The 40,758-nt window shown below is 72.3% G+C and carries 39 protein-coding genes (1 of these 39 running past the window's edge); 25 read left to right on the forward strand and 14 right to left on the reverse strand.

Going from position 1 to position 40,758, the window contains the following annotated elements; all coding sequences use genetic code 11:
* Positions 1-269 carry the 5' portion of an SAM-dependent methyltransferase gene (locus tag ACFVVO_RS34165; protein WP_390060233.1) on the reverse strand. Its footprint begins 751 nt before the window's first position, so the window shows 269 of its 1,020 coding nt (coding positions 1-269); it begins with the start codon at positions 267-269; the stop codon falls past the left edge of the window.
* 118 nt (positions 270-387) lie between these two features.
* Here ACFVVO_RS34165 and ACFVVO_RS34170 point away from each other — a divergent pair, with 118 nt between their 5' ends.
* The 3 genes from ACFVVO_RS34170 to ACFVVO_RS34180 all read left to right on the forward strand — a co-directional run bounded on the left by ACFVVO_RS34170 (position 388) and on the right by ACFVVO_RS34180 (position 3,071).
* On the forward strand, positions 388-1,593 hold the full coding sequence (locus ACFVVO_RS34170) for a sensor histidine kinase (protein ID WP_390060234.1): 1,206 nt from the start codon (positions 388-390) through the stop codon (positions 1,591-1,593).
* A 99-nt stretch (positions 1,594-1,692) separates the two neighbouring features.
* Positions 1,693-2,364 (forward strand): response regulator, encoded by a 672-nt coding sequence (locus ACFVVO_RS34175; RefSeq protein ID WP_390060236.1) that lies wholly within the window; start codon positions 1,693-1,695, stop codon positions 2,362-2,364.
* 74 nt (positions 2,365-2,438) lie between these two features.
* Positions 2,439-3,071, forward strand: coding sequence for an AAA family ATPase (locus ACFVVO_RS34180; protein ID WP_390060238.1), 633 nt, complete (start codon positions 2,439-2,441; stop codon positions 3,069-3,071).
* A 42-nt stretch (positions 3,072-3,113) separates the two neighbouring features.
* Here the strand turns inward: ACFVVO_RS34180 and ACFVVO_RS34185 are convergent, their stop codons facing one another.
* Positions 3,114-4,286 (reverse strand): threonine aldolase family protein, encoded by a 1,173-nt coding sequence (locus ACFVVO_RS34185; protein WP_390060240.1) that lies wholly within the window; start codon positions 4,284-4,286, stop codon positions 3,114-3,116.
* A gap of 172 nt (positions 4,287-4,458) precedes the next feature.
* Between ACFVVO_RS34185 and ACFVVO_RS34190 the strand changes: the two genes are divergently transcribed.
* From ACFVVO_RS34190 to ACFVVO_RS34235, 10 genes are all read left to right on the forward strand, one after another.
* Positions 4,459-5,394 (forward strand): Rossmann-like and DUF2520 domain-containing protein, encoded by a 936-nt coding sequence (locus ACFVVO_RS34190; protein WP_390060241.1) that lies wholly within the window; start codon positions 4,459-4,461, stop codon positions 5,392-5,394.
* Positions 5,394-6,395 carry a pantoate--beta-alanine ligase gene (gene panC, locus ACFVVO_RS34195; RefSeq protein ID WP_390060243.1) on the forward strand — a complete coding sequence of 334 codons (1,002 nt, stop codon included), beginning with the start codon at positions 5,394-5,396 and terminating at the stop codon, positions 6,393-6,395. The genes ACFVVO_RS34190 and panC overlap by 1 nt, the downstream gene beginning before the upstream one ends.
* Positions 6,392-8,113 carry an L-aspartate oxidase gene (locus tag ACFVVO_RS34200; RefSeq protein ID WP_390060245.1) on the forward strand — a complete coding sequence of 574 codons (1,722 nt, stop codon included), beginning with the start codon at positions 6,392-6,394 and terminating at the stop codon, positions 8,111-8,113. The genes panC and ACFVVO_RS34200 overlap by 4 nt, the downstream gene beginning before the upstream one ends.
* 4 nt (positions 8,114-8,117) lie before the next feature.
* Positions 8,118-9,095 carry a carboxylating nicotinate-nucleotide diphosphorylase gene (nadC, locus tag ACFVVO_RS34205; RefSeq protein WP_351667264.1) on the forward strand — a complete coding sequence of 326 codons (978 nt, stop codon included), beginning with the start codon at positions 8,118-8,120 and terminating at the stop codon, positions 9,093-9,095.
* A 5-nt stretch (positions 9,096-9,100) separates the two neighbouring features.
* Positions 9,101-9,898 (forward strand): type III pantothenate kinase, encoded by a 798-nt coding sequence (locus tag ACFVVO_RS34210; RefSeq protein WP_250402283.1) that lies wholly within the window; start codon positions 9,101-9,103, stop codon positions 9,896-9,898.
* A 169-nt stretch (positions 9,899-10,067) separates the two neighbouring features.
* A complete protein-coding gene (locus ACFVVO_RS34215) occupies positions 10,068-10,727 on the forward strand; it encodes a hypothetical protein (RefSeq protein WP_390060305.1) in 660 nt (219 codons plus the stop codon).
* 56 nt (positions 10,728-10,783) lie between these two features.
* Complete coding sequence (locus tag ACFVVO_RS34220) at positions 10,784-10,963, forward strand: hypothetical protein (protein WP_390060247.1); 180 nt, start codon at positions 10,784-10,786, stop codon at positions 10,961-10,963.
* 181 nt (positions 10,964-11,144) lie between these two features.
* On the forward strand, positions 11,145-11,594 hold the full coding sequence (locus ACFVVO_RS34225; protein ID WP_390060307.1) for a BlaI/MecI/CopY family transcriptional regulator: 450 nt from the start codon (positions 11,145-11,147) through the stop codon (positions 11,592-11,594).
* Positions 11,595-11,603: 9 nt separating this feature from the next.
* Positions 11,604-12,137 (forward strand): amino-acid N-acetyltransferase, encoded by a 534-nt coding sequence (locus ACFVVO_RS34230; RefSeq protein WP_199211445.1) that lies wholly within the window; start codon positions 11,604-11,606, stop codon positions 12,135-12,137.
* Between the two features lie 204 nt (positions 12,138-12,341).
* Positions 12,342-12,677, forward strand: coding sequence for an Lsr2 family protein (locus ACFVVO_RS34235; protein WP_390060249.1), 336 nt, complete (start codon positions 12,342-12,344; stop codon positions 12,675-12,677).
* Here ACFVVO_RS34235 and ACFVVO_RS34240 read toward each other — a convergent pair.
* Positions 12,656-13,348 (reverse strand): SCO3374 family protein, encoded by a 693-nt coding sequence (locus tag ACFVVO_RS34240; protein ID WP_390060251.1) that lies wholly within the window; start codon positions 13,346-13,348, stop codon positions 12,656-12,658. The two genes, ACFVVO_RS34235 and ACFVVO_RS34240, sit on opposite strands and share 22 nt — an antisense overlap.
* A 429-nt stretch (positions 13,349-13,777) precedes the next feature.
* Here ACFVVO_RS34240 and ACFVVO_RS34245 point away from each other — a divergent pair, with 429 nt between their 5' ends.
* A complete protein-coding gene (locus tag ACFVVO_RS34245) occupies positions 13,778-16,303 on the forward strand; it encodes an ATP-dependent Clp protease ATP-binding subunit (RefSeq protein ID WP_390060253.1) in 2,526 nt (841 codons plus the stop codon).
* A gap of 82 nt (positions 16,304-16,385) precedes the next feature.
* On the opposite strand, the gene ACFVVO_RS34250 is transcribed toward ACFVVO_RS34245, so the two are convergent.
* Positions 16,386-17,021, reverse strand: a complete 636-nt coding sequence (locus tag ACFVVO_RS34250) for an HAD family acid phosphatase (protein WP_390060255.1) — start codon at positions 17,019-17,021, stop codon at positions 16,386-16,388.
* Between the two features lie 552 nt (positions 17,022-17,573).
* Here ACFVVO_RS34250 and ACFVVO_RS34255 point away from each other — a divergent pair.
* The gene (locus ACFVVO_RS34255; RefSeq protein ID WP_390060257.1) at positions 17,574-18,125 is read left to right on the forward strand and encodes a M23 family metallopeptidase; all 552 of its coding nucleotides are present in this window, start codon (positions 17,574-17,576) and stop codon (positions 18,123-18,125) included.
* Between the two features lie 22 nt (positions 18,126-18,147).
* Here ACFVVO_RS34255 and ACFVVO_RS34260 read toward each other — a convergent pair whose 3' ends face one another.
* Positions 18,148-18,747 carry a TetR/AcrR family transcriptional regulator gene (locus tag ACFVVO_RS34260; RefSeq protein WP_390060259.1) on the reverse strand — a complete coding sequence of 200 codons (600 nt, stop codon included), beginning with the start codon at positions 18,745-18,747 and terminating at the stop codon, positions 18,148-18,150.
* Positions 18,748-18,869: 122 nt separating this feature from the next.
* On the opposite strand from ACFVVO_RS34260, the gene ACFVVO_RS34265 reads away from it, so the two are divergent.
* Positions 18,870-20,444, forward strand: coding sequence for an MDR family MFS transporter (locus ACFVVO_RS34265; protein WP_390060261.1), 1,575 nt, complete (start codon positions 18,870-18,872; stop codon positions 20,442-20,444).
* Positions 20,445-20,812: 368 nt separating this feature from the next.
* Here ACFVVO_RS34265 and cseC read toward each other — a convergent pair whose 3' ends face one another.
* The 5 genes from cseC to ACFVVO_RS34290 all read right to left on the reverse strand — a co-directional run bounded on the left by cseC (position 20,813) and on the right by ACFVVO_RS34290 (position 25,247).
* Positions 20,813-22,165, reverse strand: coding sequence for a two-component system sensor histidine kinase CseC (cseC, locus tag ACFVVO_RS34270; protein ID WP_390060263.1), 1,353 nt, complete (start codon positions 22,163-22,165; stop codon positions 20,813-20,815).
* A 12-nt stretch (positions 22,166-22,177) separates the two neighbouring features.
* Positions 22,178-22,882, reverse strand: a complete 705-nt coding sequence (cseB, locus tag ACFVVO_RS34275) for a two-component system response regulator CseB (RefSeq protein WP_390060265.1) — start codon at positions 22,880-22,882, stop codon at positions 22,178-22,180.
* A 35-nt stretch (positions 22,883-22,917) separates the two neighbouring features.
* On the reverse strand, positions 22,918-23,571 hold the full coding sequence (locus ACFVVO_RS34280) for a hypothetical protein (protein ID WP_390060266.1): 654 nt from the start codon (positions 23,569-23,571) through the stop codon (positions 22,918-22,920).
* Complete coding sequence (locus ACFVVO_RS34285; RefSeq protein WP_199211452.1) at positions 23,559-24,098, reverse strand: SigE family RNA polymerase sigma factor; 540 nt, start codon at positions 24,096-24,098, stop codon at positions 23,559-23,561. The genes ACFVVO_RS34280 and ACFVVO_RS34285 overlap by 13 nt, the downstream gene beginning before the upstream one ends.
* A gap of 273 nt (positions 24,099-24,371) precedes the next feature.
* Entirely contained in the window at positions 24,372-25,247 is an 876-nt protein-coding gene (locus ACFVVO_RS34290; RefSeq protein WP_390060268.1) for an A/G-specific adenine glycosylase, read from the reverse strand.
* A 192-nt stretch (positions 25,248-25,439) separates the two neighbouring features.
* Here ACFVVO_RS34290 and ACFVVO_RS34295 point away from each other — a divergent pair, with 192 nt between their 5' ends.
* Positions 25,440-26,264, forward strand: a complete 825-nt coding sequence (locus ACFVVO_RS34295) for a hypothetical protein (protein WP_390060269.1) — start codon at positions 25,440-25,442, stop codon at positions 26,262-26,264.
* Between the two features lie 204 nt (positions 26,265-26,468).
* Here the strand turns inward: ACFVVO_RS34295 and disA are convergent, their stop codons facing one another.
* Together disA and radA are read right to left on the reverse strand one after the other, a co-directional pair.
* Positions 26,469-27,593 (reverse strand): DNA integrity scanning diadenylate cyclase DisA, encoded by a 1,125-nt coding sequence (disA, locus tag ACFVVO_RS34300; protein WP_390060270.1) that lies wholly within the window; start codon positions 27,591-27,593, stop codon positions 26,469-26,471.
* A gap of 81 nt (positions 27,594-27,674) precedes the next feature.
* Positions 27,675-29,084: a DNA repair protein RadA gene (gene radA, locus ACFVVO_RS34305; protein WP_390060272.1), complete on the reverse strand. Its 1,410-nt coding sequence runs from the start codon at positions 29,082-29,084 to the stop codon at positions 27,675-27,677.
* Between the two features lie 197 nt (positions 29,085-29,281).
* Between radA and ACFVVO_RS34310 the strand changes: the two genes are divergently transcribed.
* A complete protein-coding gene (locus tag ACFVVO_RS34310; protein WP_390060274.1) occupies positions 29,282-30,958 on the forward strand; it encodes a hypothetical protein in 1,677 nt (558 codons plus the stop codon).
* A gap of 224 nt (positions 30,959-31,182) precedes the next feature.
* On the opposite strand, the gene ACFVVO_RS34315 is transcribed toward ACFVVO_RS34310, so the two are convergent.
* Complete coding sequence (locus ACFVVO_RS34315) at positions 31,183-32,010, reverse strand: hypothetical protein (protein WP_390060276.1); 828 nt, start codon at positions 32,008-32,010, stop codon at positions 31,183-31,185.
* Between the two features lie 71 nt (positions 32,011-32,081).
* On the opposite strand from ACFVVO_RS34315, the gene ACFVVO_RS34320 reads away from it, so the two are divergent.
* From ACFVVO_RS34320 to ilvD, 4 genes are all read left to right on the forward strand, one after another.
* Entirely contained in the window at positions 32,082-33,014 is a 933-nt protein-coding gene (locus ACFVVO_RS34320; RefSeq protein WP_390060278.1) for a Ppx/GppA family phosphatase, read from the forward strand.
* A gap of 150 nt (positions 33,015-33,164) precedes the next feature.
* Positions 33,165-33,977, forward strand: coding sequence for a sugar phosphate isomerase/epimerase family protein (locus ACFVVO_RS34325; RefSeq protein WP_390060279.1), 813 nt, complete (start codon positions 33,165-33,167; stop codon positions 33,975-33,977).
* Entirely contained in the window at positions 33,974-34,579 is a 606-nt protein-coding gene (locus ACFVVO_RS34330; RefSeq protein WP_390060281.1) for a TetR family transcriptional regulator, read from the forward strand. The genes ACFVVO_RS34325 and ACFVVO_RS34330 overlap by 4 nt, the downstream gene beginning before the upstream one ends.
* A gap of 156 nt (positions 34,580-34,735) precedes the next feature.
* On the forward strand, positions 34,736-36,589 hold the full coding sequence (ilvD, locus tag ACFVVO_RS34335; protein ID WP_390060282.1) for a dihydroxy-acid dehydratase: 1,854 nt from the start codon (positions 34,736-34,738) through the stop codon (positions 36,587-36,589).
* 49 nt (positions 36,590-36,638) lie between these two features.
* On the opposite strand, the gene ACFVVO_RS34340 is transcribed toward ilvD, so the two are convergent.
* Entirely contained in the window at positions 36,639-38,756 is a 2,118-nt protein-coding gene (locus ACFVVO_RS34340; protein WP_390060284.1) for a serine/threonine-protein kinase, read from the reverse strand.
* Positions 38,757-38,939: 183 nt separating this feature from the next.
* Here ACFVVO_RS34340 and ACFVVO_RS34345 point away from each other — a divergent pair, with 183 nt between their 5' ends.
* The 3 genes from ACFVVO_RS34345 to ACFVVO_RS34355 all read left to right on the forward strand — a co-directional run bounded on the left by ACFVVO_RS34345 (position 38,940) and on the right by ACFVVO_RS34355 (position 40,688).
* The gene (locus ACFVVO_RS34345) at positions 38,940-39,257 is read left to right on the forward strand and encodes an SH3 domain-containing protein (RefSeq protein WP_390060285.1); all 318 of its coding nucleotides are present in this window, start codon (positions 38,940-38,942) and stop codon (positions 39,255-39,257) included.
* 42 nt (positions 39,258-39,299) lie between these two features.
* On the forward strand, positions 39,300-39,821 hold the full coding sequence (locus tag ACFVVO_RS34350; RefSeq protein WP_390060287.1) for an EamA/RhaT family transporter: 522 nt from the start codon (positions 39,300-39,302) through the stop codon (positions 39,819-39,821).
* Positions 39,822-39,905: 84 nt separating this feature from the next.
* The gene (locus ACFVVO_RS34355; RefSeq protein ID WP_390060288.1) at positions 39,906-40,688 is read left to right on the forward strand and encodes a class I SAM-dependent methyltransferase; all 783 of its coding nucleotides are present in this window, start codon (positions 39,906-39,908) and stop codon (positions 40,686-40,688) included.
* The last annotated feature ends 70 nt before the right edge of the window (positions 40,689-40,758 follow it).

Below are 40,758 nucleotides of genomic sequence, written 5' to 3' on the forward strand. Positions count from 1 at the left end.
GCGAGCACGGCGGTGACCAGCTCACCCCGCCCGGCGCCCATGTCGACGAAGTCCAGGGTGCCCGGCCGGCCGAGCGCCTCGTCGACCCGGCACAGCAGCCGGGCCACGGCGCGTGCGAACAGCGGGGAGGCGTGCACCGACGTACGGAAGTGCCCGGCCGGGCCCTCGGGCCGCCGGTAGAAGCCGCCCGGCCCGTACAGCGCCTCCTGGGCCGCCTGCCGCCACCCGCGTCCCTCGCGCCCGCTTCGCGCCGTCGCCTCGTCCGTCACCGAGACAGACTAGGCGCACAGGTGATCACTTCCTCCACCTTGCGGAGTACGCGTGCCCCGTGGGGATCGGCCCTCCGGTTGACCCCTGCACTCATTTCATTTCCCTACTCTGGGTTACGTGCAGCGCCTCTATGACTTTCTCCGCAGGCACCCGACATGGGTCGACACCTTCTGGGCCGTCGTCCTGTTCGGGCTCTCCGGTGTGAGCGTGGTGAGTCTCAGCAGGGCGCCCGGACACCACATGCCGGTCGTCGGGGGGCTGGCGGTGTCCGCCGTGCTGTGCGTCGTCGTGGCGCTGCGCCGCCGCTTCCCCGAGCCGATGCTGCTGCTGGCCCTCGCGACCGGGCTCGCCCAGCTGATCCTGGACGTCGAGCCGACCGCCGCCGACTTCGCCATGCTGGTGATCACCTACACGGTCGCGACGATGGGCGCGCGCTGGGCCTCCCGGCTCGCGCTCACCGTCAGCCTGTTCGCGGCCGCCCTGGCCCAGATCCGCTGGCCCGCCGACCACACCAGCGTGCTGGGCCAGCTTGCGATAGCGGTGTTCCAGACGGTGCCGTTCGCCCTGGCCTGGGTGCTCGGTGACTCCATGCGCACCCGTCGCGCCTACTTCGCCCAGCTCGAGGAGCGCGCCGCCCGGCTGGAGCGGGAGCGCGAGGCGCAGTCCAAGGTCGCGGTCGCCGCCGAGCGCGCCCGGATCGCGCGCGAGCTGCACGACGTCGTCGCGCACAACGTGTCGGTGATGGTGGTGCAGGCCGACGGCGCCGCCTACGTCCTGGACGCCGCCCCCGACCAGGCGAAGAAGGCCCTGGAGACCATCTCCTCCACCGGCCGGCAGGCCCTCGCCGAGATGCGCCGCCTGCTGGGCGTGCTGCGCACCGGCGAGCACCAGGAGACGGGGAAGTACGTCCCGCAGCCGGACGTCGAGCAGATCGACGACCTCGTCGAGCAGTGCCGCACCTCGGGCCTGCCCGTCGACTTCAGGGTCGAGGGCACCCCGCGCCCGCTGCCCAGCGGGGTGGAGCTGACCGCGTACCGCATCGTGCAGGAGGCGCTCACCAACACCCGCAAGCACGGCGGGCCCAATGCGGGCGCGAGCGTGCGTCTCGTCTACTTCGACGACGGGCTCGGCCTGCTCGTCGAGGACGACGGCAAGGGCGCCCCGCACGAGCTGTACGAGGAGGGCGGTGCCGACGGACGGGGGCACGGCCTGATCGGCATGCGGGAGCGGGTCGGGATGGTCGGCGGCACCCTGGACGCCGGCCCACGTCCTGGTGGAGGCTTCCGCATCAGCGTGCTGCTGCCGCTCAAACCAGCGCACTGACGCCGCCGCACGCCCCCTGTTGACACCTGTCATGCCCCCGGCGCGACCCCTTGACGACGACCCCGCACGACCCCCGATGACGAACGGAAGAGGACCCCGATGACGATCCGCGTGATGCTCGTGGACGACCAGGTGCTGCTGCGCACCGGGTTCCGGATGGTGCTCGCCGCCCAGCCGGACATGGAGGTCGTCGCCGAGGCGGGCGACGGCGTCGAGGCCCTCCAGACGGTCCGCTCCACCGGCGTCGACGTGGTCCTGATGGACGTCCGCATGCCGAAGCTGGACGGCGTGGAGGCCACCCGGCGGATCTGCGCCGAGCCCAACCCGCCGAAGGTGCTGATCCTGACCACGTTCGACCTGGACGAGTACGCCTTCTCCGGGCTGAAGGCGGGCGCCTCCGGCTTCATGCTCAAGGACGTGCCGCCCGGCGAGCTGCTGACGGCCATCCGCGCCGTGCACAGCGGGGACGCGGTGGTGGCGCCCTCCACCACCCGGCGTCTGCTGGACCGGTTCGCGCCGATGCTGCCGTCCGGCGTCAAGGAGCCCCGGCACAAGGAGCTGGAGCGGCTCACGGACCGCGAGCGCGAGGTCATGATGCTGGTCGCGCAGGGCCTGTCCAACGGGGAGATCGCGGCCCGGCTGGTGCTGTCCGAGGCGACCGTGAAGACCCATGTGGGCCGCATCCTGACCAAGCTCGGCCTGCGCGACCGGGTGCAGGTGGTGGTGCTGGCCTACGAGACCGGACTGGTGCGGGCCGGCGGCCACGGCTGACCGCGGCCACGGCTGACCGGCCGCCATGGCCGACCGGCCCCGGCGGGCGGGCCCGCGTCGGTAGGGTCGCCGTCATGCTCCTGTGGATCAACGGCCCCTTCGGGGGCGGCAAGACACAGACCGCGTACGAGATCCAGCGCCGCCTGCCCGGCAGCGTCGTCTGTGACCCCGAGCACGTCGGATCCGGCCTCCACCGCATGCTTCCGCCCGGACTGCGCGGCGACTTCCAGGACCTGACGTCCTGGCGGCAGGGCGTCGTCGAGGTCCTCGACCTGGCCCTCGCCGGGCACGAGGGCGTGGTCGTCGCCCCCATGACGGTGACCGACCCGGGCCACTTCGCCGAGACGGTCGGCCGACTGCGCGGACTCGGCCACGACGTACGGCACTTCACGCTGCTCGCGGAACGCGAGACGGTGCTCAGGAGGTTGCGCGAGCGCCGCTTCGGGCACCTCCTGCGGCTCGCCGGTGGGAAGGGAACCGGGGCGGGCGGGGAGACCTGGGCGGTCGGCCGGCTCGACCACTGCCTGCGGCGGCTGCGCGAGCCGGAGTTCGCCGAGCACCTGTGGACGGACCACACCACCGTGCCGAAGACGGCGGACCGCATCGCCGTCCTGGCGGGCCTCACCCTCCGCCCCCGTCACGAGGGCCCGGTACGGACCCGGCTGCGGCAGGCCGGCCTGGGCCTGCGGCACATCCGGTTCGACTGAGGCGCCGCCCGCCGCCCGCCGCCCGCCGCCCGCCGTCCGCGGCTACGGCGCCGTCGGCAGCCGGGCCGCGAAGTCCGCGACCGCCGCCCGCACGTCGTCCGCCGTCCACTCCAGGCCCGCCGAGCGGAGGGTGACCTCGGTGCACGCGACGCCGGACCCGGCCTCCTCCCAGCCGTTCGCGAAGAGCAGTACCGAGGTCTCCTCGCCCTGCCGCACCGCCGCCTCGGCCACCACCTCGGGCCGGTACGGCAGCCAGACCTGGAACTCATGGGTGTGCGGCACCTCGGGGTGCACGCGCGCCCACGGCAGGCCGGCCGCGGCGAACCCCTCGCGCAGCGCGGCCGCGACCACGCGCGCGTGGCGCACGTACTCCGGCAGCCGGGGCAGTTCCCGGTCCAGTCCGACGAGCGCCGACAGCGCGGTCGGGAACTGCTGGAAGACCATCCCGCCGTACCGGTGCCGCCAGGTCCTCGCCTGCTCGACCAGGGACTTCGGGCCGGCCAGCGCGGCGCCGCCGAAACCGTCGAGGGACTTGTAGAACGACACGTACACGCTGTCCGCCAGGCCGGCTATCTCGTCCAGGGGCCGGCCGAAGTGGACGGTCGACTCCCACAGGCGCGCGCCGTCGAAGTGCACCACCGCGTCACGTTCCCGGGCCGCCGCCACGACCTCGGTCAGCTCCTCCCAGGAGGGCAGCAGGAAACCGGCGTCCCTGAGGGGCAGCTCCAGCATCAGCGCCCCGAAGGGCTCGGGGAAGTCGCGTATCTCCCCGGCCGTGGGCAGCCGGGGCTCGCTGGTCACCCGGACCGGACGCAGGCCGGCGACCTGGCTCAGCGCGTGCCGTTCGTGCACCTCGGGGTGGGCCAGACCGTGCAGGGCCACGGTGGTGTCGCCGGTGCGGGCCGCCCAGCAGCGCAGAGCGACCTGCTGGGCCATCGTGCCGGTCGGGAAGAACGCGGCGGCCTCCGTGCCGAGCAGCGCGGCGACCCGCTCCTCCAGGGCGGCCACGACCCCGTCGCCGTAGATGTCCGCCGGTTCGTCCAGGTCGTACACCGCCGGGGCGGCCTCCTGCAGCAGCGCCAGCCGCTCGCGGATCGAGCCCCGCCAGCCCGCGCGCGACAGCACCCGCCGCGCCTGCCGCTGGGCGACCCCGCGCCGCTCGCGAAGCCGCTGTGCCGCCGACCGCTCCTCGCCCTGCTCAGCCGTATCGCTCATGCGGGGGATCATGCCCTGCGCGGCCCCGGCGCGGCAGCCGGATTTCCCCGCGCCGGAACCGTGGCGAAACCCACAGCCTGTGGACAACCGGCCGCCCCCCGCCGGATAGCGTTAACATGACGAGAAATCGTCCGGTACCCAGAGCGGACTGGAACGGGAAGGCCACCGTCGCGTGAGTACAGTCCACCAGCCAGACCTCAAGGACCGCCCCGCGCGGCTCACCGTAGGCGTCGTCGGCGCCGGACGCGTGGGCCCCGCCCTGGCCGCGTCCCTCCAGCTCGCCGGGCACCGCCCGGTGGCCGTGTCCGGAGTCTCCGACGCCTCCCGCAGGCGCGCCGAGGCGATGCTCCCGGACGTGCCCCTGGTGCCTCCCGCCGAGGTCCTCCAGCGCGCCGACCTGGTGCTGCTCACCGTCCCTGACGACGCCCTGCCCGGCCTGGTCACCGGCCTCGCCGAGACCGGCGCCGTACGGCCCGGACAACTGCTCGTGCACACCTCCGGCCGGTACGGCGCGAAGGTCCTCGACCCCGCCCTGCGCGCGGGCGCGCTGCCGCTCGCGCTGCATCCGGCGATGACCTTCACCGGCACCCCCGTCGACGTCCAGCGGCTGGCGGGCTGCTCCTTCGGGGTCACCGCGCCCGAGGAGCTGCGGCTGGCCGCCGAGGCCCTGGTCATCGAGATGGGCGGCGAGCCCGAGTGGATCAGCGAGGAGAACCGCCCGCTGTACCACGCGGCCCTCGCCCTCGGCGCCAACCACCTGGTGACCCTGGTCGCCCAGTCCATGGAGCTGCTGCGCACGGCCGGCGTCTCCGCCCCCGACCGGATGCTCGGCCCGCTGCTCGGCGCCGCCCTGGACAACGCGCTGCGCTCCGGCGACGCCGCGCTCACCGGCCCCGTCGCGCGCGGGGACGCCGGAACGGTCGCGGCGCATGTCGCCGAGTTGCGCAAGCACTCCCCGCAGGCCGTCGCCGGCTATCTGGCGATGGCCCGCGCGACCGCCGACCGGGCGCTCGCCCACGGCCTGCTGAAGCCGGAGCTCGCCGAGGACCTGCTCGGTGTGCTGGCCGACGGCACGAACGGGACCAACGGCACCGAGGGGAACGCCTGATGACCACCGCCCTGCTGAGCACCGCCGAAGAGCTGCAAGCGCGCGTGCGCCACGGCCGCCGTGCCGTCGTGATGACCATGGGAGCGCTGCACGAGGGCCACGCCACGCTGATCCGCGCCGCGCGCGAGATCGCCGGGCCGGAGGGCGAGGTCGTCGTCACCGTCTTCGTCAACCCGCTGCAGTTCGGCGCCGGCGAGGACCTCGACCGCTACCCGCGCACCCTGGACGCCGACCTGAAGCTCGCCGAACAGGCGGGCGCCGACGCCGTCTTCGCGCCCGCCGTGGACGAGGTCTACCCGGGCGGCGAACCCCAGGTGCGCATCACCGCGGGCCCCATGGGCGAGCGCCTGGAGGGTGCCTCGCGGCCCGGGCACTTCGACGGGATGCTCACCGTCGTCGCCAAGCTGCTGCACCTCACCCGCCCCGACGCCGCCCTGTACGGCCAGAAGGACGCCCAGCAACTGGCCCTGATCCGCCGCATGGTGCGCGACCTGAACTTCGGCGTGGAGATCGTCGGAGTCCCGACCGTGCGCGAGGAGGACGGGCTCGCCCTGTCCAGCCGCAACCGCTACCTCTCGCCCGGCGAACGCCGCACCGCCCTCGCGCTGTCCCGCGCCCTGTTCGCCGGCCGGGACCGGCACGCCGCGCAGGAGGCGCTGCGCGCGCGAGCCCGCGAAGTGCCCTCCACGCACGCGCGTGCGGAGGCGCTGAGCGCCATAGGCGAGTCCCGCGCGGCGGCCGACGCGCACGCGGTCGCCACCGCCGCGCCCGGCGGCCCGGCGGCCGTCCGCGCCGCCGTGCACCAGGTCCTGGACGAGGCCGCGCGCTTCGACCCGCCGCTGAAGCTGGACTACCTCGCCCTGGTCGACCCGTCCGACTTCACCGAGATCGGCGACGGCTTCATCGGCGAGGCCGTCCTCGCCATGGCCGCCCGCGTCGGCACCACCCGGCTGATCGACAACCTGCCCCTCACCTTCGGATCCCTCGGAGCCGCCTCGTGACCAGCACAGGCATACGACTGCACGCGCCCGCACCCGGGTGGAGCATCTCAGCGGACGTGGTCGTCGTCGGCTCCGGCGTGGCCGGCCTGACCGCGGCGCTGCGCTGCGAGGCCGCGGGCCTGACGACCGTCGTCGTCACCAAGGCCCGCCTCGACGACGGCTCCACGCGCTGGGCGCAGGGCGGCATCGCCGCCGCCCTCGGTGAGGGCGACACCCCCGAGCAGCACCTTGAGGACACCCTGGTGGCGGGCGCGGGCCTGTGCGACGAGGATGCCGTGCGCATCCTCGTCACCGAGGGCCCCGACGCCGTACGGCGGCTGATCTCCACCGGCGCCCACTTCGACACCGACGACGAGGGCGGCATCCAGCTCACCCGCGAGGGCGGCCACCACCGGCGCCGTATCGCGCACGCGGGCGGGGACGCCACCGGCGCGGAGATCTCCCGGGCCCTCGTGGACGCGGTACGCGCGCGTGGACTGCGCACCGTCGAGAACGCGCTCGTGCTCGACCTGCTGACCGACGCCGAGGGCCGTACGGCCGGCGTCACCCTGCATGTGATGGGCGAGGGCCAGCACGACGGCGTGGGCGCCGTGCACGCCCCCGCGGTGGTCCTGGCGACCGGCGGCATGGGCCAGGTGTTCTCCGCGACCACCAACCCCTCGGTGTCGACCGGCGACGGTGTGGCGCTGGCGCTGCGCGCGGGCGCGGAGGTCAGCGATCTGGAGTTCGTGCAGTTCCACCCGACCGTGCTGTTCCTCGGCGCGGACGCCGAGGGCCAGCAGCCGCTGGTCTCCGAGGCGGTGCGCGGCGAGGGCGCCCACCTGGTCGACGGGGACGGCGCGCGCTTCATGGTGGGGCAGCACGAGCTGGCCGAGCTGGCGCCCCGGGACATCGTCGCCAAGGGCATCATGCGCCGCATGCAGGAGCAGGACGCCGAGCACATGTTCCTCGACGCCCGGCACTTCGGCGCCGAGATGTGGGAGCACCGCTTCCCGACCATCCTGGCCGCCTGCCGCGCCAACGGCATCGACCCGGTGACGGAGCGCGTCCCGGTCGCCCCGGCCGCCCACTACGCCTCCGGCGGCGTCCGCACCGACGCCCGGGGCCGTACGACCGTGCCCGGCCTGTACGCGTGCGGCGAGGTCGCCTGCACCGGCGTGCACGGCGCCAACCGCCTCGCCTCCAACTCCCTGCTCGAAGGCCTCGTCTACGCCGAGCGCATCGCCGCCGACATCGCCGGGGCCCGAGCGCAGGGCGGCCTCCCCGCGCGCGAGCCCGCACAGCTCGCGCACCCCGAGACGCCCAGCCACCCGCTGCTGGCCCCGGAGTCCCGGTTCGCCATCCAGCGGATCATGACCGACGGCGCGGGCGTGCTCCGTTCGGCACGGTCGCTCCAGCAAGCCGCGGACCAGCTCCAGCGGTTGCACGGCGAGGCCCGTGACGCCCTGCGCGAGAACGGCAAGACCGCCGAGCCCGGTGTCGACACCTGGGAGGCCACCAACCTCCTGTGCGTGGCCCGGGTCCTGGTCGCCGCCGCCCTGCGGCGCGAGGAGACCCGCGGCTGCCACTGGCGCGAGGACCGCGCCGAGCGCGACGACGCCCACTGGCGGCGCCACATCGTCGTACGGCTCGGTCCGGACCGGTCACTGGCCGTACACACCACGGACACCGCAGACTTCCCCCCTACCCGGCCCCACCAGCGTTCCCAGGAGCAGTGACAAAGTGAGCACCGACGACCTTCCCCTCGCCCCGACCGGCGGCTGCGGCGACGGCTGCGCCTGTGGCGCCGAGGGCGACGAGGAGTACCTGGAGTGCGGGCTCGACCCCGCGCTCGCCGAACTGCTGGCCGCCGCCGGACTCGACCCCGTCGAGGTCGAGGACATCGCGAACGTCGCCATCCAGGAGGACCTGGACGGCGGGGTGGACGTGACGACCGACTCGACCATCCCCGAGGACGCCGTCGCCACCGGCGACTTCACCGCGCGCGAGGCCGGAGTGGTGGCGGGCCTGCGGGTCGCCGAGGCCGTGCTCTCGGTGGTCTGCACCGACGAGTTCGAGGTCGAGCGGCACGTCGAGGACGGTGACCGCGTCGAGGCCGGGCAGCGCCTGCTGTCGGTCACCACGCGCACGCGCGACCTGCTCACCGCCGAGCGCAGCGCCCTGAACCTGCTGTGCCGCCTGTCCGGCATCGCGACCGCCACGCGCGCGTGGGCGGACGTCCTGGAGGGCACCAAGGCCCGCGTGCGCGACACCCGCAAGACCACTCCGGGGCTGCGCTCCCTGGAGAAGTTCGCCGTGCGCTGCGGCGGCGGGGTCAACCACCGCATGTCCCTCTCGGACGCGGCCCTGGTGAAGGACAACCACGTGGTCGCCGCCGGGGGCGTCGCGCCGGCGTTCAAGGCCGTGCGGGAGGCCTTCCCGGAGGTGCCGATCGAGGTCGAGGTCGACACCCTGCACCAGCTGCGCGAGGTCGTCGAGGCGGGCGCCGACCTGGTCCTGCTGGACAACTTCACGCCGGGCGAGTGCGCGGAGGCCGTCGGGATCGCCGGCGGGCGGGCGCTGCTGGAGGCCTCGGGCCGGCTCACCCTCGACACCGCGCGCGCGTACGCCGAGACCGGGGTGGACTTCCTGGCCGTCGGCGCCCTCACCCACTCCTCGCCGATCCTGGACATCGGCCTGGACCTGCGCGAGGCGGAGTAACGCCCATGCTGCTCACGATCGACGTCGGAAACACGCACACCGTGCTCGGCCTGTTCGACGGCGAGGACATCGTCGAGCACTGGCGCATCTCCACGGACGCGCGCCGCACCGCGGACGAGCTGGCGGTCCTGCTGCAGGGCCTGATGGGCATGCACCCGCTGCTCGGCGACGGCCTGGGCGACGGCATCGACGGCATCGCCATCTGCGCGACCGTCCCGTCCGTGCTGCACGAGCTGCGCGAGGTCACCCGCCGCTACTACGGCGACGTGCCGGCGGTGCTGGTCGAGCCGGGCGTGAAGACCGGGGTGCCGATCCAGTTCGACAACCCCAAGGAGGTCGGCGCCGACCGGATCATCAACGCGGTCGCGGCGAACGAGCTGTACGGCGGCCCGGCGATCGTCGTCGACTTCGGTACGGCGACCACCTTCGACGCGGTCTCCGCGCGCGGGGAGTACGTCGGCGGGGTCATCGCGCCCGGCATCGAGATCTCGGTGGAGGCCCTGGGCATCAGGGCCGCGCAGCTCCGGAAGATCGAGGTGGCCAGGCCCCGGAACGTGATCGGCAAGAACACCGTCGAGGCCATGCAGTCGGGCGTCGTGTACGGCTTCGCCGGACAGGTCGACGGCGTGGTGAGCCGGATGGCCCGGGAGCTGGCCGACGACCCCGACGAGGTCACGGTGATCGCCACCGGCGGTCTCGCGCCGGTGGTGCTGGGCGAGTCCTCGGTGATCGACGAGCACCAGCCCTGGCTGACCCTGATCGGCCTGCGCCTGGTCTACGAGCGGAACGTGTCGCGGCTGTGAGGCGACCGGCGCCCGGTGGGGCGCCGGTTCTCGCCGTCCACACGCGCGGGTGACACCGGGCGGGGGAACCGGGCGGCGACACGCGGCGACACAACGCCCCGATCCGTCACTTTTGTCCGATTAGCGGTAGCGTCGCCGCATGCCCACGCCATATGGATCCCGCGGCGGCATGGTGTTCGGTGCGCAGGAGCTGCGTGTGCTCCGCCGCGCCCTCGCCCTCGCCCTTCACCCCGGCCGAGCGTCCGCCGAGGACGTCAAGGACTGCTTCCGTCTCGCCGCGTCCCTGGACGAGGCGATGTGCGAGGCGGCCCGGCTGCGCGCCTTCCTGGTGGCCGACCTCGACCGGTACCGCGCCGCCCTGCCGGGGACCGCGGCCGGCTACCTCGCCCTGTTGGAGGAGGTGCTGGGCGCCGGGTACCGGCCGGTGCCGGACGATCTGGCCGCCCTGCGGGCACTGCGCGGGAACCCGAAGGGCGCCGCCCTGCTGGAGCGCTGCCGGTCGCTCGCCGAGCAGGATGTACGGGCCCGCTTCGCGCAGGGCGCACGCAAGGTCCCGGCGCCCGCCGTACCGCCCTCCAGGACGCGCCTGCTGGCCCTCAGGGGCGGCGCGGGGGGCGACGCGGCCCAGACCGCCGAGGGGCAGGAGAAACCGGCTCAGAAGCCCGCTCCGAAGCCCGGCCAGGCCCCTCCCGGGCGGCCCGCCGAGCGCCCGGCGGGAGAACCCGCCCCGAAGCGCCCCATCCCGACGCCGGGCGAGGTCTTCCCGAAGCGCAAGCCGCCCACACCGCCCGCCGACCAGGCGCAGTCGCGGCAGCTCGCCGCCGGCTGACCCCGCGCCGCCCACCCCGCCCCTTTCGTCCCGGCCCGCGTGGCTACCCTGGTGCCATGGACTACGTCGCCGCGCTCGTGCCCCCGGTCGTCATGGCCGTGTTCTTCATCGGTGTGGTCAGGGTGATCGTGAAGACCCAGGGCGGGGCCGCCAAGGCCAAGGAGGACGCGGCCGTCGACGCCGCCCTCGCGCGCGTGGAGGGCGGTCGCGAGACCCCCGCCGCCGGCGACGCCTGAGCCGCCTCACCCACCCGCCCCCGTCAGGGCGTACGACTCCGCGCACCCCGGTGCTTTCCGAGCCGTACGCCCTTTTTGTTCGCTTTGGCGACCTAAGTGCACGTCCGGCGGGCCTTCGGCCGAATCTCCCACTATTGTTCTGGCTGTGCCTCGCCCATTGGGAGAACTCGAAGACGCGGTCATGACGCGGGTGTGGAAGTGGAACCGCCCGGTGACCGTTCGAGAAGTCCTGGAAGATCTCCAGCAGGAACGGTCCATCGCGTACACCACCGTGATGACCGTTTTGGACAATCTCCATCAGAAGGGCTGGGTGCGCCGCGAGGCGGAAGGACGTGCCTATCGATATGAGGCGGTCTCCACCCGCGCCGCCTACGCCGCCGCGCTGATGAACGACGCCTGGTCGCAGAGCGACAACCCGGCCGCCGCTCTCGTCGCCTTCTTCGGGATGATGAGCGAGGAACAGCGCCAGGCCCTCAGCGACGCCGTACGCATCGTCCAGGGACCGGCACCCGCACAAGCGCCGGCACCCGCACAAGGGCCAGAACCCGCACAAGCGCGGGAAGCCGCGGAACCCGGCGAAGCACCGGAAGTGCAGAACCCCGGCGCGGCGGGGGACACCTCCGGGCGATAGCGTCCGCCCATGTCAGCAGAACGTCCCGAAGTCCCCGCGAAAGCCATCACCGTCCGGCGGGCCCGGACCAGCGATGTCCCGGTCGTGCGTCACCTCCTCGACGCCTACGTCCGCGACCGCATCCTGCTCGACAAAGCCATGGTGACCCTTTACGAGGACATCCAGGAGTTCTGGGTCGCGGAACGCGACGACAACGCCGAGGTGGTCGGCTGTGGTGCGCTGCACGTCATGTGGGAAGACCTGGCCGAAGTCCGCACTCTCGCGGTGAAGCCGGGCCTCAAGGGTGCCGGTGTCGGTCATCAGTTGCTGGAGAAGTTGCTGCAGACCGCGCGCTGGCTCGGCGTTCGCCGCGTTTTCTGTCTGACCTTCGAAGTCGACTTCTTCCAGAAGCACGGCTTCGTGGAGATCGGCGAGACGCCGGTCGACACCGATGTCTACGCGGAGCTGTTGCGTTCCTATGACGAGGGCGTCGCGGAGTTCCTCGGTCTCGAACGAGTGAAACCGAACACTTTGGGCAACAGCCGGATGCTTCTGCATCTGTGATCGTCATTGCCTCGGTGCCCTATGTCCGAAACGCGCATGTTTCCGGACCGTGGCGGGCCCCTGGGTCTCTCCCGGGGGTTTGTGTTTTTCCGGCAAAAGCGGTTTGCTTTCCGACGTACTGCAGTACTGCATATAACAGGGGCGGCGAAACGGCGGGCGCCGCACACACCCTGGCCCTCAGCGTTATCGATGAAAGGAAATCCGGTGGCACAGAAGGTTCAGGTCCTTCTTGTCGACGACCTCGACGGCGGCGAGGCGGACGAGACGGTTACGTTCGCAGTGGACGGCAAGACGTACGAGATCGATCTCACGACCACCAATGCGGACAAGCTGCGTGGCCTTCTCGAGCCCTATGTGAAGGGCGGTCGTCGTACCGGAGGCCGTGCCGCGGGCGGACGTGGAAAGGCGCGTGCCGCTTCCGGTGGCAACCAGGACACGGCGGCGATCCGCGCCTGGGCGAAGGAGAACGGCTACGAGGTCAACGACCGCGGCCGTGTTCCCGCGTCCATTCGCGAGGCCTACGAGAAGGCCAACGGCTGATTTCCCCGGCAGGCGGGCGGCCGGGCGTTCGCGCGCCTCAGCCGGACACGGTGGCAGTGCGTCGCCAGCGTGTCCACCAGTCGTACGAGATCGGGGGCGCCTGTCGGGCCCCCCACGGCCGGCAACGCCGGCAGCGAGGCCCCGGCCTCACCCCCCGGCCCGGGGGGCCGCAGCCATACGGCGGCCCCCTGCACGGAAACGGAGCCGGGCCCGGTGGCGGAACCCCGCTCCGGCGGCAGCGCCCCTGAGCGGGCCTCTCCGGGCGGCGCAGGCGCCTCCATGAGGCCACCCGCGCCCAGTGCCCGCAGATCGAGCCCGAGTCCGCGCCACTCCAGCCACTCCAGCACCCCCGGCAGTTCCTCCGCGCTGCCCGCGGCCACCAGCAGCCGCATTCGTTCGCCCCACAGGGCCACCGGGGAGCCCGGCCCGAGGCGGCGGAGCGCATGGGCGCCCGCCTCGGCCGGCACGTCCAGGACGTCGAAGCGGACCCCCGTGACCAGCAACGGCGGCCGTCCGGGCACGGTCGGCCAGCCCAGCTCGTTCTCGTACCAGTGCCGGGCCCCGGCCTCCGGGCCGTCCGGCACGCCGCCGGCCCGCGGGCCGGGCGGCACCGGATCGAGCGGACGACGGGGAAGGGGAACCGATGAGCTCACGGGAACCGAGCCAGCCATACCAGGTGCAACCCCCGAACCGAGCCCGTGGTTACGCTGGGCACCCCTCCCGTCGCGCAGGGTGCGGGAAAAGGGGACGCCCGGGGCACGGGCAGCCGCAAGGTTGTTCGCCCATAGCGGAGGGAACCGGTCGGCGCGGCATGGAGTGTCAGTCCCGGCGGGTAAGACATGCCTAGTGGGAGGGGGCGACACGCAGGACGGGCGGTCTCACGTTCGCCATCGGCGTACTGGCGACTGGGGTAACTGCCTGGCCTGCGGGAACATCGTCTCGCACCATCGGGTTGGGACAGATGTCGGCGTTCGGGGTCAGGAGGCCATCGACGGTGTCGGCAGTTGGAATGAGCGGTCCCCGCTTGCGGGACTAAGCTGCGGAAGGACAGGGAGGGGAAGTTCCCCCCACTGCCTGACCGCTCTGAGGAGCGATTAACGATGTTCGAGAGGTTCACCGACCGCGCGCGGCGGGTTGTCGTCCTGGCTCAGGAAGAAGCCCGGATGCTCAACCACAACTACATCGGCACCGAGCACATCCTCCTGGGTCTCATCCACGAGGGCGAAGGTGTCGCCGCTAAGGCCCTGGAGAGCCTCGGCATTTCGCTTGAGGCGGTCCGCCAGCAGGTGGAGGAGATCATCGGCCAGGGCCAGCAGGCCCCGTCCGGCCACATCCCCTTCACTCCCCGTGCCAAGAAGGTCCTGGAGCTCTCGCTCCGCGAGGCCCTTCAGCTGGGCCACAACTACATCGGCACGGAGCACATCCTGCTCGGCCTGATCCGTGAGGGCGAGGGCGTCGCCGCCCAGGTCCTGGTCAAGCTGGGCGCAGACCTCAACCGGGTGCGGCAGCAGGTGATCCAGCTGCTCTCCGGTTACCAGGGCAAGGAGACCGCCACCGCCGGCGGGCCTGCCGAGGGCACCCCCTCGACGTCCCTGGTCCTCGACCAGTTCGGCCGGAACCTCACCCAGGCCGCTCGTGAGTCCAAGCTCGACCCGGTCATCGGGCGCGAGAAGGAGATCGAGCGGGTCATGCAGGTGCTGTCCCGCCGTACCAAGAACAACCCGGTGCTGATCGGTGAGCCCGGCGTCGGCAAGACCGCCGTCGTCGAGGGCCTCGCCCAGGCCATCGTCAAGGGCGAGGTGCCCGAGACCCTCAAGGACAAGCACCTCTACACCCTGGACCTCGGCGCGCTGGTCGCCGGCTCCCGCTACCGCGGTGACTTCGAGGAGCGCCTGAAGAAGGTGCTCAAGGAGATCCGCACCCGCGGCGACATCATCCTGTTCATCGACGAGCTGCACACGCTGGTCGGTGCGGGTGCCGCCGAGGGCGCCATCGACGCGGCCTCCATCCTGAAGCCGATGCTGGCCCGCGGTGAGCTGCAGACCATCGGTGCCACCACCCTGGACGAGTACCGCAAGCACCTGGAGAAGGACGCGGCCCTCGAGCGCCGCTTCCAGCCCATCCAGGTCGCCGAGCCGTCCCTGCCGCACACGATCGAGATCCTCAAGGGTCTGCGTGACCGGTACGAGGCCCACCACCGTGTCTCCATCACGGACGAGGCGCTGGTGCAGGCGGCCACCCTGGCCGACCGCTACATCTCGGACCGCTTCCTGCCGGACAAGGCGATCGACCTGATCGACGAGGCCGGCTCCCGGATGCGCATCCGCCGGATGACCGCTCCGCCGGACCTGCGCGAGTTCGACGAGAAGATCGCCGGCGTCCGCCGGGACAAGGAGTCCGCGATCGACTCGCAGGACTTCGAGAAGGCCGCCTCCCTGCGCGACAAGGAGAAGCAGCTCCTGGCCGCCAAGGCCAAGCGGGAGAAGGAGTGGAAGGCCGGCGACATGGACGTCGTCGCCGAGGTCGACGGCGAGCTGATCGCCGAGGTCCTCGCGACCGCCACCGGCATCCCGGTCTTCAAGCTGACCGAGGAGGAGTCCTCGCGTCTGCTCCGCATGGAGGACGAGCTCCACAAGCGGGTCATCGGCCAGGTCGACGCCGTCAAGGCGCTGTCGAAGGCGATCCGCCGTACGCGTGCCGGTCTGAAGGACCCGAAGCGCCCGGGTGGTTCGTTCATCTTCGCCGGCCCGTCCGGTGTCGGTAAGACCGAACTGTCCAAGGCGCTCGCCGAGTTCCTCTTCGGTGACGAGGACGCGCTGATCTCCCTCGACATGTCGGAGTTCAGCGAGAAGCACACGGTGTCGCGCCTCTTCGGTTCGCCCCCCGGATACGTGGGCTACGAAGAGGGCGGCCAGCTGACCGAGAAGGTCCGCCGCAAGCCGTTCTCCGTCGTCCTCTTCGACGAGGTCGAGAAGGCCCACCCGGACATCTTCAACTCGCTGCTGCAGATCCTGGAGGACGGTCGTCTGACCGACTCCCAGGGCCGGGTCGTGGACTTCAAGAACACGGTCATCATCATGACGACCAACCTCGGCACCCGGGACATCTCCAAGGGCTTCAACCTGGGCTTCGCGGCCTCGGGCGACAAGAAGTCCAACTACGAGCGCATGAAGAACAAGGTCTCGGACGAGCTCAAGCAGCACTTCCGCCCCGAGTTCCTCAACCGGGTCGACGACGTCGTCGTCTTCCCGCAGCTGACGCAGGAGGACATCCTGCGGATCGTCGACCTGATGATCGGCAAGGTCGACGAGCGCCTCAAGGACCGGGACATGGGCATCGAGCTCTCCCAGTCCGCGAAGGAGCTGCTGGCGAAGAAGGGTTACGACCCGGTGCTGGGTGCGCGTCCGCTGCGTCGCACCATCCAGCGCGAGATCGAGGACACGCTCTCGGAGAAGATCCTCTTCGGCGAGCTGCGCCCCGGTCACATCGTGGTCGTGGACACGGAGGGCGAGGGCGAGTCCCAGACCTTCACCTTCCGCGGCGAGGAGAAGTCGGCGCTGCCCGACGTCCCGCCGATCGAGCAGGCGGCCGGCGGTGCCGGGCCGAACCTGAGCAAGGACGCGTAAGCCCTCAACGGGCTCACCCGAGGTCCGACGAAAGGGGGCCGGTGCTCATCGAGCACCGGCCCCCTTTCGCATGCCCGGACGCCTACGACAACTGGCCGTCGTAGTCCGGCAGTTTGTACGTCTTCTCGGCGTGCCCGCCGGACAGGTCGGTGGCGCTGTTGCCGATGTTCGCGATGATCGTGTAGCCCTGCTTCTCGATGCCGGCGCGCTGGGCGGTCTTGTAGGCGGCGACGTCCTTGAAGAGGTCGAGGAAGCCGCGGACGCGGAGGCCGGAGACCTCGTAGCCGTCGTGCTCGAGATTCCACTCGGTGGGCGCCTCGATGATGCCCGGGCGGGCGGTGACGAAGAAGAGCGAGACGCCGTGCTCCTGGGCGTACTCGGCGACGTTCAGCGCCGGCTTGTTGGCGGGTTGCGGGAAGCTGAAGCCGAAGTCGGTCTCCAGCGTCGTGTTGTCGATGTCGAAGACGATCGCCTGCTTCTCGCCCGGCCCGGCCGCGGCGATGCGCTGCTTCAGATACGGCAGTGCCTGGTCCATGACCGCCTGGCAGTCCTTCTGCCAGGTGGCGTAGTCGACCTTGGCGACCGCGGCGGTGGCGGTGGTGGTGCCGCCCGTGCTCGTGGCCGTACCGGCAGCCTCGGCGGGGGCGGCCAGCGCGGCGAGCGCGGTCATGGAGACGGCGGTGACGGATATACGGCGCGCCCAGGGGCGTCTGGTCATCGGTGGGGGTCCTCTCACGTCCGTACTGAACGGCCAGAACGGTGGACTGTCAGGGGCATGATCAGTGCTGAGGATGGCGCGAGAGGAACCGTAGGGTTACTGAACGGTAGTCGTACAGGGGTCTGCGTCACATTTCGCGGGCCGGGCGGGCCGGCTGACGGAGTGCCAGGTCCCGGATCTCCCCCGAATCGCCAACTTCCGTACGGGGTGAGCGAGTAGCCCGCGTCACATTCAGGCGCCCCCAAAGCCCCCTGCGCGGTGACAAGCCGCACACGGGAAATGCCCTTTACTACCCGAGTTAGTGACATTCCCTATTGGGGCAAAACGGAACATTCTTGCCCTCATGTAGCGAGGAAACCGCACGTCAGCGGCGGTGATGTCCGAAGAGTCGGTGTCTGTCAAGAAGTGGGTGCTTTTGCGGTTGTCTACTACGTCCCGCCGTAGTAACAGGGCTTTGTGGGGGGATGAGGTGGTGGGTTACCAATGAGTGGCCAGCGCGGCGAACGCCTGTACGTCGCATGGCCCCTCCGTTCCCTAGCCCACGAGGTTTCGATGTTCCAGCGCTTCACGTCCCGCTCTTCGCGTACGTCCTCGGTCCGCACCCGCGTGGCCGTCCTGGCTGCCGGCATCGGCGCCACGGCCGTGGTGGGAACCGGGGTCGCGAGCGCGGCCACCCCGTCGGCCGCCTCCTGGGTCGACCCGGTGAAGAAGTACACGCTGTCCGCCAGCTTCATGCAGGACGGCAGCCACTGGGCGCACAAGCACAGCGGTCAGGACTTCGCCGTCCCGACCGGCACCGAGGTTCTCGCCGCGCACGGCGGCACCGTCGTCAAGGCCGGCCCCAACGGCGCCGGTGACGGCCCCGCCTACGGCAACGCCGTCGTCATCAAGCACGGCAACGGCACGTACTCGCAGTACGCGCACCTTTCCCGGATCGACGTCAAGGTCGGCCAGGTCGTCAAGACCGGTCAGCACATAGCCCTTTCGGGCAGCACCGGCAACTCCACCGGCCCGCACCTGCACTTCGAGATCCGGACCACGCCGAACTACGGTTCCGCGGTCAACCCGGTGTCCTTCCTGAAGGCCCACGGCCTGAAGGTCTGAGCCAGGGCCTGCCGGGCAGGCCCTACCGCTCCCCGTGGGCGCCTCGATGCGCCTGCGTGACGAGATCCACGGCGACTTCGAGGACGGCCGCGCGCTTCTTCTCGAAGTCGCCTTCCAGGTCCTGCATCACGAACATCCCCGCGTGCAGCGTGAACAGCGCGCTCACGCAGCGGACCTGGTCGACGAGTGGGGCCTCGGGGTCGATGACGATGTCCCTGAGGCCGCGCATCCGGTCCTTGAAGGACTCGCCGATGCGCAGTTCCCGCACCGTCGCCTGGTTCTCCTGCATGAACCGGAAGAGCGGTTCCGCGCCGGCCAGCGCCTGGCTGTAGCGCCGCACGATCTCCTGCTTGGTCTCCAGCGTGTGCGGCTGGCTGCGGCCCCACTCGATCAGGTCCTCGATCGGCTGCGTCAGATCCTCGAAGAGGCTGACGATGATCTCTTCCTTCGTCTTGAAGTGGTAGTACAGGGCCGCCTTCGTGACGTCGAGACGCTCGGCGATCTCGCGCAGGGAGGTCTTCTCGTAGCCCTGCTCGGCGAAGAGTTCGAGTGCCACGTCCTGGATGCGCTGGCGGGTGTTGCCGCGGCGCTGGTGTTTGGTGCCGTCCATGGTGACGCCCATCCTCGTACTCCTCGCGCTCCCGAAAAACTTACTTGACGACCGGCTAGTGTCGGGTCTACCTTCCCCCACTGTAGTGAACTAGCCGGGCGGCAAGTAAGGGGCCGTCGGGGGGAGTGGGAGAGATGGCGGACACACAAGCGGTCGCGACGGACCGGGAAAAGCCCGGACAGCCGGAGAAGTCGCAGGAGAAGCAGCCCAAGAGCGTGCGGGTGGTGCTGCTCGCGCTCATGATCGCGATGATGCTCGCGATGCTCGACAACATGATCGTGGGCACCGCGATGCCGACGATCGTCGGCGAGCTCGGCGGCCTCGAGCACCTGTCCTGGGTGGTGACCGGCTACACCCTGGCGACCGCGGCGGCGACCCCGATCTGGGGCAAGCTCGGTGACATGTTCGGCCGCAAGGCCACCTTCCTCAGCTCGATCGTGATCTTCCTGATCGGCTCCGCGCTCAGCGGCACGGCCCAGGACATGGGTCAGCTGATCGGCTTCCGCGCCGTGCAGGGCCTCGGCGCCGGCGGTCTGATGGTCGGCGTCATGGCGATCATCGGTGACCTGATCCCGCCGCGGGAGCGCGGCAAGTACCAGGGCATGATGGCCGGCGTCATGGCGCTGGCGATGATCGGCGGCCCGCTGGTCGGCGGCACCATCACCGACAACTGGGGCTGGCGCTGGTCCTTCTACATCAACCTGCCGCTCGGCGTCGTCGCGCTCGCGCTGGTCAGCGCGGTGCTGCACCTGCCCAAGAAGCGGTCCAAGGCGGGCATCGACTACCTCGGCGTCGTCCTGCTGACCGTGGGCATCACCTCGATCGTGCTCGTCACCACCTGGGGCGGCACCGAGTACGCCTGGACCTCCGCGCGGATCATGGAGCTGATCGGCATCGGCGTGGCCGCGCTGGTCGGGTTCGTGTTCTGGCAGACCAGGGCCGCCGAACCGGTGCTGCCGCTGCACATCTTCCGCAACGGCAACTTCACCCTGATGTCGGTCATCGGCTTCATCACCGGCTTCGTGATGTTCGGCGCCACCCTCTTCCTGCCGCTGTACCAGCAGGCGGTCCAGGGCGCCTCCGCGACCAACTCCGGTCTGCTGCTCCTGCCGATGCTCGGCTCGATGCTGGTGACCTCGATGGTGGCCGGCCGGGTCACCACCAACAGCGGCCGCTACAAGGTGTTCCCGATCGTCGGCGGCGTGCTGATGATCGTCGGGCTGTACCTGCTGTCACTGATGGACACCGACACCACGCGGCTGACCTCCGGCATCTACATGGCCGTGCTCGGCGCGGGCATGGGCTGCCTGATGCAGATCACCATGCTGGTGGCGCAGAACAGCGTGCAGATGAAGGACATGGGCGTGGCGTCCTCCTCCACCACTCTGTTCCGTACGCTCGGCTCCTCCTTCGGAGTGGCCGTCATGGGCGCGCTGTTCAACCACAAGGTGCAGGACGTCATGTCGGAGAAGGCCGGCGTGCTGGGCTCCAAGCTCACCGAGAAGTCGGCGCAGCTCGACGCGGCGAGCCTGGCGAAGCTGCCGGTGCAGGCGCGGGAGGCGTACCAGCACGCGGTGTCCGCCGGTACGCACTCGGCGTTCCTGCTGGGCGCGGTGATCGCGGTCGTCGTGCTGATCGCGGCGCTGTTCGTGAAGGAGGTGCCGCTCAAGGGCGGTCCCCAGAAGCCCGAGGTGACCGAGGCCCTCTGAGCCGCTCCCGGTCCGAAGGCCCCCGGCGGGTGTCCGCCCCGGGGGCCTTCGCCGTGCCGGGCGGGCGCCGGTGACCGGGCGCGCCGTGCCGGGCCCGCGGCTGAGGGCGCCTCAGGGACTGTCCGGCGGATCACGCCGGAATCGCGGGGCCCGGCACGCCGTTGCCCACGCTCGGCTTCGCTCGGGCGGGAGGTGCCCCCACCGGCGTGGTCGTCGGTTGCCGACTCCCCCACGCCCGGGTTCGCTCGCGCGGGGGACCCCATCGCGTCGACGTCCTACGCCGCCTTGCGGCTGGACGCACCAGGCCCCGCTCACCCGCACTGACAGGGAACCGTTGGCCGGAGCCGGCCCGATCCGCCGGACAGGCCCTAACGCCCGCCGGACAGCGGCAGCATGGGATGGCTGCCGGTGTTGGTGGGGGCGTGCTCCGGAAGCCAGAGGACGGCCACCGCGCCCTCCGCGGGGATGTGCTCGGGGGCACCGGCCGGACGTACGTTGCGGAAGGTCAGCCGGGCGCCCAGCACCCGGGCCTGGCCGGCCGCGATGGTCAGGCCCAGGCCGTGGCCCTGGCCCGCACGGTCCTTGCTGCCGGTGCGGAAGCGGCTCGGCCCCTCGGCGAGCAGGCCCTGGGGGAAGCCGGGACCATGGTCGCGGACCCGGATGACCCGGCCCTCGACGGTGACCTCCACCGGCGGCCTGCCGTGCCGGGCGGCGTTGGCCAGCAGGTTGAACAGCACCCGCTCCAGACGGCGCGGGTCGGTCGTGACCGCCGACTCGTGCACCACCCGTACGGTGATGTCCGGGTCCTTGGCCGCGACCCGCCGGGCGACGAACTCGCCCAGCATGATGTCCTGCAACTCGGCCCGCTCGGAGGCCCCGTCCAGCCGGGCCACCTCCAGCACGTCCTCCACCAGGGTCCGCATCGCCTTCGCCCGGTCCAGGACCAGCTCCGTGGGGCGTCCCGGCGGCAGCAGCTCGGCGGCCGTCAGCAGGCCCGTCACCGGGGTGCGCAGCTCGTGCGCGATGTCGGCGGTCACCCGCCGCTCGGCCTCCAGGCGCTGCCGCAGCGCGTCCGCCATGGCGTCCACCGCGCGCGCGAGGTCGTCGGTCTCGTCCCGTACGACCCCGCCGATGGCCTCCCGCACCCGTACGTCCGTCTCCCCCTTGGCGACCTGGCCCGCCGCGGCCGCCGCCTTGCGCAGCCGCCGCGAGAGCTGCCCGCCGATCAGCACGCCGAGCGCGCTGCCGCCGAGCACGACCGCGATGGAGCCGATGACCAGCGCCTGGTCGAGGTCCTTCATCACGTCCGTGGAGCGGTCCGGGAAGTTGCTGTGCAGGGAGAGCACATGCCCGTCCTTGACCGGCACGGCCGCCCAGATGTCCGGCCCGCCGCCGCGGTCGCCGACATAGCTGGCCCGGCGGCCCTCCAGCACCTTGTCGCGCAGCGGGGGCGGCAGCTCCGGGTCGTCGATCTTGATGCTCGGGAAGTTCGGGCGCCCGCCCAGCTCGTAGTTGCGCTGCGCAATCTGGACCCGCGCGTTGGCCAGGTCGCGGGCGTTGTCCAGCATGGAGACCCGGGCCGCGTTGTGCACCACGAGGCTGAGCGCGATCGCCACCAGACCGGCGACCAGCGCGATCGCCGCGCTGAGCTTCCATCTCAGCCCGGTCCGCAGTCCCGCCCGTTCCACGCGCCGCATCGGGCGCCGAATGATCCCCCGCATGTCCCGCTCCGCTCAGGCCCTCAACTTGTAGCCGAACCCGCGGACCGTCTCGATCCGGTCCTGGCCGATCTTCTGGCGCAGCCGCTGCACATGGACGTCCACGACCCGGGTGTCCCCGCCCCAGCCGTAGTCCCAGACCCGCTCCAGCAGCTTGTCGCGGGAGAGCACGGTGCCGGGCGCGCCGGAGAACTCCAGCAGCAGCCGCATCTCGGTCGGGGTGAGCGCCACCGGGCGTCCGGCCCGGCGCACCTCCATGCCCTCGGTGTCGATCTCCAGCTCACCGAAGACCAGCGGCCCGTCGTTCAGGTCCGCCGTGGTCCCGGAGCCGGGCGCGGCCCCGCCGGCGTGCCCGAAGCGGCGCAGCACCGCGCGGATCCGGGCGACCAGCACGGCACCGTCGAACGGCTTGGTCACGTAGTCGTCGGCGCCCGCCTCCAGGCCGAGGACGACGTCGATGGAGTCGGCGCGCGCCGAAAGCATGATCACCGGCACCGTCGACTCGTCCCGGATGCGACGGCACAGGCTGACGCCGTCCAGGCCCGGGACCATGACGTCGAGCAGCGCGATGTCGGGCCGGTTCGCCCGGAACGACTCCAGCCCGGAGAGCCCGTCGGGCATGGCGGTCACCGCGAAGCCGTCCCGCTCCAGGGCGAGCTGGGTGGCCTCGCGGATGACGTCGTCGTCCTCGACGAACAGGACGTGGGTCTGGTCTGCCATCCCGGTGCTCTCAGTCCTCGTGTGCTCGTGGTCGGTCAGTTGTCCGGCGCGGGTGTCGCGTCCCCGCCGACGGACTTGCTGTAGTCGTTGTGGACGGGCTTCCCCCGGGCGAAGCGCCCCGCCTTCCACTTGTAGGGGATGACGTCCTCGCCGGACGGGCGCGAGATCGGGTCGCCCCTGCGGTACACCTGCTTGGTCACGGTCAGGACGCCCTGGACGATCTCCGCGTAGACCGGGGACTCCTCGGACCGGAAGACATTCTTGTACGCGCCGTTCTCGTCCCGGTACACGTACGAGCCGACACCCACCGCGTCCGCACAGGTCAGCACGTTGACGACGACATCGCTCACGGCGCCGCCGGTCAGGTCCCCGTAGGAGACGTCGACCGGGTAGTCGTCGCCGTTGCACGGCTTGAGATCGCGCTTCACCGAGGCCGACACCGCGGGGTCGTGCCGCAGCAGCGCCACCGCGTCCACCCGCCGGTAGGAGTCGGACGGACTGGGCGGCGGGGAGGCGACGGCGCCCGCCACCGCGGAGGCGTGCGCCGGGCCCTCGTCCCGGGCGCCCGTCCCCCCGGTGCCGCAGGCGGCGGCGAAAAGGCCGAGGGCGGTGACCGAGGCCGCCGCCGCGATCACCGCCATTGAACTGCCTGGGGCCCGCTCGGGCCCGGCCCCGGTCAGGCCGCGCAACGCTCCCGCTCCTCACGCTCCAGCGCGCGTGCGTCCAGATCGCGGGCCTCCAGCTCCTCGCGGAGCCGGGCGAGCGCCCGGTGCAGCGTGCTCTTGACCGTACCCGCCGACATGCCGAGGGCGGCGGCCGTCTCCTCCGTGGACATCTGCTCCCAGTGTCGCAGCACCACGACACTGCGCTGCTTCGGGGCGAGCACCTTCATGATGTCCATCAGCAGGGCCCGGTCGGCATGCTGCTCGGTGGCGTCCTCCACGGAGGACTCCGGGAGCTGCTCGGTGGGGACCTCCTCCAGCTTGCGCGCCCGCCACCACTCGGTACGGGTGTTGATCATCACCCGGCGCAGATAGGCGTCCGCGAGCCGCTTGTCGGCGATGCCGTCCCAGCGGCCGTACGTCCGCACCAGGGCGGTCTGCAACAGGTCCTGGGCGTCGACCGGGTCCGGTACCAGCCGGCGGGCGCTGCGCAGCAGCGCCTCCTGCCGGGTGCGGACGTACTCCTCGAACTCGAGCACCTCACCCTGCGCCATGATCGACCGCCTCCGTTCCCCGTGTACTCCGGCCCCGTGCCTGAAGTCCCGCTGTGCTGCCTGCCCGTTGGTCGCCGGGCACGGGAAGAAAGCTACGGACCGGTTGTCACGAGGCTGTGCGCAGCAGCCTGCGGCCGGCAATCGGCTGTCCGTCGGTTGTGTAACGGAAGCAGGTACGGGGTAGGGAACGTGGCGCTTATGTCCTGCTGTGCGACGCTTCGTCGGTCGGAGCGTGTCGTAACGAACGCCGGCCGGCCGTGACTTGGCCGGGCGTCAGGTCAGCGGCAGCCGGTACAGGCCGCCCGGCAGCGGCTCCACCAGACCGTCCGTGACGAGCCCGTCGAGCGCGCGGGCGCGCTGCACCGGCTCGTGCCAGACCCGGTCCAGCGCGGCCTGCGGCACCGGCGCGTGCGCCTCCCGCAGTACGGCGAGGAGCTTGCCGCGCACCTGGCGGTCCGTGCCCGCGTACGTCTGGCCGCGGCGCGGCGGGCCCTCGTGCTCCGGCTTGCCCGCGAGCCGCCACGCGCACTGCGCGGCGATCGGGCAGCGCGGGCAGCCCTCGTTCTTCGCGGTGCACACCAGCGCGCCCAGCTCCATGGAGGCGGCGGCCCAGCGCGCGGCCGTCCCCTCCTCCTCCGGCAGCAGCTCCCGGGCCAGCCGCCGCTCGGCGGCCGTGGTGGCGTTCGGCGGGTACTGCACACCCGTCACCGCCCGCGCGAAGACCCGGCGTACGTTCGTGTCCAGCACCGGGTGGCGCTGCCCGTACGCGAAGGAGGCGACCGCGGCGGCCGTGTACTCGCCGATCCCGGGGAGCGCCAGCAGTTGCGCGTGATCCGTCGGTACGTCACCGCCGTGCCGTTCCGTTATGGCGGCGGCCGCTCCGTGCAGGCGCAGGGCGCGGCGCGGGTAGCCGAGCCGGCCCCAGGCGCGCACCGCCTCTCCTGGCGCATCCTTGGCGAGGTCGGCGGGGCGGGGCCAGCGTTCGATCCACTGCTCGTACACGGGGAGCACCCGGCTCACCGGGGTCTGCTGCAGCATGAACTCGCTGACCATCACGCCCCAGGGACCCGCATCCGGGCGGCGCCAGGGGAGGTCGCGGGCGTGGGAGTCGAACCAGGCGATCACGGGGGCGTGAAGCTTCTCAGTCATGGCCTTCCGATCCTGCCACGGCTCGGCGTGGGTGTGTCCGACCATGGCGCGGTCGCGGAGCGTCGCGTCGCGTAGCGGTGAGTGAAGAAGCCTTTCATCCGCGGCAGTTACCGGGATGATGATCCGGAAAAGTTGCCGTCCGGGCGGCGGGTGGCGCGAGCGGGAGCGGTGATCTCTCGTACAGTTTGCGCCGTGGGATCTCTGCGCAATCCGGTCGGGCCGCTTCCCTCCTCCATCTACTGGCGACGGAGGGTCCTACTGCTGTCCGTTCTCGCCCTGTTGGCGCTGCTGATCACCTGGATCGTGACCTCGGGCGGCGGGGGCGGCAGGAACGGCGCCGACGGACCGAACGGCAAGAATCCCGCGTCCACCATCACGCCGGGGCCCACCTCGTCCGGGCCGGCCTACAGCCAACATCCGGGCGGGCGTGACGAGCCGGGCGGCGGTGACGCCGGCGGGAGCGGTTCCGGCTCGGGCGACTCCGGCTCGGACGACAAGAGCGGCTCCGGTTCGGCGGGGTCCGACCCCGGCTCCGGCGGTGGCTCGGGCGGCGGCTCCGCCGCAGGTGGCGGCGGGGTCGGTACCGGCAACGCGCTGCCCGCGTCCTCCTCGCTGCCCAACTGCACGCCCGGCGCGGTCACATTGACTCTGCGCAGCGTGCACAACTCCTACTCGCCGGACGAGACGCCGGAGTTCGAACTCGTCGCGAAGAACTCCTCGTCCGGTGACTGCAAGGTCGATCTCGGGCCGAAGAAGGCGGTGTTGACCATCACGCCGGCGGAGGGCGACGACGCGTACTGGTCGTCGGCCGACTGCCCGAAGGGCGCGGCGAGCCTGCTCTTCCGGGTGGGCGCGGGCCAGAGCATCACGTACACCGTGAAGTGGGACCGGAAGCCGAGCGCGCCGGAGTGCGCCACGCCTCCGGCGGGGGCGGCGAAGACGGGGACGTATCTGCTGGAGGCCAGGGCGCCGGGGTTCGCCAAGGCGCGGGCCTCGTTCGTGCTGTCGGCTGATTAGCGCCGGCGCACGTACCTGCGGGCATGCGTGCGTCCCCCGCTGCTCAAGGGCCTGAGGGCCCCGAGGGCGGCACGGGTGGGCGGTGGGGGGTCCGCCCGCTCGAGCGGAGCCGAGAGCGGGGAGGCACCCCGCTGGCGCGGGCAAGCGAAATCCACCCCGGCCGGCACCGGCACGGGGCACATGGCCAGCAGCGCTGCGCACCGGTCAGACGTAGCGCTCCAGGATCGACGACTCGGCCAGGCGGGACAGGCCCTCGCGGACGCTCCGCGCTCGGGCCTCGCCGACGCCGTCCACCGTCTGGAGGTCGTCCACGCTCGCGGCGAGCAGCTTCTGGAGCCCGCCGAAGTGCTCCACCAGGCGGTCGATGATCGCGCCCGGCAGCCTCGGCACCTTCGCCAGGAGCCGGAAGCCGCGCGGGGACACCGCGGAGTCGAGGGTCTCGGGGGAGCCCGTGTAGCCCAGCGCCCGCGCCACCGTGCCCATTTCGAGGAGTTCCGCGTGGGTCAGGGCGTCCAGCTCCGCGAGCGCCTCGTCCACCGTGCGGGACCGCTTCGCCGTGGGCTCGGGGACGTAGTCCCGGACGACCAGTTCGCGGTCGGGCTCCACACCGGCGATCAACTCCTCCAGCTGGAGGGCGAGAAGACGGCCGTCGGTGCCCAGTTCGACCACGTACTCGGCGATCTCGGTGGCGATGCGCCGGACCATCTCCAGACGCTGGGCGACCGCCGACACGTCCCGGACCGTCACCAGGTCCTCGATCTCCAGCGCCGACAGCGTGCCCGCGACCTCGTCCAGGCGGAGCTTGTACCGCTCCAGGGTGGCCAGGGCCTGGTTGGCGCGGGAGAGGATCGCGGCGGAGTCCTCCAGGACGCGGCGCTGGCCGTCGACGTAGAGAGCGATCAGCCGCATGGACTGGGAGACGGAGACCACCGGGAAGCCGACCTGCTTCGAGACCCGGTCCGCCGTGCGGTGCCGGGTGCCGGTCTCCTCCGTCGGGATCATCGGGTCCGGGACCAGCTGCACGCCGGCCCGCAGGATCTTCGACAGGTCGGAGGACAGCACGATGCCGCCGTCCAGCTTGCACAGCTCCCGCAGCCGCGTCGCGGCGAACTCCACGTCCAGGACGAAACCGCCGGTGCACATCGCCTCGACGGTCTTGTCTGAGCCCAGGACGATGAGCCCGCCGGTGTTGCCGCGCAGGACCCGCTCCAGGCCGTCACGCAGGGGCGTGCCGGGAGCCACGGCGCTCAGCGAGGCGCGCATCAGGCGATCGGAGCCGGCACTCCCACCGGACTTTCCGGGAGCTGCTGCCCGGTCGTTGGCTGCCACTGCACTCCTCCGGTCGCAGGTTCTGGGGCGCCGCCGTCGTACGCACTCGGTTCGTACGGACGGGCGAGACCTGGGCAAAGTCTACCGGCGGTCCTCCGCCTCCCGTGGGGCCTCTCGGCGACGGGAGCGCGGCAGCACCCGGAGCGCGTCCCCCATGTCGGCGACTTCCAGGACCTTCATCCCGGCCGGGACCTTCCCCGGATCGCCCGGTACGAGCGCGTGCGTGAAGCCCAGCCGGTGCGCCTCGGCGAGCCTGCGCTGCACGCCCGTGACCCGTCTGACCTCGCCCGCGAGGCCCACCTCGCCGATGGCGACGAGGTTCTTGGGCAGGGGGGTGTCGCTGGCGGCCGAGGCGAGCGCGAGGGCGATCGCCAGGTCGGCGGCGGGCTCCGAGAGCTTCACTCCGCCCACCGTCGCGGAGTAGATGTCCCGCTTGCCGAGCGCGCTGATCCGCCCGCGCTGCTCCAGCACCGCGAGCATCATCGACACCCGGGAGGTCTCCAGACCCGAGGTGGTCCGGCGCGGCGAGGGGATCTGGGAGTCCACGGTCAGCGCCTGCACCTCCGCCACCAGCGGGCGGCGGCCCTCGAGGGTGACCGTCAGGCAGGTGCCCGGGACGGGTTCGGCACGACGGGTCAGGAAGAGTCCGCTCGGGTCGGCGAGGCCCGTGATCCCCTCGTCGTGCAGTTCGAAGCAGCCGACCTCGTCCGTGGCGCCGTAGCGGTTCTTCACGCCCCGCACCAGGCGCAGGCGGGCGTGCCGGTCGCCCTCGAAGTGCAGGACGACGTCCACCAGGTGCTCCAGCAGCCGGGGACCCGCGATCGCGCCGTCCTTGGTGACGTGGCCCACCAGCAGCGTGGACATGCCGCGCTCCTTGGAGGCGCGGATCAGGGCGCCGGCCACCTCCCGCACCTGGGCCATGCCGCCGGGCGCGCCGTCGATCTCGGGCGAGGCGACCGTCTGCACCGAGTCCAGGATCAGCAGGGACGGCTTCACCGCGTCCAAGTGGCCGAGGACGGCCGCCAGATCGGTCTCGGCGGCCAGGTACAGGTGGTCGTCCAGGGCGCCGATGCGGTCGGCGCGCAGCCGCACCTGGCTCGCCGACTCCTCACCCGTCACATAGAGGGTGCGGTGCTCCTCACTGGCCGACTTGGCGGCCACGTCCAGCAGCAGGGTGGACTTGCCGACGCCGGGCTCGCCCGCGAGCAGGGCCACCGAGCCGGGCACCAGACCGCCGCCGAGCACCCGGTCCAGCTCGGGCACGCCGGTCGTGCGGGCGGTGGCCTGACGGCCGTCGACCTGGCCGATGGGCAGCGCCGAGCTGGTGACGCGGCCCGGCGCCGTCGTACGGACCGCGGGCGCGCCGTACTCCTCGACCGTGCCCCAGGCCTGGCACTCCGGGCATCGGCCGAGCCATTTGGCGGTCTGCCAACCGCACTCGGTGCAGCGGTAGGACGGGCGGTCCTTGGTGGTCTTGGTACGGGCAGCCATGCGGAAACCGTAGCCCGCGGCGCTGACAACGCCCCCCCGGGCCGCTCGCGGGCGGCCCGGTACCGGTCACGGCCCGCCGGGTCCGGGCCATGGAACGAAAGGTTCCTGTCCCCTTATGAGGGATCGTTTCACCCGTACGAATTAAAAGAGCTCAAGGCGCCGTAAGGAGCACTGCGCCGCCGCCTACGGTCGCACGGGTGATGAGCAGCAGTCCGGAGACGACGACCCGCACCACCGGCGCACATCGGACGCACCGGGAGGCGCGCGACCGAGCCGCCGCGCGCACCCTCGCGCAGCGGCCGCCGGCGCGCTACGAGCCGTATTTGGACGGTCTGTTCACCTACTGCCTGTCGGTGCTGTGCGACCACGACGCGGCCACCGCCGCCCTCGGGGACGTCCTGGCGCTGGCCGAGCGGCGCGGACAACGCGTTCCGGAGGCCGTCGACCAGCGGGCCTGGCTGTACGCACTGGCCCGCTGGGCGTGCCTGCGAGGGCTCGCCGAGGCCCGGCAGAGACGTCAGGCCACCCACGCGTCGGGCCGCCCGGCCGCCGCGAAACGGGAGGCCGATCCGCCCGTGGCGCCGGAGGTCCTGGAGCAGCGGCGCGGTGAACTCGGCCTGCTCGCCTGGCCGGAGGCGGCCGGTACCTCCCCCGAGCAGCGCGAGGCCCTGGAGCTCGCCGTCCGCCACCACCTCGCCGCGCGCGAGGTCGCCGCCGTCCTCGGCATGGCGCCCGCCGCCGCGCGCGAGCTGCTGGCCTCCGCGGCCTGCGAGGTCGAGCGCACCCGCGCCGCGCTCGCCGTGGTCGAGACCGGCGGCTGCCCGAGCGTGGCCCACCTCACCGGAGACAGCCGGCTGGTCCTCAGCACCACCCTGCGCCGCGAGCTGGTCCGGCACGTCGACGACTGCCCCCGCTGCCGCCGCACCGCCGAGCGCGCCGTACCCGGCCGCTGGCCCGGCGCCACGGTCACCCCGGCCGAGCTGCCGGTTCTGCAGGCGCCCCGCGCGGCCCTGCACGTCGCCCTGGCGCACCACCCGCGCGCGCGAGGCGCGGCCGTGCCCCGCTTCGACCGGCGCGGCTTCCCGATGGATCCCAAGGACCGCGCGGCCCGCCGCGACCGCCTCCGCGCGCGTGCCGTCACCACGACCGTCGTCGCCACCGTGGTCGCCGCCCCCGTGCTCGCCCTGTGGGCCGCCTACCGGGGCGCTCCGGCCCCCGGCGAGGACGGCCGCCCGGGCTCCGCGCGCGAGGCACAGGGCCCCGACGCGTTCGGCGGCGACGCCGGTGCCGGCTACGAGAACGCGGGGAACGCCCGGGTGAAGCCGTCCGGCGCCCCGGCCGAGGAGGGCACGGCGGACGTCTCCGTGAAGGTCGTCAGCGTCGGCGGAACCGGTAAGAAGGGCGCCGGGGAGCTGGCCGTCGGCGCGCGCACCGACGGTGACACCACGCTGATCACGCTCACCGCGTCCGGCTCGGGACCGGTGCGCTGGTCCGCGTCCACCTCGGCGTCCTGGCTCTACTTCAGCCGGTCGGCGGGAACCCTCCGCCCCGGCGAGTCGTTCACGATCAAGGTGTACGTCGACCGGCTGCGCGAGCCGTCCGGCCACTGGCACGCGCAGGTCGCGGTCTCACCGGCCGGCGCCGTGGTCACGATCGACGGCTACGGCACCGCCCCCAGCGGCCCCTCGGCCCCGCCCTCTACGCCCGCCCCCCACCCGAGTCCCTCGACCCCGGCCCACACCGACCCGCCGTCCAGTCCGCCTCCCTCGCCCTCGGACCAGCCGTCCACCCCGGCCGACCCGACACCGTCCGATCCGCCGAGCTCGTCGCCGCCGCCCACCGACGACGGCGCCCCGAGCCCGTCGGACGGCTAGGACTGTTGCGAACGTCCCTCCCCCAGCCTTCGGCCGGGGGGCGCCCCCAGCCGTGCGACGCCATGTCCGCACTCTCGCCGTACCGGGACCCGACCCGAGTACGCCCAGTACGAGGGTCATGGCCCGGCACTTCCCCAGCCTCCGGCCGGGGGGACCCCCAGAGCACGCGCCTGACGCCGCCCGGCCCGCCCTTTGGGCGAACCACGGGACTTTCGCGACAGGCCCTAGGAACGCTCCGGATCCGCCGGATGGGGTGCCACCAGTGGCAGCTGCGAGGCCAGCCGCTGCTCGCACAGCTCGGCCAGGCGGTCGTAGCCGGCCTTGCCCATCAGCTCGGTCAGCTCCGCCCGGTAGGAGACGTACACCGGCTCGCCCGCGCCGTGCGCCGACGTCGCCGAGGTGCACCACCAGTGCAGGTCATGGCCGCCCGGGCCCCAGCCCCGGCGGTCGTACTCGCCGATCGACACCTGCAGTACGCGGGTGTCGTCGGGCCGATCGATCCAGTCGTACGTCCGCCGGATCGGCAGCTGCCAGCAGACGTCCGGCTTGGTCTCCAGCGGCTCCCGCCCCTCCTTCAGGGCGAGGATGTGCAGCGAGCAGCCCGCGCCGCCCGCGAAGCCCGGACGGTTCTGGAAGATGCACGACCCCTGGAAGGGCCGGGTCTGCCGGGACCCCTCGTCGTCCTCGGAGGTCCAGCCGTTGCGGACGCCCTCGTCGTGGTGCTGCCAGATCTCCGGCGTGAGCCTCGCCACGTGGCCGGCGACCCGCTTCTCGTCGTCCTCGTCGGAGAAGTGGGCGCCCAGCGAGCAGCACCCGTCGTCCGCGCGGCCCGCCTGGATGCCCTGGCAGCCGCTGCCGAAGATGCAGTTCCAGCGAGAGGTCAGCCATGTCAGATCGCAGCGGAAGACCTGCTCCTCGTCCGCCGGATCAGGAAACTCCACCCACGCGCGCGCGAAGTCGAGCCCCTTCTCGTCACTCACCTTCGGGGCCTTTCTGGGGGTCTTGCCGGACTTGGACGACTTGTCGTCCTTCGCCTTTTTCGTCTTTGGCACGCGTCCAGGGTAAGTGGCCCCGGGCCGTTACGGGGACCGAGGACGGCGGTTCTGGCAGTAGCGTTCCGTACATGAGACTCGGTGTCCTGGACGTGGGTTCGAACACGGTGCATCTGCTGGTGGTGGACGCCCACCCCGGCGCACGGCCGCTGCCCGCGCACTCGCACAAGGCCGACCTGCGGCTCGCCCAACTCCTCGACGACAGCGGTGCCATCGGCGACGACGGCATCCACCAACTGGCCGACGTGGTCCGGGACGCACTCCAGGCCGCCGAGGACAAGGGCGTCGAGGACCTGCTGCCGTTCGCGACCTCCGCCGTCCGGGAAGCCACCAACGCCGACGACGTCCTCGCGCGCGTGGCGGACGAGACCGGCGTACGGCTCCAGGTGCTCACCGGCGCGGAGGAGGCCCGGCTCACCTTCCTCGCCGTCCGCCGCTGGTTCGGCTGGTCCGCCGGCAAGCTGCTGGTCCTGGACATCGGCGGCGGCTCCCTGGAGATCGCCTACGGCATGGACGAGGAGCCGGACGCCGCCGTCTCCCTGCCGCTCGGCGCCGGCCGCCTCACCGCCGGCTGGCTGCCCGGCGATCCGCCCGGACCCGACGACGTGCGCGCCCTGCGCCGCCACGTCCGCACGGAGATCGCCCGTACCGTCGGTGAGTTCAGCCGCTTCGGCGCTCCGGACCACGTGGTCGCCACCTCCAAGACCTTCAAGCAGTTGGCCCGTATCGCCGGTGCCGCCCGCAGCGCGGAGGGCCTGTACGTCCAGCGCGAACTCAAGCGGGAGTCCCTGGAGGCCTGGGTGCCCCGGCTGTCCGGGATGACCGCCGACCAGCGCGGGGAACTTCCCGGCGTCTCGGAGGGCAGGGCCGGCCAGCTCCTCGCCGGCGCCCTGGTGGCCGAGGGCGCGATGGACCTGTTCGGCGTGGAGAGCCTGGAGATATGCCCCTGGGCACTGCGTGAGGGCGTCATCCTCCGCCGTCTCGACCACATGGGCTCGGACTGAGTGCCCAAGGGGCGCGGAACCGTATCTGCGCATGCCGCCGCCGCGCGTGCGAGCGGCCCCGGCATGCCGTGCAACTACGCGGATGGCAAAGCTCACAATGGCGAACCGGCACCCCGCGTCCGGGCCGCCCGACCCCGTAAGGTGACGGACGTGGCTGAACCAAGGGACGTAAAGGTCGCCCTGTCGACGGCCTCGGTGTACCCGGAGTCGACGGCGACGGCCTTCGAGACCGCCGCGCGCGTCGGCTACGACGGCGTCGAGGTCATGGTGTGGACCGACCCGGTGAGCCAGGACATCGAGGCGCTGCGCCGGCTGTCCGACCACCACGGCGTCCCGATCCTCGCCGTGCACGCCCCCTGCCTGCTGATCACCCAGCGCGTCTGGTCCACCGACCCCTGGGTCAAGCTCCAGCGGGCCCGCGCGGCCGCCGAAAAGCTGGGCGCCGACACCGTCGTCGTCCACCCGCCCTTCCGCTGGCAGCGGCAGTACGCCCGCGACTTCGTCACCGGGGTGTGGCGGATGGCGAACGAGACGGACGTACGGTTCGCCGTCGAGAACATGTACCCGTGGCGCTACCGCGACCGCGAGATGCTGGCCTACGCCCCCGACTGGGACGTCACCAAGGACGACTACCGGCACTTCACGATCGACCTCAGCCACACCGCGACGGCCCGCACCGACGCACTCGCCATGATCGACCGCATGGGCGACCGGCTCGGCCACGTCCACCTCGCCGACGGCCGCGGTTCCGCCAAGGACGAGCACCTGGTCCCCGGACGCGGCACCCAGCCCTGCGCCGAGCTGCTGGAGCGGCTCACGCACACCGGCTTCGACGGCCACGTCGTGATCGAGGTCAACACCCGGCGGGCGATGTCCAGCGCCGAGCGCGAGGCCGACCTCGCCGAGGCCCTGGCCTTCACCCGGCAGCATCTCGCCTCCGCCGTGCGGGTGCCCCGGCGATGACCGGCACCACCTCGCGCCGAAGGGGCCGGCCCCCGCGCACCGAGTCCGCCGGCACCCGCGACCGCATCCTCGCCGCCGCCCGCGAGGAGTTCTCCGAGCGAGGCTACGAGAAGACGTCCGTGCGCGGCATCGCCAAGGCCGCCGGGGTCGACTCGGCGCTCGTCCACCACTACTTCGGCACCAAGGAACAGATCTTCGAGGCATCCGTCGCTGTCGCCTTCGCGCCCGCGCTCGAAGCGCCCGACGCGATCGCCGAGGTCCCGCTGGCCGAGGTCGGCGAGCGGCTGACCCGCTTCGTCCTCGGCGTCTGGGAGAACCCCACGACCCGGACGCCCCTGCTCGCGATCCTCCGCTCCGCCGTGAACAACGAGACCGCGGCGGCCGTCTTCCGCCGTCTGGTCGCCAACCAGCTGCTGCGCCGCGTGGCCGCCCAGGTGGACCTGCCGGACCCGGAGCTGCGCGCCGAACTGGCCGCCGCGCAATTGGTCGGCGCGGCGATGATGCGCTACGTGATCAAACTGGAGCCGCTGGCGTCGGCGGACCTGGAGCAGATCATCGCCCGGGTCGCGCCCGTGGTGCAGGGTCATCTGACGCAGCCCTGACACCCGCGGCCCGGCCCCGGCACCCGTGGCCGTGGAACACGCGTCCCGCATTCCGGACATGCTTGTCCATCCCTTGGAGCGGCGGCGTAGGCTCGGAGGGAGTCAGAACTCTTGTCAGAACTCCCTGGCAGAAGGTCTTCGAAGGAGCGAGCGACGATGCCCGAGCTGAGGTCCCGCACAGTCACCCACGGCCGCAACATGGCGGGCGCCCGCGCCCTTATGCGCGCCTCCGGTGTACCCGGTGCGGACATCGGCCGGAAGCCGGTCATCGCCGTCGCCAACTCCTTCACCGAGTTCGTGCCGGGCCACACCCACCTGCAGCCGGTCGGCCGGATCGTCAGCGAGGCGATCAAGGAGGCGGGCGGCATCCCGCGCGAGTTCAACACGATCGCCGTGGACGACGGCATCGCCATGGGCCACGGCGGCATGCTCTACTCCCTGCCCTCCCGCGACCTGATCGCGGACTCGGTGGAGTACATGGTCGAGGCCCACTGCGCCGACGCCCTGGTCTGCATCTCCAACTGCGACAAGATCACCCCGGGCATGCTCATGGCGGCCCTGCGCCTGAACATCCCGACGGTCTTCGTCTCCGGCGGCCCGATGGAGTCCGGCCGGGCCACGCTGGTCGACGGCACGGTGCGCACCCTGGACCTCGTCGACGCGATCTCCGACGCCGTCAACGACAAGATCTCCGACGAGGACATCCTCCGCATCGAGGAGAACGCCTGCCCGACCTGCGGCAGCTGTTCCGGCATGTTCACCGCCAACTCGATGAACTGCCTGACCGAGGCCATCGGCCTCTCCCTGCCCGGCAACGGCTCGGTCCTCGCCACCCACACCGCCCGCCGCGCCCTGTACGAGAACGCGGCCCGCACGGTCATGGACCTCACCCGCCGCTACTACGAGCAGGACGACGACACCGTCCTGCCGCTCAACATCGCCACCTTCCAGGCCTTCGAGAACGCCATGGCCCTGGACATCGCGATGGGCGGCTCGACCAACACGATCCTGCACCTGCTGGCCGCCGCCCAGGAGGCGGGCGTCCCGTTCGGCCTGGAGGAGATCAACGCCGTCTCCCGCCGCGTCCCCTGCCTCGCCAAGGTCGCGCCCAACGTCGCGAAGAACCGCACGTACTACATGGAGGACGTGCACCGCGCCGGCGGCATCCCCGCCCTGCTCGGTGAACTGCACCGCGGGGGCCTGCTCAACGAGGACGTCCACGCCGTCCACAGTCCCTCCCTGTCCGACTGGCTGAAGACCTGGGACGTCCGCGGCGGCTCCCCGTCGCCGGAGGCCGTCGAGCTGTGGCACGCGGCCCCCGGCTGTGTCCGCTCCGCCGAGGCCTTCTCCCAGTCCGAGCGCTGGGAGGCCCTGGACGACGACGCCGAGAACGGCTGCATCCGCTCCGTCGAGCACGCCTACTCCAAGGACGGCGGCCTCGCGGTCCTCAGGGGCAACCTGGCCGTCGACGGCTGCGTGGTGAAGACCGCCGGCGTCGACGAGTCGATCTGGACCTTCGAGGGCCCGGCGGTGGTCTGCGAGTCGCAGGAGGAGGCCGTCCAGCGGATCCTCACCCAGGAGGTCAAGGACGGCGACGTCGTCGTCATCCGCTACGAGGGCCCCAAGGGCGGCCCCGGCATGCAGGAGATGCTCTACCCGACCTCGTACCTGAAGGGCCGGGGCCTGGGCAAGACCTGTGCCCTGATCACCGACGGCCGCTTCTCCGGCGGCACGTCCGGCCTGTCCATCGGCCACGCCTCCCCGGAGGCGGCCTCCGGCGGCACCATCGCCCTGGTCCAGGACGGCGACCGCATCCGCATCGACATCCCGAACCGCACGATCGAGCTGCTGGTCGACGAGGCGGAACTGGCCCGGCGCGACCAGGCGCTGGGCGGGGTGTACGCCCCGAAGAGCCGCGACCGCAAGGTCTCCGCGGCGCTGCGCGCCTACGCGGCCATGGCCACCAGCGCCGACAAGGGCGCGGTGCGCGACGTGAGCAAGCTGGGCTGACCCGGAGTCCCGCGCGGGGCCGCCTCCCACCGGGCGGCCCCGCGCCGTCTCACCAGGCCGAGGGATCCTTCGCGGGCACGGTGAACACGGTGCCGTCGGGGGCGGTGGCGTGGACGCGCGGGCCGGCGAGGAGCGGAGCCGGCAGTACGGCGGTGACCGTGCCCGAGTTCCGGCCGAGCCGGGGCGGCGTCTGCCCGACCAGACTTCCGTCGCGCGCGTCGACGGCGATCAGCCGCCCGTCGGGCGCGCTGAAGTAGACGTGGTCGGCGGAGGACACCGGTGCCGAACCACGGCTCACGGACGTCTCCAGGTGCCACAGCCGCCGGCCCGTACCCAGGTCGACGGCGTCCAGCGAGCCGCCGGCCGCCAGCACGTGCACCACACCGCCGCGCACGTCCGCTTGGGGCGCCACCCGCCGGACGGGCAGCGCGACCCGGCGCACCGAACGCGACGCGGGCGCGTAGCGCACGACACCGGTCGCGTCCCCCGTGGCCGGATCGACGGCCAGCAGGAACAGCGCACCGCCCTCACTGCCGACGACCCGCAGCGAGCCCTTCAGACGCGCGCTCCACCGGACGGCACCGGAGCCCGGGTCGAGGGCGGTGATCAGCGTGTACGCGCCGTCCGCCGAGGTTCCGGCCGCGTAGGCCAGGGGGTCACCGCCGGGGAGGGTCAGCGAAGCGGTGTCGCGTTCGGAGACCCGGCGGTGCCACTTCCGGGCTCCCGACGACGCGGACGACCCCGTGACCGTCCCGTCGGTGCCGGTGACCAGCAGCGTGCCGCCGCTGAACCGCGCCGCTCCGCGCGCGGGCAGGTCCCGCTGCCACCGCGGCTCACCGGAGGCGGGGTCGAGCGCCGCCACCCGGCGGCCACCGTCCACCGGCACCAGGAGCAGGCCGTCCGCGAGGGCCGGCGCCCCGCTCGCCCGTTCCCCGGCGACCGGGTGCCGCCACAGCAGCGCACCGTTCGCCGGGTCGAGCGCGAACGCCACGCCGGCCCGGACGCACAGCAACTTTCCGCCCCCGTAGACGCATTGCGGCATCCCGGAGCCCTTGCCCATGGGCTTCGCCTGCCACGAGGCGACGGCGGCGGCACCGGCCGGCACACCCGTCGACCGGGCGACCGGAGCACCGTCGTCGCGCGGCCACAGCAGCCCGGTGAGCACGCCACCCAGCACGACGGCGAGCACCCCGGCGGCCAGGGCCACGTGCTTGCCGGACCGGCTCCGGGGCCCGGGCTCGGCCTCGGGTGCGGGCGCCGGCTCCGCCGCGGCGGACCTGGGCGGCGGGGTGTCGTCGCCGGTCCGCTGCGCGGGTATGAACGCCTGGGTGTCGTACGAGGCGGCCACCGAGCGCAGTTCCCGCATCAGCTCGTCCGGCGTCGGCCGGTCCTCCGGCTCCTTCGCCAGACAGCGCAGCAGCAGCGGCGCCAGACTCTCCGGCACCCCGGTCAGATCCGGCTCGTCGTGCACCACCTGGTACGCGACGACATAGGGACTGTCCGAGTCGAACGGCCCCCGCCCGGTGGCCGCGTGCACCAGCACCGACCCGAGGGCGAAGATGTCCGCCGCCGGGCCGACCTCCCGGGGACGCCGGAACTGCTCGGGCGCCATGAACGGCGGAGTCCCGATCAACTTGCCGGTCTCGGTCCGCAGTTCACTGTCCTTCGGCCGGGAGATGCCGAAGTCGATGACCTTCGGCCCGTCCTCGGCGAGCAGGACGTTGCTCGGCTTGAGGTCCCGGTGCACGACGCCCACCCGGTGGATGTCCCGCAGGGCCTCCGCCAGTCCGGCCATCAGGCGCCGAAGCTGCGCCGGCGGCATGGGCCCGTTCTGCTTGACGTGGTCCGAGAGGGTCGGGCCGGGGATGAACAGCGTTGCCATCCAGGGCCGTTCGGCGTTCGGGTCGGCGTCCACGACCGGAGCGGTGAAGGCCCCGCTCACCCTGCGGGCGGCGGCCACCTCCTGCCGGAAACGCCCCCTGAACTCGCGGTCCCTGGCGAACTCGGCGTGCACGACCTTCACCGCGAGCTTCAGCCCGGAGTCACTGCGGGCCAGATGGACCACGCCCATGCCACCGGAGCCCAGACAGGACTCCAGGCGGTACTGACCGGCGTACTCGGGAAGTTCCGCTTCCGCGCCGGTTCCGGTGCTGCGCTGCGGCGCCATGGACCACCCCCGTGCTGTTCGTCCGTGCGCGCGACGCACGGAGCCTAGTCGATGACTCGTACGGGACCGAGGCGGCTTGCTAGCCTCCGCGTGCGAGTCGCGCACCCGGGTCCCGGGGCGCGGCGCGCGAGGCAATGAAGGGGACCCCATCGCAGGCATGGGGCTCAACGGGGGAGGACTGTCATGTCCGTCGACCACACCGACGCGTCCACGAGCGGCGGCGAGAGCGAGTCGCTGACGACGGAGGCGACCGTACGCACGTACCCGGTCGCGCCCGGAGTCCGCCTCAACGTCCGCAGCGGTCCCGGCACCGGCTACGACATCGTCCGGGTCCTTTCCGAGGGTGCCAGCGTCCCGATCTTCTGCCAGACGCCCGGCACCACCGTGACGGGTCCGTACGGCACCTCGAAGATCTGGGACAACATCAACAACGGCGAGTTCGTCTCCGACGCCTACGTACACACCGGCAGCGACGGCTACGTCGCCTCCCGCTGCTCCTGACCCCGCCCGGAGCCCGCCGGCGCCCGGAGCCATAATCGTCCTGTGAGCGACGAAACCGGCACCCCGGAGGACCAGGCGGGCTCCGCGCGCGGCGAGGCCACGGGCGGCGGACCGCGCCCCGAACCCCTCCGTTTCTTCGGCACCTCCTGGGTGGACCACGACCACGGGTACGCGGCCCGCCGGGCCGGCGTGGCGGCCGGCTCCCTCGCCGCGGCCGTCGTCTCCTGCCTGGTGCTGCGCTTCGCCTACGACGGCCTCCGGATCGCCGGCACCGGCGCCTTCGTGACCGTGCTGATCACCGCCATGTTCGCGATCTGCAGCGCGCTGGCCTTCCGCAACACCTGGGAGGGCTTCGGCAAGCGGCACGACCCCCAGCGACAGGCCTCGCTGCGCGGCCTGCTCGCCATCGGCTTCGTCGGCTCCCTGCTGGCCCACTTCTTCCGCGCCCTCACCGAGGCCCCGGGCGAGAAGCTGCACCGCGAGGAGTACGACAAGGCCCGCGAGGAGTACGAGCTCCGGTCCTCCCGGCGCACGGGCAACCCGTCGAAGCGGAAGCGCCGCTGACACGGGGCCGGCGGTACGGCTCGTCGCCGCCGTGCCCGTGAACCCGCTTGTGTCCCCACCCTCCGGCGTGGACAGCATGGCGGTATGACCACGTCCCACACCGCCGAGCCGTCGCGCGGCCTGCGTGCCCACTCCTTCAACGCGGCGGCCGCCCAGTACGCCGCGAACCGCCCCTCCTACCCGCCCGCCCTCCTGGACACCGTGGAGGAACTGGCCGGCCGCCCGCTGTCCGGCGCCCGGGTCGTGGACGTCGGCGCCGGCACCGGTATCGCGACCGCCCTGCTGCGGGCCCGAGGGGCCGACGTCCTCGCGGTCGAACCGGGGGAGGGCATGGCCGCCGAGTTCCGCCGCTCCCTGCCGGACGTCCCGGTCGTGCGGGGCAACGGCAACGCCCTCCCCGTCGCCGACGCCCACGCCGACCTCCTCACCTACGCCCAGGCCTGGCACTGGACCGACCCCGCCCGGGCGGTGCCGGAGGCGCTGCGCGTGCTGCGTCCGGGCGGGACGCTGGCGCTGTGGTGGAACACCGACGCCGTCGACGTCGAGTGGATCGCCGAGTCGGCCGAGCGGACCGGTCGTTTCTTCGGCGTCGACATCCCCGCCGAGAAGCGCGGGGCCGGCGACCGCGCGCAGGCCGACCCCACCGGGCGCCTGCGCTTCACCCGCCGTGACATCCGCTGGAGCCGCCGCGTCCCGCTGGACACCCACCTCGCCAACATCGGCAGCCACTCGGCGTTCCTGGTCGCCCCGGCGGAGCGCAGGGACGCCTTCCTCGAGGAGGAGCGCGGCCATCTGCTGAAGGTCTTCCCGGACGGCGTCGTCGAGGAGACGTACGACGTGCTCCTGCTCGTCGCCACCAAGCCCTGACACCAGAGGACCAAGGACAGAGAAGCGGGGGCCGGGGGCCACACCCCCCCCCCGACCGACAGGGTGGACC

The organism is Streptomyces sp. NPDC058145 (genome assembly GCF_042884245.1).
Taxonomy (GTDB): domain Bacteria; phylum Actinomycetota; class Actinomycetes; order Streptomycetales; family Streptomycetaceae; genus Streptomyces.

Excerpts from the sequence above, each read along its gene's own strand:
- ACFVVO_RS34175 (WP_390060236.1), top strand. The coding sequence starts at position 1,693 with ATGACGATCCGCGTGATGCTCGTGGACGACCAGGTGCTGCTGCGCACC.
- ACFVVO_RS34180 (WP_390060238.1), top strand. The coding sequence starts at position 2,439 with ATGCTCCTGTGGATCAACGGCCCCTTCGGGGGCGGCAAGACACAGACC.
- ACFVVO_RS34185 (WP_390060240.1), bottom strand. The coding sequence starts at position 4,286 with ATGAGCGATACGGCTGAGCAGGGCGAGGAGCGGTCGGCGGCACAGCGG.
- panC (WP_390060243.1), top strand. The coding sequence starts at position 5,394 with ATGACCACCGCCCTGCTGAGCACCGCCGAAGAGCTGCAAGCGCGCGTG.
- ACFVVO_RS34210 (WP_250402283.1), top strand. The coding sequence starts at position 9,101 with ATGCTGCTCACGATCGACGTCGGAAACACGCACACCGTGCTCGGCCTG.
- ACFVVO_RS34215 (WP_390060305.1), top strand. The coding sequence starts at position 10,068 with ATGGTGTTCGGTGCGCAGGAGCTGCGTGTGCTCCGCCGCGCCCTCGCC.
- ACFVVO_RS34220 (WP_390060247.1), top strand. The coding sequence starts at position 10,784 with ATGGACTACGTCGCCGCGCTCGTGCCCCCGGTCGTCATGGCCGTGTTC.
- ACFVVO_RS34225 (WP_390060307.1), top strand. The coding sequence starts at position 11,145 with ATGACGCGGGTGTGGAAGTGGAACCGCCCGGTGACCGTTCGAGAAGTC.
- ACFVVO_RS34230 (WP_199211445.1), top strand. The coding sequence starts at position 11,604 with ATGTCAGCAGAACGTCCCGAAGTCCCCGCGAAAGCCATCACCGTCCGG.
- ACFVVO_RS34240 (WP_390060251.1), bottom strand. The coding sequence starts at position 13,348 with ATGGCTGGCTCGGTTCCCGTGAGCTCATCGGTTCCCCTTCCCCGTCGT.
- ACFVVO_RS34245 (WP_390060253.1), top strand. The coding sequence starts at position 13,778 with ATGTTCGAGAGGTTCACCGACCGCGCGCGGCGGGTTGTCGTCCTGGCT.
- ACFVVO_RS34250 (WP_390060255.1), bottom strand. The coding sequence starts at position 17,021 with ATGACCAGACGCCCCTGGGCGCGCCGTATATCCGTCACCGCCGTCTCC.
- ACFVVO_RS34255 (WP_390060257.1), top strand. The coding sequence starts at position 17,574 with ATGTTCCAGCGCTTCACGTCCCGCTCTTCGCGTACGTCCTCGGTCCGC.
- ACFVVO_RS34260 (WP_390060259.1), bottom strand. The coding sequence starts at position 18,747 with ATGGGCGTCACCATGGACGGCACCAAACACCAGCGCCGCGGCAACACC.
- ACFVVO_RS34265 (WP_390060261.1), top strand. The coding sequence starts at position 18,870 with ATGGCGGACACACAAGCGGTCGCGACGGACCGGGAAAAGCCCGGACAG.
- cseC (WP_390060263.1), bottom strand. The coding sequence starts at position 22,165 with ATGCGGGGGATCATTCGGCGCCCGATGCGGCGCGTGGAACGGGCGGGA.
- cseB (WP_390060265.1), bottom strand. The coding sequence starts at position 22,882 with ATGGCAGACCAGACCCACGTCCTGTTCGTCGAGGACGACGACGTCATC.
- ACFVVO_RS34285 (WP_199211452.1), bottom strand. The coding sequence starts at position 24,098 with ATGGCGCAGGGTGAGGTGCTCGAGTTCGAGGAGTACGTCCGCACCCGG.
- ACFVVO_RS34290 (WP_390060268.1), bottom strand. The coding sequence starts at position 25,247 with ATGACTGAGAAGCTTCACGCCCCCGTGATCGCCTGGTTCGACTCCCAC.
- radA (WP_390060272.1), bottom strand. The coding sequence starts at position 29,084 with ATGGCTGCCCGTACCAAGACCACCAAGGACCGCCCGTCCTACCGCTGC.
- ACFVVO_RS34320 (WP_390060278.1), top strand. The coding sequence starts at position 32,082 with ATGAGACTCGGTGTCCTGGACGTGGGTTCGAACACGGTGCATCTGCTG.
- ACFVVO_RS34330 (WP_390060281.1), top strand. The coding sequence starts at position 33,974 with ATGACCGGCACCACCTCGCGCCGAAGGGGCCGGCCCCCGCGCACCGAG.
- ilvD (WP_390060282.1), top strand. The coding sequence starts at position 34,736 with ATGCCCGAGCTGAGGTCCCGCACAGTCACCCACGGCCGCAACATGGCG.
- ACFVVO_RS34340 (WP_390060284.1), bottom strand. The coding sequence starts at position 38,756 with ATGGCGCCGCAGCGCAGCACCGGAACCGGCGCGGAAGCGGAACTTCCC.
- ACFVVO_RS34345 (WP_390060285.1), top strand. The coding sequence starts at position 38,940 with ATGTCCGTCGACCACACCGACGCGTCCACGAGCGGCGGCGAGAGCGAG.
- ACFVVO_RS34355 (WP_390060288.1), top strand. The coding sequence starts at position 39,906 with ATGACCACGTCCCACACCGCCGAGCCGTCGCGCGGCCTGCGTGCCCAC.